Below are 55,295 nucleotides of genomic sequence, written 5' to 3'. Positions count from 1 at the left end.
AGTAACACGCTATGTGTTACTGGATTTTTTAGTTATAAATATATAAATATTTTATTCTTCCTCTTCAGTAGCTGCGGGTTCCGCCTCTTCTTCAAAATCTAATAAATCATTTTTCTGAAGTAGGTTATACCACTGAATAATTTTCTTAATATCACTAGGATAAACACGATCCTCATCATAATCAGGCAAAATTTCAAAGAAATATTCTTCTAATTTATCCTTACTCTCTTTATGACTGACAGTTGTTTCGTTACCCGATTCCTTCTCTTTAATTAATTTCAGAACCTCACGTAATGGTTTTTCTTCCGTAAGCGTGTAAATAGCAATTTCACTTAATATGCTTACATTATGATGCACACCAACAGATATTTTCTTGCCATCCAATAAAGATTCAGCAACAAAACCACCTCGTGTTTGGGCAATCATTTTATACAACCCTGGTTTTCCTGCTATTGATAATACTTTTTCTAAACTCATATTTTCATTTTAAAGTGGACAAATATCAAACGTTTACCTATGTTAAACAAATATTATCGTTTCTTTTTTTGATTTGGAAAACGCATTCTATAATCCACACTAATTTTTCCTTTGGAAATATTTGATAATCTGCTTTTTATCAAACGTTTTTTTAATGATGACAATTTATCCGTAAATAGAATTCCGTCAATATGATCGTATTCATGCTGAATAACACGGGCAATTAAACCATCGAAGGTTTTGGTATGCTTTTCGAAATTTTCATCATGAAACTCCATAATAATAGTTGGTTTTCTAAATACATCTTCGCGAACGTCCGGAATACTTAAACAGCCTTCATTAAAAGCCCATTCATCGCCTGTTTCTTCCAAAATTTTGGCATTTATAAATGTTTGCTTAAAATCTTTTAAATAGGCCTGTTCTTCTTCTGTAAGCGCTTCGTCATCAGCAAAAGGGGATGTGTCGACCAAAAACAATCTAATATCCAGACCCACTTGTGGCGCAGCAAGACCAACACCAAAGGCATTATACATGGTGTCATACATGTTATCTAATAGCTCATCCAATTTTGGGTAGTCTTTAGTTATTTCTTTTCCTACTTTTTTTAAAACAGGATCGCCATAGGCTACAACGGGTAATATCATGGATTTCGATTTCTAAAAATTCAGTGCAAAAATACAATTCTTCTTATAGATACGCATAAAAAAACTCCTTAAAAAAGGAGCTTGGTACTTTATCAATTAAAATTTACCTGTTCTTAACAGAAGACACGCCTTTCTTTTAAGACAAATAAATTGATTTTTCCATTTAATTTTAGTTGAATCTTTTCAATTAAGATATCTTTCTTTTTGGCCGAAACTTTAAAAGAATTTGTTTTTAACTCTATAAATAGTTCTGAAACTGGCTCACTATTTTCAATAACTTCTTTTTTATTTGAAGTTTCTGCTTGCATACTTGCTAAACTTAATAAGGTAAAAAATCCTACTAGTAAAAACTGCTTCATTTTTGATTTACTTTTTTTGAACAAATCAAATATACTATCGTTACCTAGCAGAAACAGAATTAATTTGTTGAAACAGAAGGTATATTCGTTTATAAGGTAAAAACCATTATTTCATCGATAAACGTATCACAGATAAACATTTAAAATTGGTGTTTCATCGATATATAATAAAATGCATCCATGTTGTTGGCATAACCCAACTCTTAAAAAAGAGCTTTATAAGATATTAAGGTGAATTTAAGACATTATTGAAAACCAATAAATTAAAATTATTGTCCACTTTTTATTTAGAATACAAATAACTTTGAAGAATTAAAGTGGCACTAATTTCATCAACCAAGGCTTTATTTTGGCGCTTTTTCTTGGACATACCGCTATCTATCATAGTTTGAAATGCCATTTTTGATGTAAAACGTTCATCCACCCGTTTTACAGGAATTTGGGGAATTGATTTTTGTAACTTTTCTAAAAACGGTAAAATAAGCACTTCACTTTCAGAAGGATCATTATTCATTTGTTTAGGTTCGCCAACAAGGAATAATTCCACCGATTCGATTTTAACATAATCGATTAAAAAGCTTATAAGCTTCTTGGTGTCTACTGTTGTTAAACCAGATGCTATTATTTGAAGTTCATCTGTAACAGCAATCCCTGTTCTAACTTTACCGAAATCTATTGCAAGTATGCGTCCCATATCTGGCAAAGTTACTACTAAAAATGAAATCTTAATCGGAAAAGCGCTTATTTAAAACGAATCAATTATCAAGAATTCAATTATAACTTTATCTTTGTGAAAAGAGCAGGAATCTAAAATTTAGGTTTTCAATTTTTAGTAAAAAATATTATGAAACAATTACAGCATATAATCGAAGATGCGTGGGAAAACCGCGAATTATTAACCGACAAAGTAACTATTGATAGCATAAGAAGTGTTATTGATTTACTTGATGATGGAACTTTACGTGTTGCTGAACCAACTTCAGACGGCTGGCAAGTAAACGAATGGGTGAAAAAGGCAGTTGTTCTTTATTTCCCAATTCAGAGAATGGAAACTTTTGAAGTCGGTATTTTTGAATATCACGATAAAATTCCATTAAAAACAGGTTATGCAGATAAAGGTATTCGAGTAGTACCACATGCTGTAGCACGTTATGGTGCTTATATTTCAAAAGGTGTAATCCTTATGCCGAGCTACGTTAATATTGGCGCTTATGTAGGCGAAGGTACTATGGTGGACACATGGGCAACCGTTGGAAGTTGTGCACAAATTGGCAAAAATGTACATCTATCAGGTGGTGTTGGTATTGGTGGTGTTTTAGAACCACTTCAAGCAGCACCAGTTATTATTGAAGATGGTGCTTTTATTGGCTCCCGTTGTATTGTTGTTGAAGGTGTACGTGTAGAAAAAGAAGCTGTTTTAGGCGCAAATGTCGTTTTAACCATGAGCACAAAAATTATAGATGTTACTGGAGACGAACCTGTAGAAACAAAAGGTGTAATTCCAGCACGTTCGGTAGTAATTCCAGGTAGTTACACCAAGAAGTTTAAAGCAGGTGAATTTCAAGTGCCATGTGCTCTAATTATTGGAAAACGTAAAGAAAGTACGGATAAAAAGACATCTTTAAATGACGCTCTACGTGAATATAATGTAGCGGTATAAATTTATTTTGCATTTCCGAAAGTTATCAGGATACGTTATCCTTTGCAATTAATAAAAACAAATAGATTTTTTGAAAATTTTAGTCATACAACAAAAAATGATTGGCGATGTGCTCACGTCTAGCATCCTGTTTGAGGCTTTGCGTGAGCGATATCCAAAAGCGCAATTGGATTATTTAATTAATTCGCATACCATGGCTGTTGTTGAAAACAATCCTTTTATTGACAACTACATACTATTAACGCCAGAAGTCGAAAAGCGCAAATCTGCCCTTTGGGATTTGGCGATAGCCGTTAGAAAGTCAAATTATGATGTGGTCATTGATGTGTATTCTAAATTATCCAGTAATCTGATCACCACCTTATCGGGTGCTAAAATTAAAATTTCTTATTATAAATCTTACACTAGCGTTTTATATACGCATAACATAAAACGACTTAAACATACAAATAAAGCTTGCGGTTTGGCTATTGTAAACAGGTTACAATTGTTAGAGCCTTTGGATATTAAAATACAAGCCGCTAAACCTAAAATTTATTTAACCTCTAAAGAATTAGAAACGAGTAAACAGTTTTTAATTTCTAAAGGCATCAGTCTAGAGAAACCACTAATTATGATTAGTGTTTTAGGAAGTGGTCCAAACAAAACATATCCATTTGAATATATGGCCAAGGTAATTGATCAGATTGTAGACAGCACCGATGGTCAGATATTGTTTAATTATATTCCGAAACAAGAAGTTGAAGCTCAAGCTATTTTCAACTTATGCCAACCTGAAACCCAGAATCATATTTATATGGATCTTTTCGGAAAGAGTATACGTGAGTTTTTAGCTTTAACGGCACATTGTCATGCGTTGATTGGTAATGAAGGTGGTGCTGTAAATATGGCAAAAGCGCTCAATATTAAAACTTTTACTATTTTTTCAACGTGGGTTGATAAAGCCACTTGGAATATTTTTGAAGAAGAAAACGTTAACGAATCCGTACATTTAAAAGATTACCAATCTAAATTATACAGCGGAAAAACTGAAAAAAAAGTAAAACCGCATGCCATGGATTTGTATCAAAAATTTACACCAGATTTATTCAAAATAAAATTAGATAATTTTCTAAAAAGCCTCTAAGTCTAATATGAAAAAATTAACAGCTATCATTTTAACCAAAGATGAAATTCATAATATTGAATCCGTAATTGCGTCAGTAAGTTTTGCTGATCAAATTATAGTGGTTGATAGTTTTAGCACGGATGGTACATTTGAAAAAGCAAAAAGCTTGAACGCAAGTGTTATTCAACGTAAATTTACTTATCATGCGGAGCAAAAAAACTGGATTATTCCACAAGCTGAATATGAATGGGTTTTAATTGTGGATGCCGATGAACGCGTGACACCTGAATTGCAAGCTGAAATAATTGATATCCTAAACACAGAACAAAAACATGCGGCATTTTGGATTGGTAGAATCAATCACTTTATGGGAAAACGCGTAAATTATAGTGGTTGGCGTAATGATAAAGTTATCCGATTATTTCAAAGAGATTTATGTTTATATGAAGACAAGCTCGTTCATGAGGAAATGATAGCGGAAGGTTCTGTTGGCTTTCTTAAAAATAAACTTTATCACAATACCTACACCACGATCGATGCATATTTTGAAAAAATGAATCGATACGCGACAAAACAAGCTGAAGAATATGATAAAAAAACAGATAACTTAACGCCTTATCATTTCGTTATTAAACCATTTTGGGGTTTTTTTAAGCATTATATTGTTCAAGGTGGCTTCAGAGATGGCGTAGTTGGTTTAACCATTGGTTTTATTCAAGGTTACGTTGTATTTATGCGCTATGTTAAACTATGGCTATTACGGAGAAACCTAAAGTAGTTAAGCCTTTTTTCTCCAAAAAAAGATCTTATTTTTAATACGTCTTTTTCTATGAAAACGCTCTTGAAAAGCCTCTGTTTCAGCCCACATCAAATCAAAAACTTGCTTATAGCTATATCCACTTAATTTGGTATATTCATCACTCATGACTTTAACCATGGATTTATGAATTGTTAAACGAGCAAAGTTTTTAATACGTGTTTCAAAATCCATTTCGCCAAATTCCATCCGATTTAAATCCACTAAATAAAATTTATAATTCCCATTATGGATCTGAATAAGCGTATTTCCAGGCGAATGATCTAAAAAATTTACACCTGCCTCATGCAATCTGAAGGTAAATTGCGTGAAAGCGCGCAGAATAGCTTCATGATTAGGCATGTTAAAATCGAATGTCAGTTCTCGATACGTTAAATCGTATGGTAAATGTTCACTAATATAATAGCTTTTTCTGAATAGCAAAAGTGTTTTCTGCTCGTAGAAAGCAATGGGTTGCGGTGTACCGATTCCTAGCGCCAATAGACGATTTCCATATTCAAAAGAACGTTGCGCTTTACTTTTTCTAAAAAAACGATAGGCAATTTGATTCACCAAATTAGGAATCTTAAAAGATTTTACATTGATAGTTAATCCGTTTAAATCGTATAATTTAAGCGAGTTCCGATCTTGATTTCCAAAGTTTTCTCCAGTCGTTTCGTAGTTTTCAATATAACTTGTAAGCTGTTGTTCATCCTTCTGAAACGCCTTATGCACTGTATAATTCATGTTACAATATTACAATATTTATTTTGTTTTAATTATGAATTAAATTAGCAGTTCAATCGCAATTTATATATTTTGCACCAAAGCTACAGCTATGCGTACAATTTGTTTAGAGTCACATAATATTGATAATTTATTCTTCGGATTTGGTCAGTTTAACTATCATTTAATAAAAGGATTTTATAATCATCAAGATATTCTGAAAGCTTTAGATGTTGAAATTACATTAATCAGCAAACATCCCGAAAAATTAGAAAAAGAATTTGGACAGACATTTTGCTATAAAAAATACAATTCTTTACAGCGAAAAAAAATCTTCAGAATTAAAAAGGCATACAATTTATGGCATTCTTTAAACCAGAACACTAAAATAGAACCTTTTAAAAACATTCCTTATTTATTAACCGTTCACGATGTGAACTTTATGGAAGAATTATCAGGAAATGATTTAAACAAACGAATAAGGCTCTTTAAAGACAAACTACAACGCAGTCATGCCATTACCTATATTTCAGAATATGCCAAAACCATGACACACACCTATTTTAAAGTACCTGACATTCCAGAGTATGTTATTTATAACGGGAGTTCTAAACCTAAAGAAATTCCAGAAAACCATATTCCAGCCTTACTTCCAAAAGGAGACTTTATCTTTACCATAGGGGAAGTTTTAGAAAAAAAGAATTTCCATACTTTGGTTGAAATGCTGGCTAATCTTCCCGAATTAAATCTTATTATTTCTGGAAAAAACACCACTGATTATGCTAAAGAAATTAAGAAAAAAGTTGATAAACTACAACTTGAAAACCGTGTGTTTTTAACGGGAAAAATCTCTGAAACAGATAAAGCTTATTATTTAAAAAATTGTTACGCCTTTTGCTTTCCTTCCTTACGGGAAGGTTTTGGTATTCCGCCAATAGAAGCTATGCAGTATGGTAAACCAGTTTTTTTATCAGATAAAAGTTCACTTCCTGAAGTTGGAGGTGAACATGCATTTTACTGGGAGCATTTTGAGCCTAAATATATGGCAGACATTCTTCAAAATGGCATGAAAATTTATAATGAAGACCAAATCGATTACAGCGAGAAATTACAGCAACATGCCAATTCGTATTCTTGGGACAACACGGCTAAACAGTATTTAAATGTTTACAGAAGTCTACTTAAATAAGTATTTAAAATATTGACCTAAATTCTTTTTAGCAATAAAGAATTTTGAAGGCATGATCCTGTCTAAATTGATGTTTGTACGAATTTTTTCTATGGTATTCCCTTCACAGAACTCCAAATGTTTCCATTTTTCTGGTTCGATATAAAAGAAATTTTCACGAATTTTATAGTTGGACTTATTAGTGGTTCGCCATTTATCCAAAAAAGCTTCTTTATCTTGAACTTCAATATTATGTCCCCAGTTATCCAATTTTAAAACTAACTCCGCTTCATCTCTAGCAATACTTTCGTGAAGTAAAATGTTTTGGGTATAAACAATACGTTTACGAGTGTTTCTAGCAACTTTATAGTTGGGGTAATTTGTTGCTATAACCCCCCGTGTTGCCTTCTTTATAAACAACACACCATTATCGGTGTATTTATATAAGTTGATTAAAAAGGCTGCAATTTGAATGTTCTTTTCTTCAGGGTTATCCAAGTAACTGTCAAAACGTCTTAAGTCTTTAACAAAATTAGCAAAATCGACAAAATACTCATCACTATCAATTTGAACCAACCAATTACCGATACCCATTTTTAAGGATAACATGTGACGTTCGCGATTATCATTTTCAATAGCGATTAAATTCGAATCATAGAAATCATCTTTATATAATTGTATTTTATTATCAATATCAAATTCTTTTAACCATTCAAAAAAAGCCGGATCTACTTCGAAGGTTTCACCAGACCAAGTTCGACTTTTATAATCTATAGCAATAAAAATAGCATCCGCTTCCTGATAAACTGGTGGAATAGATTTTTTTAATTTATCGTAATCATAAGAGAGTAAAAAACCAACATGTATCTTTTTCATGGAATATTTTTTACAAATATAGTTTAAGCCATATAAATAACTACTTTTGTTATTAAAATTGTCCAAAAATGCCTGTCTTAACTGTAATAATGCCTGTTTACAATGGCGAAAAATTTCTTAAAGAATCCATTGACAGCGTCTTAAATCAAACCTTTACAGAATTCTCCTTATTAGTATTAAATGACAATTCAACCGATTCGACTGCTGAAATTCTTAAAAATTATAAAAGGCAGGACTCCCGGATTTCCGTAATAACAAAAACTAAAAATGAAGGTCCTGCAAATTTACGAAATGAAGGTATACAAATAGCAAAAACCGACCTAATAGCTTTGTTAGACGCAGATGACATTGCGCTACCAACTCGTTTTGAAAAACAACTAAAATATTTAAACGCACATCCAGAAGTGGGCGTTTGTGGTACTTGGTTTTCCTTTTTCGGAAACAGAAAAGAAAAAGTCGTGAAACATGAAGTTTCACACGAAGCTTTACTCATACAGTTTTTGCATAGTAGTGGCATTGGAAACCCAACTGTTATGTTCAGAAAATCGGCTTTAGGCAACTTACGCTTTGAACAGCAATATGTGCCTGCAGAAGATTATGGATTATGGAGTCAGCTAATTTATAAAACGCAATTTCATAATATCCCAGAATCCTTATTAAAATACCGTTGGCATGATAATAATATAAGTCAAACTAAAGAAGCGAACCTCCGAAAGTCAGAGGTATTAATAAAAGCAAAACAAATGGAACAATTAGGCATTCCTAAAACTGATCCTAATATTTCATTTTACATCCATGCCGTTTCATTGAAGCGGAAACAATCATCTGGAGATGTAATAAAAACCATTCATGCCGCTCATGACTTACTGAAACGTAACAAACAACTAGAGGTTTATAATAAAGAGTTATTTAAAAAACATATAGACCGCAATATTAAAAGGAGCATCAGAAATGCAATAGGATATAATAAAGCATTTTATAAATTTATAAAAAATGATTCTACCTTTTTTGACACCTTAAAAATGGCCGACAAAATCATTTTATACTTCAAATGTCTATTGTGAAAATTGATATTTTAATAAGCGCTTATAATATTTAAATTTGGTTTTAAAATCGGCTTCACAAAAGTATGTTTTCATGAAGCTTAATTGGTTTTCGGTAAGCTTTTCATCTGCATTTTTTAATTTTAAAACTTCAAAAGCAGCCGCATTTCCTAAAGATTTTATTACTTTTTTAACATTACTCGTTCTAGATTTTGGAATGGCATCCGTAACTTCCTTAACATTTAAGTATGAAGAGTAATTTTTAAAAAAATCGGACTGTAATGAATACACACCATCTTCATGTACCCGATAAACAGCGGATTCAAAATCCATAAAAACACCTTTTCCTTTTTGTAGCAAAACAATATATAAGGAGTTGTCTTTGGCGTATTTAAAAGATTTTAAAAGTTCTAAATTTAAAGCTTCTCTTTTAAAAACGGCCGTTAAAGTCAAGGTGCAGTAAGGTGAAAATATATTATAATAATCAATAGTCGTGTTTTCTTCTTTTTGATCCCATTTATTAGGCAAAAAGCTACTTCCATTAAAAGTTTGATAATTAGTCCAAGAGATCACGAAATCAGCATTTAATTCTAAAAAATCAACTTGTTTTTGAAGCTTTAACGGGTCTGTCCAATAATCATCACCTTCACATAACGCAATGTATTTTCCACGGGCTTTCGGAAAAACAAAGTTTGGCCATGGTTTTATATGTTTAGAATATTGATTTTCACTTTGTAAAATAGTAACTATGCGATTGTCCTTTTCTGCGTATTCCTTTATAATTTCAGCAGTGCTATCCGTAGAAGCATCATCATGAATAATAATTTCTATTGGAAAACTTGTTTTTTGAGCTAAAAACCCATCTAAAGTCTCTTTTATATATTTTTCATGATTAAAAGTAGTGCAACAAATTGTTAATAAGGGCTCCATTTATTTAATTTGTTTTTCTAGCAGGGTTTCCAACTAGAACACAATTGTCTGGGAAAGATTTTGTTACATTCGATTTTGCGGCAATTAAACAATCGTTTCCCAAGGTTATACTTAATGGCATAATAAGTGAATTCATTCCTAACAAGGTACGTTTGCCAACGACACTATAAGATCCAACCATAGCAAAAGAAGACATGTAACAAGCATCTTTTAAAACTGAATGATGAGCCATATAACAGTTGAAATCTAAAATACAATCATTTCCTAAAACACATTTCGTACTAATCTTTGTGTTTAAATGAATTAAACAACCCTGCCCTAAAATAGCTGAATTACTAATAAATGCTTGAGGATGAATTAAATTGGGAGTTAGTGCTCCTCGGTCTCGGAGTTTGCTTGCAATATCATTTCGAATTTTATTATCACCCATCGTTACAGCAAAATTTTTGCCCGTAATATCTTGTTGCAAAAGATTTTCAGTAGTACCAATTATCTCAACACCAAAAACAGTTTCACCTACCCTATCAGAACTGTAATGATAAAGGCCTTTAACTTCATAATCACAATCTTGGGCTAATTCAATTATAACTTCGGTATAGTTTCCTACGCCTAGTAGATAAATTTCTTTTTTCAATTTAATTTAAACTTTTATGGATCAAACGACAAATCTGTAATACATCGTCTTCCTTCAAATCAAAATATAATGGCAAACATAATATTCGTTTTGAAAGGGATTCTGAAATAGGCATAGATTCACCGTTTAAGTAAGAGACCGTATTTAAAGAAGGGTAAAAATAACGTCGCGGGAAAATAGATTCGCCATTTAGTACATTTTTAACCAAATCCAAAATATCTTCAGACAGGAAAACTACGGGAAAATACGCGCAATTGTAAGCTGTGTATTCTCTAATTTTCTGAAACTGTAATTGGTCCGACACTTTTAAATTTTCTATATATACGTTATAAAGCTGGTGTCTGCGCTTCAGGATTTCATTAAAATGTGGAAAAACTGCTAATCCCATAGCAGCTTGAAGCTCACTCATTTTTGCGTTGATACCTAAACCATGGAATTCTTCCGGACCATTATGTCCAAAATTGTGTTTGTAATATAAGGTTTCAAAAAGCTCTAAGTCCTTTGTAAACATTGCGCCTCCTTCTCCTGTATGGAAGATTTTAGTTGCGTGAAAACTACAAGTACTAACATCGCCATAATTAAAAACACTCTTCCCTTTATACTCCACGCCGAAGCAATGAGCCGCATCATAAATGACTTTTATATTGTACTTTTGTGCAATTTTATCCATTGCCTCAATATCACAAGGGTTTCCAAAAACGTGTGTTGCAATAATTCCAGAAGTTTTTGCGGTAATTTGCGCTTCTATTTTTGAAGGATCTATATTAAATGTCTCCGGATCAATATCCGCAAAAACGGGTTTGCATCCTTCCCAAGCAATAACAGAAGAGGTGGCTATGTAACTAAAGGGCGTGGTAATAATCTCGCCTGTAAGGCCTAATGCTTTAATAGCTATTTGCAAAGGTAGAGTGCCATTTGTTGTTGCTATCATATATGGAATATTAAAGGTTTCTTTAATTTTAGATTCCAATTCCTTGACTAAATCACCTCTATTTGTAATCCATTGTGTATCCCAAGACCTCTTCAATAATGCATTATAATCTTCTTGCTTAGGCAAAAATGTTTTAGTAACATGTATCATGAAGTCGCTAATTGTTGGATTTGGTGCCAAATTACAAATATAATTCGTTTACAATTGGTTATCAATTATTATTTTTGCTGAATGACAGATCATATAAAAGAATCCTTAATCGTCTTAAAATCTGGAAAAACAATCCTCTACCCCACCGATACTCTTTGGGGGTTAGGTTGCGATGCCACGAACCCAAAAGCTGTATCTGAAATTTACAAACTTAAAAATCGTATAGAAACCAAAGCTCTAATCTGTTTAGTATGCAGTATAGGTATGCTTAAAACCTATATTAAAGAAATCCCAGAAGCAGCCCTCGGATTTTTAAAAACCGCGACAAAACCAACCACAATTATATATAATAACCCGCGTTTAATTGCTACCAATCTAGTAGCTCAAGATAATACACTAGCAATCCGGATTGTTGAAGAAGGTTTCGCATACGAATTAATAAAAGCCTTTAATAAACCTCTTGTTTCTACATCAGCGAATATCAGCGGTAATAGTGCTCCAAAATCATTTAAAGAAATACATGCGGACATTTTAAAAGATGTGGACTATGTTGTAAATTTGCAAGACGAAAAAACGGACGCTGAACCATCAACAATAATTAAAATATTAGAAGATGGCACGGTTAAGATTATAAGACCATAAAACTTCAAATTTTAAGTACTAATTTTCAAAATAAACTTTGGAATGTCGTGCTTAAATTTTGCCTGGCTTTAACAGACAGGGAATTTGAAACCCATGAATTACAAAAACGCATTAGATCATTCTATATTTAAAATAATTTCAAAATCTGCTCAAGAACTTCAGATTGATGCTTATGTTATTGGTGGATTTGTACGTGATTTCCTTCTAAAACGTGGCAATCCAAAAGACATAGATATTGTAGCCGTTGGCAGTGGTATTGAGTTAGCCAGACAGGTTGCTCAAAACCTACCTAATAAACCTAAAGTGCAAGTTTTTAAAACCTACGGCACCGCCATGTTGCGTTTTGAAGATATTGAGATTGAATTTGTAGGCGCTAGGAAAGAAAGTTATAACGAAAACAGTCGCAATCCCATTGTGGAAAACGGTACTCTAGAGGATGATCAAAATCGCCGCGATTTCACTATAAATGCATTAGCATTAAGTTTAAATAAGTCTAGTTATGGCGATTTACTCGATCCCTTTCAAGGAGAACTAGATTTAGAACACAAAATAATTCGTACACCACTCGACCCAGATATTACGTATAGTGACGATCCTTTACGAATGATGCGTGCCGTTCGTTTTGCCACACAACTCGGATTTACTATTGATTCTAAATCTTTGGATTCAATTTCAAAAAACAATCACAGAATAGAAATTATTACTAAAGAACGGATTGTTGTTGAGCTTCATAAAATATTGGAATCACCTAAACCATCTATCGGATTTTTACTTTTAGAACAAACAGGTTTATTAAACCAAATTCTACCAGAACTAACCGCCCTTAAAGGTATTGATGAAATTGAAGGCCAACGACACAAGGACAACTTTTATCATACGTTGGAAGTGGTGGATAACATATCTAAAAACACCGATAACGTTTGGCTTCGTTGGGCTGCTCTATTGCACGATATTGGAAAAGCACCTACAAAACGATTCCATAAAAAAATTGGTTGGACGTTTCATGCGCATGAATTTGAAGGCTCTAAAATGGTCTATCGTTTATTCAAACGTTTAAAAATGCCCTTGAATGATAAAATGAAATTTGTTCAAAAAATGGTTTTCATGAGTTCAAGACCTATTGCGCTTGCTGATGATATTGCTACGGACTCTGCAGTTAGACGTTTGGTTTTTGATGCTGGCGACAATGTTGAAGAATTAATGATTCTTTGTGAAGCCGATATTACCACCAAAAACATTAAGAAGTATAAAAAGTATCATGAGAACTTTAAAAATGTAAGAGATAAAATCGTAGAAGTTGAAGAACGCGATCAGGTTAGAAACTTTCAGCCACCTGTTTCGGGGGAAGAAATTATGGAAACATTCGGTTTAAAACCATCACGAGAGATTGGCACTATTAAAGAAAGTATCAAAGAAGCTATTCTGGAAGGTGATATTCCAAATGAATACGAAGCAGCTTTTCAACTCATGCTAGAGGAAGGCAGACGCTTGGGATTAACGAGAGTTACAACTGACAAATAAAATATTAAAACTTTATAAATCATGAAAAAAGACAACAAAAACGTCATTTATTGGCTAATTACTGGTTGCGTACTCATTTTTATCATGGTGGTTGTTGGTGGTATCACCCGACTAACGGATTCTGGATTATCCATGTCGGATTATAAACTTATTACTGGCACTATTCCTCCATTAAATGATGCCGAATGGCAAGATGCTTTTGCTTTGTATCAGCAATATCCTGAATTTCAAAAATTGCATTCACATTTTACTTTAGATGATTTTAAAAGTATTTATTTCTGGGAATGGTTTCATCGGGTAATCGGTCGTGTAATAGGATTGGTTTTTATTATTCCATTTTTATATTTTCTGTTTAAAAAACAACTCACAAAAAGAACTATCAAAAAATGTTTGGTGCTTTTAAGTTTAGGCGCTTTTCAAGGTTTCCTAGGTTGGTTTATGGTAAAAAGTGGTTTGGTAGATAACCCTAATGTGAGTCACTACCGACTTTCTGCGCATTTAACAACGGCATTCTTAACATTTTGCGCTACGCTTTGGGTAGCTTTAGATTTAATTTATCCGAATAAAAAACCGATAAACAAAAAATTCAGAAACCTCATCATTGTAAGTTATGTGGTTCTCTTGATTCAAATTATTTACGGTGGTTTTGTAGCTGGTTTAAAAGCGGGATTATTGCATAATCATTGGCCGCTTATGAATGAAGGTGAGTTTATGCACTATACCGTTTATATTTTAGATCCGTTTTATAAAAACCTAATTGAAAACCCAAGCGGTATTCAATTTATTCATAGAACTTTAGCATATTTAGTTGTAGGTTTTATATTTGTTTTATGGTTTAAAGCGCGCGAAATGACACTCACTAAACTTCAAAGAAGCGGTATTGATTCCCTATTAATTCTAGTCGGTTTTCAGTTTTTATTAGGCGTATTAACCATCATTTATGCAGTTCCCTTATGGCTAGGAGTAGCACATCAAATTGGTGCTTTTTTCTTACTTTCCGCTATGACATTTACGCTTCACCGATTTAGCAAATAATATTAAAATAACTACCTTTGCGCCATAAATAAGATTATGATATACAGATTTCGAATAATATTAGATAACGACACGGACAAGGACATTTTACGCGATTTAGAAATTCGTGAAACTGATACCTTGGAAGACCTACATAACACCATTACCCAATCCTTTGGTTTTGACGGTTTGGAAATGGCTTCTTTTTATGTGTCTGATGACGAATGGAATCAAGGTGAAGAAATTTCATTATTTGATATGAGTGAAGGGTTAAATCCTGTAAAACTCATGAGTGAAACTTCTTTAAATGAAGTAGTTGGCGACTCCAGAACCAAATTGATCTATGTATACGACTTTTTAAGCATGTGGACATTTTTAGTAGAACTTGCCGAAATTGTTGAAGAATCTGAAGGTGCAGATTATCCAAACTTGATGTTTGTTCACGGACAAGTACCTGATAATGCTCCGGAAAAAAACTTTGAAGCTGAAAATTTTGACGACTATAATGATGAGTTTGAAGATGATTTAGATATCGATGATTACGATAATTTAGATTTTGATGAAAATTGGAATTAATCTTCCTTTTCATCTTACAGACAAGTAATAAATAAATTAAAAAGCATTCCTAACCGAATGCTTTTTCTATTTTAGCCTGTAACAAACTAGAGAGTTATTCGTCATACATGTAATCAATAATCAAAACCAAGACCATTTTGGAAACCATCCTTAATATTAATAATCTTACCAAAAAATTTGGCTATCTCACAGCTGTAAATAATTTATCATTCACCATTAACAAAGGTAATGTCTACGGGATTTTAGGACCTAATGGCAGCGGAAAATCTACCACGCTAGGCATTGTTCTAAATGTGGTAAATAAAACCTCTGGCGATTTTAGCTGGTTTGGTGGCAGCACCTCAACACACGATGCGCTTAAAAAAGTAGGTGCTATTATTGAACGCCCTAACTTTTATCCGTATATGACGGCGTATCAAAACCTAAAATTGGTTTGTAAAATTAAAGGTGTTGATTATAGCAAAATTGACGAGAAATTAGAACTTGTTAAACTATTAGATAGAAGGGATAGCAAGTTTCAAACCTTTTCTTTAGGAATGAAACAGCGTTTAGCCATTGCTTCCGCATTACTAAACGATCCAGAAATTCTTATTTTAGATGAGCCCACCAACGGATTAGATCCGCAAGGTATTCATCAAATCAGAAGTTTGATACAACTCATTGCAAGTCAAGGAACCACCGTTCTATTAGCTTCTCATTTACTAGACGAAGTGGAGAAAGTGTGCTCGCACGTTGTAGTTTTAAGCAAAGGAAAAAAATTATATTCCGGTCGTGTGGACGAAATGATATCTAGTCATGGGTTTTTAGAACTGAAAGCGGAAAACACTATTAAGCTTCAACAGTTCCTAGAAACAGAAAAAGTGTTTGGTGAAATTAAAGTTGAAGGCGATTTAATCACTGCTTTTTTAGATGAACCGATGGATGCTAAAACCGTTAACAAACTACTTTTTGAAAACGGAATTATTTTAACCCATTTAGTGAAACGAAAAGAGAGTCTCGAAGAACAATTCTTGCAACTAACAGACAACAACTAACCCAACAAAATCAACTTCATGTTACGACTGGTCAATTTAGAACTACAAAAACTGCTTTTAAGCAGAACCAATATAATCCTTATATTTATATCATTTATATTACCCTTTACGGTTTTGATATTATCATCAATAAAAATTAATTTTTTCGGATTTTTCACGATGGAATTAGGTGAATTAGGTATTTTTAACTTCCCCATAATTTGGCATATTACAACCTTCTTTGCTTCCTATTTCAAGTTTTTCTTTGCAATTGTGGTTGTTAGTATGATTGGCAATGAATACAGCAATAAAACCATTAAACAGAATTTAATAGATGGTTTAAGTAAAAAGGAATTTATTTTATCCAAGTTTTACACCATTATATTTTTCTCCCTAGTTGCCACTGTTTTAATTGCGGTTGCCTCATTTTTTATCGGTTTATACTATTCTAGCTATACAGAAGCGAGTATAATCTTTAGAGAAACGGAATTTTTACTTGCTTACTTTATTAAGCTTGTTGGATTTTTTACGCTTTGCTTATTTTTCGCTATGTTATTAAAAAGATCTGCATTTGCATTAGCCTTTTTATTCGTACTATATATTGTAGAATGGTTAATATATTGGGGCGCCTATAATATACTTGGATCCTCCGAAGCTGCTTTTAAAGTTAAGGGTTTCTTACCTTTAGAATCCATGTACAATTTAATAGATCAACCATTTCAACGTCTTATGATAACTAAATTTCCAGATAAGGCTGATTTAGCTTACGATTACGCCGTTCATTGGTATGAAATTGCTATTGTTTTAGCTTGGATAGCTATACTTGTGTTTTTATCTTTAAAATTGTTAAAAAAGCGCGATCTATAATTTTCTATTGTAGATGCCATTGACGACTCTAGTTGTCTGGACAATTACAAGATAGTCCTATGTTATAAGTCATTTCACTCTAAAACGTTACTTATTTGAAAAGTTTTTTAAAATTAAAAGTTTGCTTGTTTTTTATATATTTGATCACATATAATTCAAACGCACAGGCTCCTACAGATTGTGTTGACGCCATTATCGTTTGTGGAAACTCTGAAATTAACTTAAATGTTGGTGGAGTGGGCATGCAAGAGCTTACGGGTTTAAACAACTGCGACAGCGAAGAACATAATAGTCTATGGCTAAAGGTTACGCTGGTAACTGATGGAACTTTAGGTTTTATACTTACACCTAATAGTACCGATATCAATGAAGATTACGATTTTTTCGTATTTGGCCCTAATTCGGTTTGTGGTAATTTAAGTCCTGCCATTCGCTGTTCAACAACCAATCCGCAAGCAGCAAATCAAGGAAATAATTTAACAGGAATGAGAGATACGCCATCAAATTTAACTAGCGGTGGACCTGGTCCCGTAGGTGATAGTTTTGTAGAATGGTTGACTGTTACTGCCGGAGAAACTTATTTTATTGTAATAGATAGGCCAATTGGTAACAGCTCGTTTAATTTAGAATGGATTGGAACTGCTCAATTTGCAAGTCCTCCCACAAATGAAGCTAGCAATATCCCAGGAACTAATACTCTGAATTTAGAAAACTGTGATATGATTACGCCTAAAACTGATGGTCAAACAACTTTTGATTTAAGTGTTAACACTAAACAAATTATAGGAAGTCAAATGAATGTTAGCGTAGACTACTTCATTTCTGAAAGTGATGCCAATATCAATGTCAACCCTATCACGGGATTGTTTACAAACATCATTAATCCTCAAGAAGTTTATGCTAAAATAACCAATGATAATACGGGATGTTTCGAAATAATTCCTTTTAAACTTACTGTCTCTCCTGGTCCCGACTTCAGTGTTCCTTCAGACTATAATTTATGTGATAATTTTGATGATGGTGATGCTTCTAATGGTCAAATTATTTTCGATTTAGCATCAAAAGATGAAGAAATTTTAAACGGACAGAGCGCTTCTGAATTAAATATTTCTTATCACAATTCCCAAGTAGATGCAGATACTGGCACAAATCCACATCCAGACAGCTATTACAACCAAACCCCTTTTCAAGAAGGAATTTTTGTAAGAATCGAGAATGTATTAGAAACAAGCTGTTATAGTACCACATCGTTTAATCTAATTGTTAACCTCTTACCACTAGCTTCTAATAGTAGCTTGCTTCAATGTGATGAGGATGGCAATAAGGACGGTAGAACCGCTTTTAATTTGGATGAAGCTTTCGATGCTTTATCAGTAAATTCAACAATTGCTTCAATTGAATATTATACAAACCAAAGCGATGTTGAAAATGGTTCCAATATGCTAGATGCATTAGGTTATATAAATACATCCAACCCTCAAATAGTTTTTGCCAAAATTATTGATAACACGACGCTATGTTTTAGCGTGGCAGAATTATCTTTAGAAGTCAGTACCACACAAATAAACAACTACCAAGCACCTGAAGTCTGTGAGGATATAGACGCCGAAGACGGAATTCATACTTTCGATTTAAATACGATTACAACTGCTATTCAACAGGACAATAATGTAGCCTTTCCTATAACTTATTATGATACCTATAAAGATGCATTATTGGAACAAAATCCATTAATAACACCATACGCCAACTTAACGCCTTATAATCAAGTTATATATTCTCGTGCTGAAAATAATAACGCTTGTTATGGTATTGGGGAAGTAGCTTTAACCGTTACTGCAAGACCTAAATTAGCGCCTAATGAAACAGTATTATATTGTTTAAACACATTTCCGCAGAATATCCTTTTATCTGCTGGCATTGTAAACGATTCACCTAGCAATTATACATACGTTTGGTCTTCTGGAGATACAACCAACCGTATTTCTATAAATGAAATTGGTACGTATACAGTAACGGCAACTAATAGTTCTGGTTGTACTCAAACGCGATTCATTACTGTAGAACCTTCAAATATTGCTACTATTGAAACTATTAACGTCCAAGATGGACAACAAGACAATAACACAATAATCGTTATCGCTACTGGTGAAGGCGAATATGAATTTGCCCTTTTTGATGCTGCAGGATCATTATTTGCAGATTATCAAACGAGTAATGAATTTACTAACGTTTCACCTGGAATTTACACAGCTAGCGTTCGTGATATTAAAAATAATTGTGGTTTAGTGAATTCCATGGTTTCTGTAATAGGCTTTCCAAAATTCTTTACACCAAATGGCGATGGCGCAAATGACACCTGGAATATTAAAGGAATATCAGAGCATTTTCAACCGAATTCTCGTATATTAATCTTTGATCGCTACGGTAAATTATTAAAAGAACTAAACCCTACAGGCAATGGATGGGACGGCTCGTACAATGGCCAAACCTTACCAAATGACGATTATTGGTTTTCGGTAAAGTTACAAGATGGTAGAATATTTAAAAGTCACTTTACCTTAAAACGCTAAAATTTAGAATTCTATTTTTAAACTATAACATCAATTCACTTCACCAATTATCCGTTTATACGATATTCCATTTAGTGCATACAATACTTCTTTAGGAGATTACTCCAATTGAAATATTTATATGGTTTATTAAAACACGTCTTGTTCTCAATAAATATATATTCGCGTAAAAATGGAATTGTGCTTTCTTTTTCATAAATTTAGTAGATCAGTTGTTAACCATCAGTCTTATATTCTTCCAGTATCTATTAAGAATTAAAGCGGTTATAACGATTGATTTGATGAGTAATAATGATATATTATTTTAAAAATTAGAATTACTGAGGAACACACCTTTTTGAAAGTGACAATAATATTCCTTGGCATAAAAAACCCATGAAGACCTATAAATGAAGACTATAAATTAGAACCTGAAACCTGTTTATAGAAACTTCGTTTAAACGATTTCAACTTACCCCTAAACCTGCAACTTGACACAAACCAGCGTTTCAGCGAATAACTTCGTATTTCATCTGGTTTTTATTAATAATTTTACAAAAAATTAGTCTCTTAATTTTATAATTTCAATTTTGAAGAAATGAAGTATTTATTCTTCGTCTGTTTGTTAGCAACCTTTATTAATAATGGGTTTGCACAAAATATATCTATTAACGATACATTTACGGCAAAAGAACTTATTGAAGACCGTTTAATTGAAGGCTGTGTAGAAATTTCTAATGTACAATCAATTATAAACGGAACCATTAATAACATTAATAGTTTTGGTTATTTTGACCGTGGTGACTCCTCATTCCCTTTTGCAAATGGTATTCTTTTATCTACAGGAGCGGCCGTATCTGCGGGAAATTCCATCAATACAACCCCATTAAATGACGGCGATGTGGATTGGCTCACTGATCCTGATTTAGAAACTGCTTTAGGACTTACCAATACATTAAATGCCACGTCTATCGAGTTTGATTTTAAATCCATTTCTAACCAAGTTCAGTTTAACTATATTCTAGCTTCAGAGGAGTATTTCGATAATTATCCTTGTCAATATTCCGATGGATTTGCATTCCTGATCAAAGAAGCTGGTACATCAGATCCTTATATTAATGTCGCTTTAATTCCAGGAACTATTATACCCGTTAACACGAGTACTATTCATGAGGAAATTGTAGGGTTTTGTCCTGCAGAAAACGAACAATATTTTGATGGCTACAATTTAGGTGACACCAATTTTAATGGAAGAACAATAGTTTTAACGGCATCGGCAATTATCCAGCCTAACGTAAAGTATCATATAAAATTAGTTATTGCCGATCAACGTGATGAAAACTTCGATTCCGCTGTTTTCATTGAAGGCAATAGCTTTAATTCTTCTGTAGATCTAGGTCCTGATATTACAACCTGTGCTAATAGCGTTACTTTAGACGGTAACATTCAAAATTCTTTAGCAACTTACACATGGTTAGAAAATGGCACACCACTAATTGGAGAAAACAGTTCAACCTTAATAGTAAATTCTTCAGGTATTTACACCGTTACTATCTCAATTCCTATAAACAATACTATTTGTGAAATTGAAGATACGATTTCAATTACTTTAAATTCGGAACGAGCGGTGGAGTATATTCCTGATTTTATAGTTTGTGACGACGTTAGTAATAATGGTGTTGAGACCTTCGATTTATCAATAAAAGATTCAGAGGTTTTGGCAGCCGTTCCAAGCGGGAATTACACTATTTCATATCATTATAATACCAATAATGCGCATGTCGGTAGTTTCCCTATAACCACACCCACAAAAAACACAACAAACCCGCAAATAATCCATGTACGTATTTTGGATGTTGACAATGGCTGTTTAACTTTTGGAACTTTAAACCTAATTGTAAACCCGTTACCAACTATAACCCCGCCTTCATTATTAGAAGTCTGTGACGACAGCAACGGTGATGGTTTTACGCTAATCGATTTGACCGTGAAAAACACAGAAATCACTGGCGATAATCCAAATTTCGAAACCACTTATCATTATAATCAAACCGATGCCGAAAGTGGTGAGAATGCCGTTCCCAATCCCTATTCCAATATTACACAAAACGATCTGCTTTTTGTTAGTGTTGTAGACTCAAGAACTGGCTGTCGAAACACAACAACTTTGGGTGTAAGGGTTTTAGATAGTCCGGATATTGATAGCCAAACTCATACTATTGATGCTTGTGCACAAGACGATGGTGGTTTTGAAATTTTCGACTTAACATCTATTATTGACGATGTTTTGGATGGCTTAATAAATGTTAGCACATCGTTCCATGAAACCAATGAAGATGCTCAAACAGACGCTAACCCGATTTCTAATATTACAAATTACACAAACACTGTACGAGATTTTCAAATTATCTTCATCCGTGTAGAAGACAATACAACTGGCTGTGCTTCCATTGCCAGTATTGAATTACACGCTAATTTATTGATAAATAAAAGCAATATTCGGAATTTCTCGCTTTGCGATGACGCATCTAATGATGGTATTGCCATATTTAATCTCGAAAACATTGCCAATACTATTACTAGTGGTTTAATAGCTACGACTATTACTTTTTATAAAAATGCAACCGATCAAGCTGCAGGAACCAATCCTATTGCTACATCCACTCCATATGAAGTAACCCAAACACCACAGAAGTTATTTATAACACTTAAAAACTCATATTGTAGCGTTGGTTCAGAAATTGATCTGATAATTCTTCCTGCCTTAAATTTACCAACTTTAGGTTCAGTTACCCTTTGTAGTTCAGATGACGACACTTTTACTTCCGTAGATTTATATAGTTTTAATAACTATGTGCTAACAGGAGTTCCTAGAGGGCGTATTAATTATTTTCTTTCAGAAGAAAATGCCATGAATAATACAAATCGTCTACCCAGATTTTATAATAACGTGAGCAATCCATTTGTATTATATGTTCGCGTTCAAAATGCTTCAGGCTGCTATGATGTGCAGCCATTAGAAGTTGAAGTGCTACCAGCGCCATTAAGCACAAAGCCCAGCGATGAAATTATCTGCGATGACGATCAAGATGGTTTTAGTATCATTAATTTAGAGGCTAAAGTTTCAGAAATCGTTAGTAATACGACCAACTTAAGTATTAATTTTTACAGATCCTTGACTGAAGCTGAAAACGATTACGATAGAATTACAAACACCACAGCATACAACGCCGATACGCAATCTATTTTTACTAGAATTGAACGCATATCTACAGGCTGTTTTAATATTGAAAGTTTTGAAATCATAGTTAATACTTTACCAGTCTTTACTACGATTTCTGATTTTAATAATTGCGAAACAGACGGCGATCAAATAGCTGAATTTATCTTTGAAGATAAAGATGCTGATATTATAAATGGGCAAACTGGCAAACGTGTTATATACTTTGAAAATGCGACAGATGCTTTGAACAACGCCAATAGTATTGATAAAACAAGTGTTTATGAAAACAAATCAAATCCACAGCTCATTCATGTTCGTGTAGAAAACATCAGTGACACCAGTTGTTTTGGCCTGAGTACATTTTTTATTGAAGTCGGATCGGTTCCTATATATAATGCACCAGTAAACATCTTTTTATGTGATGATGTTTCGAATGACGGCCAAGAGCTTTTCAATTTAACCGCTATCCAAACTCAAATAAGCGCTGGTAGCACGGATAACTTAACAATTACTTTTTATGAAAGTTTCCAGGATGCCGATAACGCTGAAAATCCAATCGATTTAAATTACACCAATCAAACCAATCCGCAACAAATATTTACACGTATTGAAAACGGCACCTATTGCCATGGTATTGCACAGTTTGGATTAAACGTAATCAAAGTTCCTCGTGTAAATCAAGCATCAAAAATGATTAATTGTGACACAGATGCGGATGGTTTATCCACATTTGATTTAACCGTAGCAACATTGGAAGTACTCGACATTAGAAAAGATGATATTTTAGTAACCTATCATGAAACGGTAATAGACTTGGCGGATAATATTAATAATATTCCCAATCCACAAGCTTATAATAATATTATAAATCCACAAATGGTTTATATTCGTGTAACCAATACGGTTTCGAAATGTTACGTAATGGTACCTCTAGAATTAGAAGTAAATTTACCGCCACCTTTAAACCTCATTTCTAATTTCCCTATTTGTAATACCGTAGATAACAGTTTCGATTTACAGGAAACAACTGAAGCTTTAATAGGAAATCAAGAAAATATAGAATTGACGTTTTACATATCGCAGACACAAGCTGAAACAGCTCAAAACGCATTAAACCCCAATTACAATTATAGTTCTTACAGCGATATTCTTTACGTTCGGGCAGAAAACACCCTTACTAGCTGTTTTACTATTAGCAACTTTACTTTAGTAGTTAACCCAAGCCCAATTGCTATTTCACCTCCTAATTTAGAAACTTGTGATGACGATTTTGATAGCATGTTGATTTTTGATCTTTCCGAACAAACACTAACAATTTTGGGAGGTCAAAATCCTGCTGATTTTGTAGTGTCTTATTTCGAATTAGAAATTGAAGCCCTCGAAAACGTAAATCCTATTTCTGATTTAAACTACAACGCTTTTCATGAACAAGTAATTTACGTCCGTGTGCAAAATAAAGCAACAAATTGTTTTAATACCACAAGCTTTATCATTTTTGTTTCACGAAAACCATTTGTAGAAATTTCAGATCAACCGGTATGTATAGATAATTTACCGCTTGTTGTTTCAGCAGCAACGGGTTTTGATACAGATACTTATTTATGGTCTACAAACGCTACCTCATCAGAAATTGAAATCACAGAAATAGGTTCTTATTCGATAACAGTAAAATCCCAATTTGGCTGCATCACTTCTGAAACCTTCAACGTTATCGAATCTGAATCGGCAACTATAGAATTCACGGAAACCGTAGATTTCTCAAACCCGAATAACATTACCGTTACTATTAGCGGTATTGGTGATTATGTATATATTTTGGATGATGGTGAACCGCAAACATCCAATGTATTTTATAACGTGACTATCGGGCCACATACCATTGAAGTTTATGATTTAAACGGCTGCGCATCCACAATGAAAGATATTGTTATTATTGATGCGCCATTGTTTTTTACCCCTAATAATGACGGCCAAAATGATACGTGGCATATTACAGGTGTCAATCAAATTCCAGGAACTATAGTTTATATTTTTGATCGCTATGGAAAGTTACTAAAAACATTAAATCACACATCCATTGGTTGGGACGGCACATACAATGGTGCTAATATGCCAACGGACGATTATTGGTTTGTAGCCAAAGTTAAAAAAGGTGAAATTTCTTTTGAAGTCAAACGCCACTTTACCCTAAAACGCTAATAAAATAATAAGCAAAATCGTAAACTGATATTGTAAATTAAAACAATCAATCTTCTGAAGATCAAAACAATAAAAACAACACCAGCAGTTCTAATTTAGATATTCCATTTATTTAAAATAATTAATAGGTAATGATAAAAAAAATTTACGACTAATTTTAATGGTGTTTCCACCACATACTTAATGCTAGAATAGACAATCAAAGCGCTCTACTTATATGATAGATTTTCCGTAATTTTGCAACCTGAAACGGATATTATTAAAGTCTTAATACCCTATCTAAATAATTAAGTGCGGAAAGTCTCGATACTTCGGGAACAGCAAAAACTATCAATAAGGATACATGAAATTCAAAATAAAATCCGATTTTAAACCTACTGGCGATCAACCCCAAGCTATTAAAAAACTAGTAAAAGGTATTGACACAGATGAAAAGTACCAAACACTTTTAGGTGTTACCGGGTCTGGGAAAACATTTACGGTTGCAAACGTTATTGAAGAAGTGCAAAAGCCAACTTTGGTATTAGCGCATAATAAAACATTGGCTGCTCAACTATATTCGGAATTTAAGCAGTTTTTCCCTGATAATGCTGTGGAATATTTTGTGTCTTACTATGATTATTATCAACCGGAAGCTTATATCCCTGTTTCAGGGGTTTATATTGAAAAGGATTTATCTATAAACGAGGAAATTGAAAAAATGCGATTAAGCACCACATCCTCCCTACTTTCGGGTCGGCGTGATGTTATTGTTATTGCATCCGTATCTTGTTTATACGGTATTGGAAACCCAGTGGAGTTTCAGAAAAATGTTATTTCTATTGAACGCGATGAGGTTATTTCAAGAACCAAATTATTACACCGCTTAGTACAAAGTTTATATTCCAGAACCGAAGGCGAATTTAATCACGGTAACTTCAGAATTAAAGGAGATACGGTAGATATATTTCCTAGTTATGATGATCACGCTTTTAGAATTCACTTTTTCGGTGATGAAATAGAAGATATTGAAGCGTTTAATGTTCAAACAAATGAAGTTATTGAAAAGTACGATCGACTGAATATTTATCCAGCCAATATGTTTGTAACATCACCGGATGTCTTGCAAGGCGCTATAAAAGGCATTCAAGACGATTTGGTGCTGCAATACGATTACTTTAAAGAAATAGGAAAACATTTAGAAGCCAAACGCTTAAAAGAACGTACGGAGTTTGATTTAGAAATGATTCGTGAATTGGGTTATTGTTCTGGTATTGAAAACTATTCTAGATATTTGGATGGCAGACAACCAGGCACCAGACCATTCTGTTTATTAGATTATTTTCCAGACGACTATTTAATGGTAGTTGATGAAAGTCACGTTACCATCTCCCAAGTGCATGCCATGTATGGTGGCGATTTTAGTCGCAAAGTGAATTTAGTAGATTACGGTTTCCGTTTACCAGCTGCTATGGATAACCGACCACTTAAGTTTGAAGAGTTTGAAGCGCTTCAAAACCAAGTAATCTATGTGAGTGCTACTCCAGCAGATTATGAATTGGAAAAAACGGGTGGTGTTTTTGTCGAGCAAATTATTCGTCCCACAGGTTTATTAGATCCCGTTATTGAAGTTAGACCAAGTTTAAATCAAATTGATGATTTAATTGAAGAAATTCATCTTCGTATTGAAAAAGACGAACGTATTTTAGTCACCACATTAACTAAACGTATGGCTGAAGAACTGACTAAATACTTGGAAAGAATTCAAATTCGTTGTCGTTATATCCATAGTGATGTGGACACATTAGAGCGTGTAGAAATTATGCAGGATTTACGTAAAGGCATATTTGATGTTCTAGTTGGTGTAAACTTACTCCGTGAAGGGTTAGACTTACCGGAAGTGTCGTTAGTTGCCATTTTAGATGCGGATAAAGAAGGTTTTTTACGTTCAGCGCGTTCATTAACACAAACAGTTGGACGTGCCGCCAGGAACCTTAACGGGAAAGCAATTATGTATGCTGATAGAATAACTAAAAGCATGCAAAAAACCATGGATGAAACCGAATATAGACGTGAGAAACAAATCGAGTACAATACGAAACATAATATGGTGCCAACAGCACTAAACAAAAGTTTAGATAATGCATTAACCAAAAACTCCGTAAGTACCTATAGTTATGCATTGGAAGCCGCCAAAGCTGCTGAACCTGAAAACCAGTATTTAAATAAAGGCGAATTAGAAAAGAAAATACGTGAAAATCGTAAAATGATGGAGCAAGCTGCAAAAGCTTTGGATTTCATGGAAGCGGCACAGTTCAGGGATTTGATAAAAAGTTATCAGGATAAATTAGAAAAATTAAAAGTGTAGTTAAGTAGTTAATTGTACTGCACTTTAAAAATATCAATCAATACATCGGCAGGAACAATTTTATTGGGAAACTCTTCCATTATATAAAGCACTTTATTTATAGACTCGTGACTTAAACCCATACGTAATCCATAATTATAAAGCTTTATTTCGCTTTTAAGAGTATGCTCAACATCAATATTCATCAGTAAGACTAGCCGATGAAATTGTACAATACGTTCGCTTTGAGATTTTAAATGAATATAAGTAATAGGATTTACAGTCAAATAGTCAAAATCCGCTCTACAAATACCTAATTGCTTAGCTATAGCTAAAAGAAAACTGTATTCTATTGGCTTTAAATCTTTTTCGTTATTAGCAAATGAGATCATCTCTGAAAGGAGACTTAATTTTTCAAGCTTGTTAATCATTTTAGAGGAATAGATTAATTATTAGCATTATAAAGATACACAGAAAGGCTATTTAATAATCCATGATAAATTGTAACTTGTCGAAAATTTAGATGCATTTCATCGTGTTTTTCTACATTTATTCAAAATTAACAACTCAATACAATGACTATCAATGCTTTACGGTTAATTTACGTTTCACCGATATTTTATGATTTACCGACTAGAATAAGTTCTAATTAACATTCAAAATGATACTATGACAGACAACATGACAAACAACGATATTTTTAAAAAATTACGTGTCGCATTGCAATTACGTGACGACGAAATAGTTAAAATATTAGAACTCGTAGATTTTAGAATAACAAAAAGTGAATTAGGAGCATTTTTCAGAAAAGAAGACCACCCTAATTACATGGAGTGTGGCGATCAGATACTCCGTAATTTTTTGAACGGTTTGGTTATTCATTTACGTGGACCTAAAGATGACAAGAAGCCTAAACCAGGTGTAAAATCTGCTGCAAAAGTAATTTCAAAACCAAAAGTAGATCCTGCTAAAAAACCGATTGCTAAACCTTCGGAAAGAAGAAATAAACCCAAATAGAATATTCGACTTTATAATTATCTATAAGTCGAAAGCAGTTTTCATTTTCATGCTAAAAACTAAAAAAGCTCTCAAATAAATTGAGAGCTTTTTTTATAATTAGAATATCTTAAATATAATTAAGATAATACTTCATGTACTTTATCAGCAGCTTCTTGGAATTCTGTAGCACTCATAACGGCTAATCCAGAATTATCAATCAACTCTTTTGCTATATCCGCATTGGTACCTTGAAGACGCACAATAATTGGCACATCAATATTACCCATGTTTTTATAAGCATCAATAACACCTTGAGCTACTCGGTCACAACGTACAATACCACCAAATATATTGATAAGGATTGCTTTTACGTTTGGATCTCTTAAAATTAATTCGAAAGCCATTTCAACTCGAGCTGCATCAGCTGTACCTCCAACATCTAAAAAGTTTGCTGGCTCACCACCTGCTTGCTTAATTAAATCCATTGTAGCCATTGCAAGTCCTGCACCATTAACCATACAACCAACGTTTCCGTCAAGGTCTACATAGTTAAGTCCAGCTTCTTGAGCTTCTACTTCAATAGGGTTTTCTTCACGTAAATCACGTAATGCAACATAGTCTTTATGACGGTATAATGCATTTTCATCCATTGTTACTTTTGCATCAACTGCCATGATTTTATCATCACTTGTTTTTAACACTGGGTTAATTTCAAATAATGAAGCATCAGACTTATCGTAAGCTGTATATAAAGCAGTTGCAAATTTGGTCATTTCTTTAAAAGCTGCACCAGATAAGCCTAAATTAAAAGCAATACGACGCGCTTGGAAAGGCATCATTCCTACAGAAGGATCTATTTCTTCTGTAAAAATTAAATGTGGCGTTTCTTCAGCAACGGTTTCAATATCCATTCCACCTTCCGTAGAATACATAATCATGTTACGACCTGTAGCACGATTTAAAAGAACAGACATATAATATTCTTCTGGTTCATTATCACCAGGGTAATAAACATCTTCAGCAACTAATACTTGATGAACACGCTTACCTTCAGCAGATGTTTGCGGTGTTACTAAATCCATTCCGATTATTTCACCTGCAATTCTTTCTACTTCTTCAAGGCTTTTAGCAATTTTAACACCTCCGCCTTTACCACGTCCACCAGCATGAACTTGAGCTTTAATAACATGCCAGCCAGTACCTGTATCTTCTGTAAGTTTTTTAGCAGCTGCAACAGCTTCTTGAGCATTTTGAGCAACTATACCACGTTGGATACGCACGCCAAAACTACTTAACATTTCTTTTCCTTGATATTCGTGTAAATTCATCTTATAAATTCGTTTGGAGTTTTCTCAACAGGAGAAAATAATTAAATTTTTCGTTGCACAAAAGTAATCAACCTAACGCTTTTAAACAATAATTTTTAAAAGTTGTTTGTGGAATGCCTTAAAATTTATTTTTCAAGAAGTTTCTTCGTTTAAACCCCACTTTCAGTTAGGGCATTTATAATATAAAAAATGTATTGTAATGTTGATATACCGAAAGTTTTTCAAGTCCATTGGCAAGCTAAAACAGCACGAATATTTAAATCCATGTCACAGATATACGGTATAACTTTTGAAGCATTAACTTTCAAATTCCATACAAAATCTACCGGTTTTAGTATTGCTTGAAACCTACTATAATTCTTCGGGTAGTGATGGATAAATAAGGGATTAGAAAAATAATTCATAAGTATAACATGAAACTATTTTGAATGTCTATAAAGATGGTAATGTTTTCACGCTATATTATTAAGTTAATAGCCTGTGGATGAAACAAAAAACTGTTCAGTATTTCAAAAAATATCATATTACAACCTTCAAGTCTTTTTGATAGTATTAATTTAAGATTTATGGACTTCAATGTATTTCTACGTTTTACACTTTTCTTAATTGCTCTTTTTTGATCCACATAAGCGTGAAAAACTATGCTACCAACATTAACTAGTCTCTGAATAGAGCAATTAGAACCTCATAAACTAAAAATGTAGATAAAAAAGATAGATACTTTATAAGTGTTAAAGTCAAAAATTGACTAAAAATGCTTGAATAAACCAATAACTGATTAACTTTAAGTAAAATAATAAAACAGTCTCATGAAAAAATTAATTTACCTTTTCATCGCATCATCAATACTTCTATTCAGCTGTGTTGATAAACAAGCTAACACACCAAATTCCGACAAGGCGACTGATTCTTCCTATTTCGATTATTCCAATAGCGACGATCAAAAAACAGGAGGCATTAAAATGATTCCCATTAAAACTGCCAAAGGCACATTCAACGTTTGGACAAAACGCATGGGTAATAATCCGAGAATGAAAGTGTTATTGCTTCATGGAGGTCCTGGTGGCACGCATGAGTTATTTGAAAATTTCGATGGCTATTTACCTAATGAAGAAATAGAATACATTTATTATGATCAATTAGATAGTTATTATAGCGATAAACCTAACGATTCAAGCCTTTGGACTATTGAACATTCTGTTGAACAAGTGGAACAAGTTCGAAAAGCTTTAAAACTTGACAAAGATAATTTTTATCTACTCGGACAATCTTGGGGCGGTATTTTGGCAATGGAATATGCGTTAAAATATCAAGACAATTTAAAGGGTTTAATTGTTTCCAATATGATGTCCAGTATTCCAGAATATGAAAAATATGCTGCGGAAGTTCTAGGTCCTCAACTACCAGAAAACGTCTATAAAGAAATAAAAGCAATGGAAGCAGCGGAAGATTTTGGAAACCCTCGTTATACGGAGCTCGTAACACAACATTATTACACCAAACACGTCTTAAATATGCCATTGGATGAGTGGCCTGAATTTGTTAATCGATCCTTTAAACACATCAATCCTAACATTTATATCTATATGCAAGGTTATAGTGAATTTGGGGTTACAGGAAATGCTACTTTAAAAGGTTGGGATATTTCTAACAGGTTAAATGAATTAGAAATCCCAACCTTAATGATTGGCGGCACTCACGACACCATGGATCCTAAATATATGACATGGATGAGTACCCAAGTGAAACACGGAAGAAGTTTAACTACAAATTCAGGGCATATCTCACAATATGATGATCCTGAAGCCTATTTCTCTGGATTAATACAGTTTATAAAAGACGTGGATAATGGCGCATTTTAAGAGAGTTACTTTTTTCAAAATCTTAATTAATCATCTGATTATAAATCATTAAAACAAACCAAATTAAAAAGATTTTTGATTATATTAATTCAAAAAATAATAGACTTGAACCATAGATATTAAAACTTTCTTTAGAAAGATTATGCTAGAACGTCAACTAAAAACCTGCCAGTATTGTTCCCCTTTTGGTAGCAGTTAAGGGCGGGTTTCTGTATTATGATAAAAATAATACTATACAATATAGACCTTGTTACTTATGCCAAAAAATTATGCGATAACATGACATTTGTAGAAATAGCCTTATGCTATTAAATAAAAAAAAATCGACTTCAACTTCAGCAGTCAGACATCTATTGACTATTAGGATGTAAAAGACAATCTAAATTGAATACTATCTAAAATAATAAAAACTTAAAAGCCATACCATTAATCTCTATAAGTAGGGGAATAATTGTTGACTAATGATTAAATTCAAAACTATTTTAAATGCCGTACTTATCAATTAAGTACACCAAACTCGCCATTGTGGCTGCACCTAATTCTAATTCGCGTTTATTTACATGCTCAAAAAGATCAGTGGCAGCATGATGATGATCAAAATAACGTTGAGAATCTGGACGTAATCCTGCAGAAACATTATTAGCCGTTTTTAAGGGCGCGACATCCGCTCCACTGTAACCTTTTTCAAAATGGTGAATTAAATACGGTTTGAAAAGATTTTTCCATCCTTCAATTTTTGTCATAAAAGCGTCATCACATTCAAAATCAAAACCTCGAGGCGTAAAACCACCCGAATCACTTTCTAAAGAAAATATATGATTTTCGCCTTTTTGTTTCGCAACTTCAGCGTACTTCAAGGCACCACGTAATCCGTTTTCTTCATTCATAAATAATACCACACGAATACTACGTTTTGGCTTGTAACCACTTTCCTTTAATAAGCGTAAAACATCCATTGACTGAACGACACCTGCACCATCGTCATGAGAGCCATCGCCCAAATCCCAAGAGTCTAAATGACCACCGACTATAATATATTCATTAGGAAATTCACTGCCTGTAATCTCCCCAATTACGTTATGAGATTCCACATCGTCTAATTGTCTACACGTCTGATTAAAAAAGAACTTGGTGTTTTTATCCAGCGTCAACATAGTGCTTAACTTTTCAGCATCGTTGGTGCTAATTGCTGCCGATGGAATGCGCTGAGAGATTGGTAGATTACCATACGTCATACTTCCCGTATGTGGAAAATCGTCTAAACGTAAATTCAAAGATCTAACAATAACGCCAACCGCTCCAAGTTTCCCTGCTTCCATAGCGCCTGAATAACGCTGATCTGCACAGCCACCATAAGCTTCAAAAGTTTGAATTATTTCCGGCTGCATAGCACGATTGAAAAACACAATCTTCCCAGAAACTGCTTCCTTCCCTAAGGCTTTCATCTCTTCAATACCTTGCACTTCAATTACTGCCGCTTTTAAACCACCAATTGGCGTAGCTATAGATCCACCAAGCGCACAAATATTTACCGTACTCGTACTTCCTGAAGACGATTCTAAAAAAGCGTATTCTTTGTTTCCTCTTACCCATTTTGGCACCATAACCGGTTGCAACCAAACTTTGTCCAAGCCTAAACTGTCCAACTCTTCTTTGGTGTAGGCAACTGCTCTTTCTGCGCTTAAAGAACCTGAAAGTCGACCACCAATTTGATTGGATAAATAATCCAACCACGAATAGCTTTTACCATTCGTTAATGATTGTGTGTAAATAGTTTTTAGCATTTCAGCATCTGATTGTGCAGACACATTAGCTATTATGAGAAAAATTAAAAGTGAAAGAATACGTTTCATAAATGATTACATGGGTTTAATATAGTTTTGAATTTACGGAGTTTTAAGCTTGGAAAGCTAAACAGTTTCTGAAATCACTCTGATTCTAACTGTTTTCTATAATCGTCTAAATTCATTTTAAAAGCATCATCCAATTCTGGTTCACGAATATCTTTATATTCTTTTAGTGTATCCAAAAGGATTTTAGCTACAATATAACGCGCCGTTGGTTTATCATCAGATGGGATGGCGTACCATGGTGCATGTGCTTTTGTTGTTCTAGATATGGCGTTTTGATAATATCCTTGATAACTATCCCAAAGTTTGCGTTCTTCCAAATCGCCCGGCGAAAACTTCCAGTTCTTATCCGGTTTATCTAATCGTCTTAACAAGCGATTTTTCTGCTCTTCTTTAGAAATATGTAAAAAGAATTTAAATATAATAGTACCGTTTTCGGCAATATGCTTTTCAAAATTATTGATTTGCTCAAATCGCCTATCCCAAAATGCATCATTAATATCCTCTAACGACTGTACATTCGGCAAGTTTTCTTTAAGTATATATTTGGGATGCACACGCGTTACTAAAACATTTTCATAATGCGTTCTATTAAAAACTCCAAATTTACCACGAGCAGGTAAGGCTACATAATGACGCCATAAATAATCATGTTTTAACTCTAAATCTGTTGGCGTTTTAAAACTATGTACAATGACACCTCTTGCGTTCAGTTCTTTAAAAACTTCACGGATCATACTATCTTTCCCTGCAGTATCCATGCCTTGAATACAAATTAGTACTGCATATTTTCCATGCGCATACATGGCATTTTGAATTTTGGCTAAATCCTTACAAACCTCTTGCAATTCATCTTTTACTTGACTTTTTTTAATACCTAAATCGTAAGTCGTTTCTATATTTTCTATATCAACATTTCGACTTACTCTAAAGTCTTCTGGTTTAATTGATTTCATAATAAAAGATCTTTACTTTGATTTATTTTATAAATATACATAATTACCCACGCATTTATAAGCCGATTGCATTTGGGTTTTATGCGTAAAAAAATATCAAAAAAAATGCCTGAACAGTTTCAGACATTTTAAGATTATTTAGAAGCGAACATTTTAACATCATCCTCGCTAATTTCTTTTTCACCTAAAATAATTAAGCGTTCTACCACATTTCGCAGTTCGCGAATATTACCTGTCCAATCGTATTCCTGAAGTTGCATGATTGCTTTATCAGAAAATGATTTTTTGACTGTTCCATGCTCATTTGATATTTTATCCGTAAAATATTCAATTAACAACGGAATATCTTCACGCCTTTCATTTAATGAAGGTACGTGAATAAGTATAACCGCCAATCGGTGGTATAAATCTTCACGGAAACGACCTTCAGCAATTTCAGTTTTTAAATTCTTATTCGTCGCGGCAATAACGCGTACGTCTACTTTAATATCTTTATCGTTACCAACACGTTGAATTTTATTTTCTTGAAGTGCGCGTAAAACTTTCGCTTGTGCGGATAGGCTCATATCGCCAATTTCATCTAAAAAAATCGTTCCGCCATTGGCAGCTTCAAATTTCCCGGCACGATCTTTTACAGCACTTGTAAAAGCTCCTTTTACGTGACCAAATAATTCACTTTCTATTAATTCTGAAGGTATCGCAGCACAATTCACTTCGACTAAACTACCTTTAGATCGATCGCTTTTTTGATGTAACCAATGCGCTACTAATTCTTTTCCAGTTCCATTTGGACCCGTAATAAGTACACGAGCATCGGTTTGCGCAACTTTTTCAATCATATCTTTAATATGATTAATAGCAGCACTCTCGCCAATCATTTCATAATTCTTACTAACTTTCTTTTTAAGCATTTTATTTTCAACAACCAATACTTTATTATCTAAAGCAATACGAACCGTATTTAATAAACGGTTTAAATCTGGTGGTTTAGATATATAATCGAAAGCACCCAAACGCATAGTATTTACGGCTGTATCCAAATCGCCATGACCTGAAATCATGACAATAGGAATCTCTGGTTTAATTTTTTTAGCAGCTTCCAACACTTCCACACCGTCCATTTTAGGCATTTTAATATCGCAAAAAACTAAATCGTAATCATTATCTCTAATTTTTTCAATACCCTCTAAACCATCAACAGCTTCTTCAACTTGGTAGGTATCATTTTCTTCTGAAAGAATCTTAACAAGCACACGCCTAATGGCAGCCTCATCTTCTATTACTAATATTTTTGGCATAACTAATTATTCTTGTTTTTCAATTATGTGAATATCTCTTTGTGGGAATGGTATGGTAATATTATTCTCTTTAAATAAACGATCTATTTCATAGCGAATATCACTTTTTATAAATTGCTCTCTAAAACTATCTAGAACACTAAAAATAAGTTTAAATCGTATAGCATTATATTCGAAATCTGTTATTAGGACAATCGTGCTATCTTTTTCTAAAACATCATCATGGGAGTTTGCAGCTTCCGTAAGCAAACGCTCAACTAATTTTACATCACTACTATGCGCGACACCTAATGAAATACTTTCTCTGGTTTTATTGCCATTTTGAGTCCAGTTATACAAACACTTAGTTAAGTATAAATGATTTGGTATTACTAGAACGCGGTTATCTATAGTAACGGCACGTGTGGTTCGTAATTTAATTTCTTCCACACGACCTACTTTTCCTTCTAATTCAATAACATCACCAACTTGCAAACTTTGATCCACAAGAATAAAAACACCAGAGATAATATCCTGAAACAAAGTTTGAAGTGCTAAACCAACACCAATTAATAAGGCTGCAGATGCGGCAAAAATAGCGGTTACATTAACGCCTACGGAATCGAAAACAACGAGTACGACGATTAGATAAATGAACCATCTACTAAATGAAAATACCGTATTGAACTTCGCTTTATCTTCTTTAGGCAATCGTTTAGCATAAAGCCGCTTAAGGAAATTCAAAATAATACTAGTCGCTATAAATATAACAACAACCAATAAAACGAGTCCAACTGAAACTTTAATAGTTTCCTCTCCAGATCCAAATTCAAACCCTAAATTCAGAAAATCGACAATAGTCTCCCAAACACCACTTTGCTTTACAACATCTTCAAAATTATTTTGCATATCAGAATTTAATATTTAATCCACTTTAAAATTTCCCGATAAGTTGGTTTTTTACCATACATTAAAATACCGACGCGGTAAATTTTTGCAGCAAACCAAACCGTAAACATAAAAGTACCAATTAATAGTACTAAAGATACAATTTGTTGCCAGATAGGAACACCAAAAGGAATACGCATAAGCATTACAACGGGAGAGGTAAATGGTATAAACGAGAAAATAGTGGAGATAGTTCCATGAGGATTTTCAATAACCGTAAAAAACCCAATATACACCGCCAATATAAGTGGCATTAAAATAGGCATTAAAAATTGTTGTGTGTCCGTTTCATTATCCACAGCAGCACCAATAGCTGCGTAGAGTGAACTATAAAGTAAATAACCTGCTATAAAAAAGAGTAAAAATGCAATAACTAAATTGGTAAGTGGTAAATTATAAAAAGCGCGCATAGCACTTTGAACAATATCTGGGTTTGTTGATCCATTACTGGCTTCATTCAATAACTGTCCCGAAGGTGAAGCTTGCAATAAATCCACACCAAAAATAGCAGAGATTATAGTCACCAATATACCACCCAAAATAACCCAAATAACAAATTGGGTAATTCCTGCTAATGAGGTTCCGATAATTTTTCCAAGCATTAATTGAATTGGTTTTACGGAGGATATGATGATTTCAATAATCCGACTCGTTTTCTCTTCTATCACACTTCTCATAATCATATTACCATAAATAATGATAAACATGAATAACAAATAACCGGCCGCACCACCAAAAATTAATTTAACAAGACTATCTATTTTAGACGTTTTTTTACCCAAATAGCTTTCTTGACCTATGGCGACTGTAACTTTAGAAGTTCTTATTTTTTCAATATCAACGCCTTGACTTTCTAGCTTTAAATCCGTTAGCTGTTTTTCCAATTTACTTTCTAGGTCACTGATAACGTTAATGGAGGGCGATTCTTCTGAATAGAATTTTATGTTTTTATGAGCGTCACTAATCTCTTCAAAATTACCAATATAAAGCAAACCGTAATTTTCTTGTGTTTCGGTTAGTTTCTTGGCACTTTCCAAGGACAATTGGTCTAAAATTAGATATTTAGTAGTTTCCGTATCTTCAAAAACACTTGCAATCATGCCGGATTCATCAAGAATGGCAATGGTCTTTTCTGTGTTTTTATTTAGTTGCGTTAAATAAGCAACGACAGCTATTAACGCAACCATAATTATAGGGCTCAAAATAGTCATAATTATAAATGACTTATTTTTAACTTTAGTAAGATACTCGCGTTTTATAATGAGAGGTAAATGATTCATAAATTAATTGCTCTTTACGGCTTGAATAAAAATATCGTTAGCACTTGGTATGAGTTCTACGAAATGAGAAACTTCTCCTCTACTGGTTAAAAAACTCAATAATTCGTTAGGAGATTGATGCTCTGCTAATTTTATATTGCGCTTCAATTCATTCCCTAAGGTTTTAAAACTAGTTGGCGTAACTGTAAATTTGTCCGCTAACTCTTGTTCTAATACTTTTTTATTAGTTGCACGAATACCAATTTCGAAAGTATTGGTTTTAAATTCTCTTTTTATATCATCTAATTTACCATCTAAAATTTTATTCGATTTGTGTATTAATGCTATATGATCACACAGTTCTTCAACAGATTCCATACGGTGTGTGGAAAAAATAACTGTTGCACCTTCATCTCGAAGTCTTAAAATTTCATCTTTAATTAGAATGGCATTGATTGGATCGAATCCAGAGAAAGGCTCGTCAAAAATCAATAATTTTGGCTCGTGTAAAACCGTAACTATAAACTGTACCTTTTGAGCCATTCCTTTAGAAAGCTCCTGGATTTTCTTATTCCACCAATCGCCCATTTCTAGTCTTTCAAACCAATACTTTAAGCGTTTTTTGGCTTCACTTTTACTCAACCCTTTAAGCTGTGCTAAATACAAAGCCTGCTCGCCTACCTTCATAGATTTGTACAAACCGCGTTCTTCTGGCAAGTAGCCAATATCTCTGACATGATGATTTTGTAAAGGTTCGTTATCTAAAATTACATGTCCAGAATCCGGCATGGTAATTTGATTAATAACGCGAATAAGTGTTGTTTTACCAGCACCATTTGGACCTAAAAGCCCAAAAATACTGCCTTGTGGAACTGCAATAGACACATTGTTTAATGCGGTATAATTCCCAAATTTTTTAGAAACGTTGTGCGCCTCTAATAAGTTACCCATATCTGATAGTTAATTAAGTGTGATTACCGTAAATATATTAAATGTAACCCTGTTATGCGAAATTTATAAAAAGAAAATCTACAATTGCCTTAAAAACAAAACCCATCCTAAAACTCACGCTTAAGGATGGGAAAAAATTGCTATGAAAAAGAAAAATTGTTACTATTTAACATAGTAACAAACCAAATATAGTAAAATTTCCTTAACTATAACAGTAAGAGGGGAATTAACTTTATGCCTAAAACAATAAATCCGCCTTAAAAGCGGATTTATATTACAGTATATTATGTTTTATGAAAACATATCCTTTACTTTTTCAAAAAAGGATTTATCACCTATTTCAGGTTTAGGCTCAAAATGCTCATCATCTTTCATAGATTCAAAAAACTCTTTCTGTTGTTTATTAAGTGTTTTTGGTGTCCACACATTTACATGAACTAATAAATCACCTCTTCCATATCCATTTATAGATGGAATTCCCTTACCTCGTAATCTTAAAATCTTACCTGACTGCACACCTGTTTCAATTTTAATACGCACTTTTCCAGTAACAGTATCTATTTCTTTGGATGAACCTAAAACAGCATCCGGAAGACTTACATATAAATCATAATGTAAATTATCGCCTTCACGCTGTAGTTTTGCATGTGGTTCTTCTTCAATAGCCACTAATAAATCACCAGAAACACCATTACCTGGCGCTTCGTTTCCTTTTCCAGTAACTTTTAACTGCATACCATCTACAACACCTGCTGGTATTTTAATGGAAACCGTTTCCTCCTTCACAAGCATACCTTGTGCATCAGCTTCATTCGGTTTTTTATCTATAATTTGTCCAGCACCACCACAAGATGTACACGTAGTAGCGGTTTGCATTCTACCTAATATAGTGTTAGTAACACGCATAACTTGTCCAGCTCCATTACAGGCATCACAAGTTTTATAGCTGGTTCCAGGCGCTTGAACTTTACGTCTAACTTTAACTTTTTTCTCTACACCGTTAGCAATTTCTTCGAGTGTAAGTTTTACACGAATTCGCATGTTGGTTCCTTTAATACGACGTTGACCGCCACCGCCGCCAAATCCAGAAAATCCGCCGCCGCCGCCGAAACCACCTCCGAAAATATCGCCAAACTGACTGAATATGTCATCCATATTCATATTGCCACCACTAAAACCACCATTACCATCAAAGGCTTGATGACCATACTGATCGTATCTCGCTTTTTTATCAGGGTTGCTTAAAATTTCGTAAGCTTCAGCTGCCTCTTTAAATTTGCTTTCTGCTTCACTATTATCAGGATTTTTATCAGGATGAAATTTTATTGCCTTTTTACGGTACGCCTTTTTAATTTCAGTCGCACTGGCACTTTTATCAATTTTTAATATATCGTAATAATCTTGTTTTGCCATATTTATTGTCCTATAACTACTTTTGGAAATCTTATTATCTTATCACCAAGCTTATACCCTTTTTCTATCACATCAATAATTTTACCCTTTAATGCGTCATTGGGCGCTGGTACTTGCGTAATTGCTTCATGGAGGTCTGCATTAAAATCGTCGCCAGCTTGTAAATCAATAAGTTCTAAACCTTTATTTTCAAGCGTATAATTCAACTTATTTTTAATTAGCTCCACACCTTTTAATAAATCCTTTTCATCGGTTTTAGAAATCTCATGGTATGCACGATCAAAATCATCCAAAATTGGCAATAAAGCCGACATGACGTCCTGACTTGCTGTTTTGAATAAATCAATACGTTCTTTAGCTGTACGTCTTTTATAATTTTCAAATTCTGCAAACAGGCGCAAAAATTTATCTTTTTCGTGTGCCAATGAATCTTGCAACTGTTCTTCCACAGTTCGGGTATCTTCGGTAGATTCTTCCGTAGTATCTTTTATTTGCTCGTCCAACTGCTCGTTAGCAGTAGCGTCGTTTTTATCTTTTTTGCTCATCTTGTACCTCTATTTTTAAAATACTTTTAATGGAGGGCAAAAGTGCTGCCATTATAAATAAAGTGTCAAAATGTCACAAAATAATTAAACATTATTTTGTGACATTATCACGTTTGAAATCACTATTTTTGCGCATTAACACTAAAATAAATTTATAACAATGAAAACTCGTTTTTTAACAATATTAACGCTAGCATTAGCTTTAACATTTACAAACTGTAAAGATAAAGCACAAGAAGCTGAAACTACAGAAGTAGAACAAGCAGCTGAAGTAACAGAAGTTTCAACAAAATACGTAGTTGATACAGAGGCATCAACTATTATGTGGAAAGGCTTTAAGCCAACCGGTTCTCACACAGGAACTATTAAATTAGAAAGTGGTGTATTTACTACGAATGATGAAGCAATTGAAAGTGGAAGCTTTTTAATTGATATGAAATCATTGTACGTAACAGATCTTGCAGAGGATACTGAAGATCATGGAAAATTAACTGGTCACTTAAAGAGCCCAGATTTCTTTGATGTTGAAGCTTTTCCAGCATCAGCTTTTGAAGTAACAGGCTTTAAAACTGAAAATGGAAAAACTATGCTTTCAGGGAATCTTAAAATGAAAGATGTAGAAAACAACATTTCTATTCCAGTAAATGTTAAAGAAAATAATGACTCTTTAACTATTACAAGTGAAACTTTTACTGTGGATCGTTCTAAATGGAATGTGAAGTATGGTTCAAAATCATTCTTTGACGATTTAGGTGATAAATTCATCAACGATGATATGGAGTTACAGATTACAATTACGGCTAACAAAGCATAATTAAAGTTGTAAAACTATTTAAAATCCGCTACGAAAGTTGCGGATTTTTTTATGTCAATAAATTTTGAAGTGCAGGTTTTAAATGTACATACTCGAACTGGAATCCTGCTTCTTCTATTTTTTTACTACTCACCCGTTGGCTTTCAAATAATAATATATGCATTTCCCCTAATACCAATTTCATGAAGCCTTTGGGTATATTTGGTAAAATGAGTTTTTTGTCTAGAACACATGCCACGGTTTTCGTCAGTTCAGTATTAGTAACTGGGTTTGGTGCTACGCCATTAATTACACCATCAATTTCTTGGGTTAATACGTAAACAAAAATGCCGGCCAAATCATTAATATGAATCCAGGACTGCCACTGATTGCCACTTCCAAAAGGCGCACCAGCATTAAACTTAACTGGCTTCACTATTTGAGGTAAAGCGCCCTCTTCCCCATCCAGGACTAAACCAATTCGAACCTTGGATACCAACACATCTAACTCCTTAAATGTATCTGTCATGGCTTCCCACTGCTCGACTACTTCTCCTAAAAAGCTGGTAGAAACCATTGATGTTTCTTCGTCATAATAGTTAGTTAATGAGTCTGGGTAAACACCAATAGCACTTGCAGAAATAACATGCTTAACACCATGTTTATTATTTTGAAGCGTTTCTTTAATTAACTGAAGTGTATTAAGCCTACTATTTACAATTACATTTTTATAGCTTGCTGTCCATCGGTTTGCAATAGTGGCACCTGCGAGATTAATTATAGATTCCACACCATCCAAGCAAGCCACATCAATTTTATTGGCGGTAGGGTTCCAATAAAATCCTTTGTAGTTATCTTGTTGTTCGATTTTTTCTTTGGAAGTAGTAAGATAATGAACCGTTATATTTTGTTCATGACATTTTTTAACGATAGCCTTACCTATTAAGCCCGTAGCTCCTGTAATTAATACTTTCATGCACTATTTTTATTTAAAGATACGTATTAGAGCACTGATAGCTATAGCTTTTAATGAAGCTTTAACAGATTTAACGAAAGATTAGATTTAATATAAACTATAAACAATTAATCTATTTTGAAGGCAGGCTTGCTTATAAGGTTACTCAATAATAACGCAAAGAATAGGGTAATTGCATATATAGACAAAAAAATTGAGGTAAGTAGTAACTTTTGAATTTTGGGAGTCTTGATTAATAGATTTAACGCATACAATATATTGAATATTTTTGCGCTTTTGTCTAAAGCATTTAACTCACTGTGTTACGTTGAATATTTTCGTTGCCCTCAACATTTAACTCACTGTGTTACGTTGAATATTTTCGTTGCCCTCAACATTTAACTCACTGTGTTACGTTGAATATTTTCGTTGCCCTCAACATTTCACGTTTGCCTGGAGGCCCAGGTAAGCGTTCCACAAAGAAACCAACAGCTTGCATAGCACGACGCACACTCCCTTTTGCTGAATAGGTAACCAATATACCATTTGGTTTTAAGGCTTCATACATTTTCTTAAAAATACCTTCGGTCCATAATTCCGGCTGAACACGAGCGCCAAAAGCATCAAAATAAATAAGATTAAATTGATTAACATCTGAAATTTCCTGAAACTTTTTCTCTTGCTTTGTTAATGAGAATAACGGTGTAATAACAGACTTTGCTTCCCAAGGAGTCTCGTGGATAACCTTATAATGCGCTTCCGCCAATGCTCCTAAAAGTTCGGTGTAATTTAACTGGCTAATTTCTGAAGCTAAAACAGGATAGGCTTCCACACCAACATAATCGACCTTAATTCCCTCTTTTTCCGCTTTTAATAATGTGATGATGGCATTTAAACCTGTACCAAATCCAATTTCTAGTATGGCTAAATCACTGGGATTTGAATTAGCAACAACCTTATCAAACCCTGTTTTTATAAAAACATGATTCGCCTCTTGAATAGCACCATGAATGGAATGGTATTGTTCATCCCAATCATTTATCTGAATGGTTTTAGAACCGTCCGCCGTAGTAATAATATGTCGCTTCAAAACTACTTAATTAATAATTTTCGAATACGAGGAATTGGTCCAGTACATTCGGTTTGGTGACAGGAAATACACAAATTAACCACGTTATTAAATCTGTCAGTTTCCGACAAATCTGACTCGGGATTATAAAGTTCCCTTTCGGCCTCAATAAAAAGTTTAGAAAAACTTTCAAAAGTTTGGTTTCGCTTTTTAAAATCAGACAATTCAGCCGAGTGGATTTTTAAGAAATCTAAAGGAAAGCCCTCTATGTCTTCGCCTGCAATGATAGTTTTCTTAACTCCCTCATTATAGGCATACATTTGGTTCATGAGATTAGCCATTTCTGAAGGCTCATACATATCATAAACTATTTTTCCCTTTTTTGAATTTTCAAGAATTACTTTTTCTTCAGTATTGTTACAACTGATAAATAAAAAAAGCATGCTGAAACAGCTTAAAATTCCTTTCATTATTCTTCAATTAGCAATACACCATCTGCTTCAAACGACAACGTACGTTCCGTTTCCGTAATAGCAGCAATTTCTTCTGCTGTTTTACCAGCATCTTCTGCATAATGACGTTGCTCGGCCACAGAAACTTCAGTTATATAGGCTTTACCATTAATTATAACTTCTTTATCTGCTATGTTTTTAGGCATAAAGAATCCGTAGTCTTTAAATTTCACCATGACTTCTTGGTCGTTATCTAAACCTAAACGCATCCAACAACCTTTAGACTGACATACGCTATTTACTTTCCCAATGACTTTAGTCTGTAAAGTGTCACCAGTTTTCATGTTTTGGTACTTTTCTCTAATTTCCGAAACATTCAAAGCATTTTCAGATTGAATCTCTTCACCAAAAGACGCGTAAGCTATATCGTTAGTCTCCACTCTTAAAACCTCGGTAGTTTTATCATTGTCTTTACATGAAACAGCAATAAAAACAAGGCTTAAAGCTAGAATTAAATTTTTCATTATAAGCGTTTTTTAAAAATTTGAATGTCAAATATACGGTTTTTTTAAGTAAATTTTAAGTTTTTTATACGTCTAAAATTGAGTACTTTCGCAAGAATAAAGAATATAAAAACATGATAGATCAAAAACAGTGCGAAATCGATATAGAAAAAGTGGAAAATACAAAAATTCATGATGTGGACTTTGATAAACTCGATTTTGGACGAAAGTTTACTGATCACATGTTTTATTGTGATTTTATAGATGATGAATGGCAACAACCTAAAATTGTTCCTTATCAAGCCATGACAATTGAACCTTCTGCGCGTGTTTTACATTATGGTCAAGCCGTATTTGAGGGTATGAAAGCTTATAAAGACACGGATGGAAATGCCTTTTTGTTTCGTCCTGAAGATAACCATAGACGAATTAATATTTCTGCGGCCCGTTTAGCGATTCCGGAATTCCCAAAAGATTATTTCATGAAAGGTTTAACCACCTTAATAGAAATGGATAAAGATTGGATTAAATCAGGTGATGGCAACTCCTTATACATTAGACCTTTTGTTTTTGCTATAGAACCCGCTATTTCTGCAGCTCCTGCTGAAGCGTATCGTTTTATGATTATTTGTTCGCCAGCAAAGGCGTATTACACCGATAAAGTTCGTGTTATTTTTGCTGAAGAATACAGCCGGTCTGCCAATGGCGGCGTTGGTTTTGCTAAAGCTGCTGGGAATTATGCTGCACAGTTTTACCCAACGCGTTTAGCGCAGCAAAAAGGTTACCAACAAGTTATTTGGACGGACGCGAATACGCATGAGTATTTAGAAGAAGCTGGCACAATGAACATCTTTTTCAGAATTAATGATACACTAGTTACCGCGCCTATAAGCGATCGTATCTTGGATGGTATTACTAGAAAAAGTATTATTCAGTTAGCTGAAGATAATAATATTCCGGTTGAAGTTCGTCGTGTTAAAGTAAGTGAAATCAAAGAAGCTTCAAGAAATGGCAGCTTAAAAGAGATTTTTGGCACTGGAACTGCTGCTGTTATTAGTGCTATTTCAGCATTTGAACATGGTAACGAAGTTTTTGAAATTCCAGATATGGAAAATGCTTATGCTGATTTATTAAAAAAGAAATTAGTTAATATTCAACAAAACCAGTCCGTAGATAAATATGGATGGCGTTATGAAATTAAATAAAGTTTAGAACTATTAAAAAAGCAGCCAATTGGCTGCTTTTTTTTATTTTTCGTTTAAAATAGTTTTAATATCAGGTTGAAAATAATTTGGTCCTTTTAAAACTTTACCGTCTTCACGATAAATAGGCTCGCCATCAAGTCCTAATTTACTCATATTGCTGCGTTGAATTTCATTAAACACCGCTTCAATCTTATGTTGCATACCGTGCTCAATAATTGTACCGCATAGAATATAAAGCATATCGCCCAAGGCATCTGCTACTTCTACTAAATCGTTATTGGCTGCAGCTTCTAGGTATTCTTCATTTTCCTCACGCATTAATTTATAACGTAACACGTTTTTATCAGTTCCTAAATCGGCTCTTGGTGATTCAAGATGACCAATTTTAAACGCCGTATGAAATGCTTTAACCGCTTCTATTTTATTTTTCATTTTTGTAAGTTTTTTTTAGTTTTAATTATTGTTGAATTGAACTTTTATAAACCTCAATTCAACAATTTACTATTTATCTCTTAACCCAGCTTAAAATTATTTCAACTGAACAAAAGAGACTAAAAATGAGTTTGTTTTCGTAAATTTGCAAAAATTTAATCTGATGTTTAGTACAAAACAAATAGTTTTTGGAATATTATTTGCAATCGTTTTTATTGGGGTTCTAGTTTATACCTATAGAAAAGATTTAGCACTTCATAAAGTACATTATAAAGGAACGGCTTGGGTTCTAGTCGCCTTTATTTGTTTCGTTATGTTTATCGTTTCTATTAAGTGGTTGTTTCAATAAACAATATTATTTAAGAGTTTTTCAATAAAAAGCAATACAAATAAAAAAGCCTCAACGCAATTACGTTGAGGCTTTTTCTATTCTTACCAATTCTAATTAATTAACTTCTGGCAAGAAATTATAATTAGCACTATAGTCCAACATTTGCTTCGTAAAAGACTCTGGTTGTACTACTTTAATTTTAGTTATTTCACCATTTTCATCCATTTCTGGAACCAAAACTGGATTAACAAAACCACTGTAAGGTGCTGCTTTAAATTGTTCGTTACGCTTTAAAACTTCAGCATGAACATCTTGATCAACTTTAACGCCGTAATCTTCTACTAAAGCTTGAACGGCTGCATAATCTCCTTCAGATTTAATACGTTGTGTTTCACGTAATAATTGTCCGAATAAATCGTGTAACTTATCATAATCAGTAATGTTAAAATACGTTTTCCCGTCACGTTTAATTTTTTCAATAACATTGGCTTCCTTTCCTTTTTCATAAACCCAAGCACTTACCCATTGTCTGTTTCGCATATGAGATTCTTCTACATCATCGCCTAAATTTAAACGAATTAATTGCGTCATTAAACCATTTCTAATATAACCGTCATAAGCTGCCATACCAAGAGACTTCCAATCGTCCACCAATCCTAGCTCCTGTATTTTTGAATTATATAAATAGTAAAGCCCTACTAAATCCGCACGACCTTCTTCTAAAGTAGAAGCATACGTTTTAAGTGTTTCTTTAGTTTCGCCAATACCTGGATTTAATTGTCCAGAAGCATGACCAACTACTTCGTGTAAAGCTGTATGTAATTTATCAGCTACCTGACCATACTTTTCTTCTAATTTAATTTCATCAGCATCATGTGCAAACTCTTGCAAACGACCTGTGCTTCCAGCGTTATTGTAAGCATTGATAATGTTTCCTAAAGAAACAGATTTAGATCCTACTGCCGCACGAATCCAGTTAGCATTTGGTAAGTTAACACCAATTGGTGTGCTTGGTGATGCATCTCCAGCTTCAGCAGCAACATTTACTACTTTGTAAGATACGCCAACTACATTTTTCTTTTTATGATCTTCCATTAACGGCGAATTATCTTCAAACCATTGCGCATTTTCAGATAAAACAGACATTTTTTCCGACATATCAAAATCGGTAATCTGTACAATAGTTTCAAAACTTCCTGTGTAACCTAATGGGTCATTATAAACCTCTATAAATCCGTTTATATAATCAATATTTCCCTCTGTGGCTGATGTCCAAGCTACATTATAATCATCCCAAGTTTGTAAGTCACCTGTTTTATAATATTCAATTAATAAGGCAATCGCATCACCTTGGGCTTTATTCTCAGCAACGGTTTGCGCCTTCTCTAGCCAAGGAATTATCTTATCAATTGCTTCACCATATAATCCACCAGATTTATAAACTTTTTCTACAATTTTATCACCTTCTTTAACTAATTTAGAGTTTAAGCCAAAAGATAAGGGCTTTTTAGCATCTGGCGATTTTTTACTTTTATAAAATGCTTCTACATCTGCATTGGTTACCTCTGGACCATAAAAATTAACGGCCGATAACAAAGCATTATCAGCGTCTTTAGTTTGATCAACTTTTTTAGAATCCTTATCGTTAAATATGACATCTAAAGGGTCTCCGGTCAAATCCGTCTCGGTTTCAGCTAAAATTTCAACTAAATAGTCTTTTGAAAATTCTGGCTTCATTTTAGCATTAGAATAATGATGGTGAATACCGCCGCTAAACCAAACACGCTTTAAATACGTTTCAAAAGCTTTCCAATCTGCTGAAGATTTATCTCCAGAATAGGTAGTGTAAACATTTTCTAACGCTTTTCTAATCGTTAAATTATAACGATAGTTCTGATCCCAAATAATATCTCGTCCAGCCAATCCTGCCTGTCCTAAATAATAAACTAGTTTTTGCTCTTTAAGTGTTAAGTTATCCCAACCTGGAATTTGGTAACGCAAAATTTTAATGTCTGCAAACTGCTCCACATTATGATCAAAGTCTGTTTCAACTTTGATTTCAGTTTCTACTATTTCTGCTTTGTTTTCCGATTTGTTATCATTGCATGAATAAAACAATGGAGCCATCAAGGCCATACCCATTATAAGTTTAAGTTTCATATTTTTATATGTTTAATGTTTTTTTTAGTAATTGACAAATGTAACATTAATTATTAACGCATAAAATTGTTTACCTTTGATTTATAACCAAATCAAACATGAAAACACTTAAATATATTCTATTCATTTTACTCATTATAACCATTGGTGTATCCGTATATATAGCAGTGCAACCAAACGACTTCAAGGTTACTCGAACACGAACAGTTGCTGCACCATCGCAAGTTATATACAATCATATTATCGATGTGAAAAAAATGGAATCTTGGCTCCCTTGGTTAGAGAAAGATTCGGAAACTAAACTTGATTTAGCAGATTCCACTTCTAACATTGGTGCTTTTTACACATGGAAAAGCAATAATCATTCAGGCTCTATAAAAACCCTTTCTACTGTACCTTTCCAATCTATAAATCAGGAATTGCAATTTGATAAAATTGAAACAGCCCAAGCAAATTGGGAGTTCAATCAAAATAACGCTACTGACACAGAGGTATCTTGGACGGTTTCGACTGATAAATTATCGTTTTTTGAAAAAGCTAATGCGCTTATTCACGGTGGTCACGAAAAAATGATTGGCCCTGATCTTGAACGTGGTTTAGAAAAATTAAATGGAGATGTCATAACAGCCATGGAAGTCTATTCCATTAAAGTTGATGGTATTGCACAACACGGTGGCGGCTATTATATTTATACTACAACATCTAGTAAAATTTCTGATATACAAACTACGATTAATAAAGTAATGCCAGGTGTAAAAGATTATGCTATAAAAAATAACATCAGTATGGCGGGCTCTCCATTTATTACTTATCATAAATGGGATGAAGCTAATAATGCGGTGATGTTTTCATGCTGCATTCCAACTTCTACACAAACAGTAACCACGCAAAGCGATATTTTAACTGGACAATTTGAACCTTTTAGAGCTATAAAAACAACCTTAAAAGGAAACTATTCAAATTTGCGAGAAGCAAGAGATGCTGGCTATAATTATATTAATCAATATAATATGGAAGCAACAGAAACAGGTCCTATGTTAGAAGTTTATTTAACGGATCCTAGTCAAAAACCAAATCCAGCCAATTGGATCACTGAAATTTATATTGCGATTAACTAATGCTTAAATGAGACAAGTCCTATTAGTATTTATTGGCGGTGGATTTGGAAGTGCACTACGGTTTTTGGTGGGGAAATTTTTAAATAACCCAGAAACAGGTATTCCCTACGGTACTTTTTTAGCGAATATTTTAGGCAGCCTCCTTATAGGAATCCTCTTGGGACTAGCTGCCAAAAATAATTCGTTATCTGAAAATCATATGGCCTTACTTGCAACTGGTTTTTGCGGCGGTTTTACCACCTTTTCAACGTTTGCCTATGAAAATCATTTATTTCTCAAATCAGGAGATTTTATGAGCTTCGCCATTTACACAATTGCAAGTTTTGTCCTTGGATTTCTAGCCGTTTTCCTCGGGATTTTTCTAATAAAGTAAATTAATCACTCCGTTTTCTTAAAGTCCTTCACCCCTGCTTCCACCTCTACATATAAATGATTATTGCGGGGAACAATCGGACAAGAGTACTTGGCATCGTAGGCGCAATATGGGTTATAGGCTTTGTTAAAATCTACTGTCAAGATATCGTTTTCAGGAATTCGAAGATCTAAATAACGACCACCCGCATAAGTTGTTTCGCCATTAGTATTATCCATAAATGGTAAAAACAAATAATCCTCAAAACCTTCCTGCTTCATTAAATCTTGACCTTGATACACGGCTAGCTCATAAGTTTTCCCTTTTAATTCAAATATAATATATCCAAAAATCCGCTCATTACTGACACGGTCGGTTGTGGTTTGCATTAAAAACCATTCGGATCCTGGTGTCCGCTTCAAGGTTGCATTTACAACATATGTCGAATCTACGTCAAAGAAATCTAGCGTTTTAAAACCTTTACGATCCTTCGCTTTTAAAGGCGATTTGCTCGCATCTTTAAAATCAGCATTTTGTTCCCTTTGCCAATCTGTTTCTCCTAGAATAGGCTCCTTTTTCTGGGCACAACTAACTATTGAAAAAAGCAGTAAAAAAGCAAGTAAATTTTTCATGAATAAAATTTAAATTAATTTCAAAAATACAACATATTCATATTTTGTGTAAGTTTGAATGCTAAAATTATAAAATCATGAAGATTAGAGTCTCAACATATAGGAAGCCAACAATCTCATCATTGATGAGTTGGATACCGTGTATATGACATTAATTATTATTAAACAAAATCTATACATTAAGCTCCGACCAATATGTCGGAGTTTTTTGTTTTATAAAACACTGAAATTTCTAAATGAAAAGACTCTACAACAGTTATATTAATTCTTTTCGCGGATTATCACCCGAAATTTGGTGGCTAGCCTTGATTACATTAATCAATCGCGCAGGTACAATGGTAATCCCATTTCTATCCTTGTATCTAACAACGGATTTAAACTTGACTCTGGGTCAAGTGGGCTGGGTCATGTCTGCTTTTGGTTTAGGTTCCGTATGTGGTTCTTGGCTAGGCGGCAAACTAACCGACAAAATTGGTTATTATAAAGTCATGGTTCGTAGTTTACTTTTAACAGGAATACTATTTATTGGACTGCAGTTTTTACACACATTTTCTAGTATATGTTTAGGCATATTTTTTGTCATGTTAGTGGCAGATATGTTCCGGCCAGCCATGTTTGTGGCGTTAAGCGCTTACAGCAAAACTGAAAATAAAACCCGTTCTATTACGCTAATTCGTTTAGCCATAAATTTGGGGTTTTCGGCAGGCCCAGCCATTGGCGGAATTATTATTACGACCATGAGTTACGCAGGTTTGTTTTGGATTGATGGAATTTCGTGTATTCTAGCAACACTATTAATGATTAACGTTTTACATCCTAAAAAGGCAAAAACCCAAGACAACATTATTAATGATAACCCTGAATCTGCTTATAAAGACAAAGCTTTTTTAATTTTTCTTGCTGCTATGACCATGTTTGGGATTATTTTCTTACAATACTTTTCTACGATGCCGCTTTATTATAAGGATATTCATAATTTAACAGAGCTGGAAATAGGTATGTTGTTAGGGCTTAATGGCGCCTTTATTTTTATTTTTGAAATGCCACTCATAAAATGGTTGGAAAATTCGGGCTTCAGTCAAACTACTTTAATGATTTTTGGCGCCATAGTTATAGGTATTAGTTTCGTTGTTTTGAATTTAACGCCTTGGATTGGCATTTTATTAATCGGTATGCTTTTTATGACGATTGGTGAAATGATTACCTTTCCATTTTCCAATGCGTTTGCTATGGAACGCGCTAAACGAGGAAATCAAGGCGAATATATGGCGCTTTATAGCATAGCATTCTCCATTGCTCATATCTTTGGTCATAATGCTGGCATGCACATGGCTGATTCATTAGGTTTTGAAAATACCTGGTATTTTATGACGCTTTTAGCCATTGTTTGTATTGGTCTACTCTGGATTTTAATGCGCTATTTAAATAAAAATAAAGCCGTTAAAATTTTATGAAATTTTCAATTACTCAATTTATAAAACGTATGTAATATTAAAACGATTAATTTTATGGATCAAGAATGGGAAAAATTACCGCTTTTTGTGAAAACCATGAAAATCCAGAATCTGGTTAAACATCTTAGAAGGGCGGTTTAAAAAAAGAATTTCAACATGAATTTAAAGCGGAAATGATACCGAGTAATTTGGATTATTTTCGGAAAACGCATTGAAAACTCCTGCTAAAATTGCACGCACGTCTGGAGAATCGATGTTTTACGATATTAAAATGGATGACCAGGACCCAAACGACGACAAACCATTTAATGCTAATGATTTGCAATTCTACTTTAAAGGTTTTACCGGGTTATGTTTTATAACATGCGATAATACAATCTGCGTTTTTGTTTCTCCATAAACAATTAACTGATCTATAAATGTCTCCAAATGCTTCTGGTTTTTTAAAACAACCTCCATTACAATATTTTCATTCCCCGTAATTCTATAACAATTAATAACCTCATCATAGGTTTTCACTTTTTCTAGGAATGGTTTTAGCATTCCCATAAAAGCGCGAATGGTAATTAAAGCTTTTAATTGGTAACCTGCTTCAAAAGGAGAAACAGTAGTATGGTAATGTTGAATAATTCCACAATCTTCCATTTTTTTTATTCGCTCGGAAACTGCTGGTGAACTAACACCAACTTGTCGACCAATTTCAGCGTTTGACATGCGTGCATTCTGTTGCAAACACTCCAATATTTTCCAGTTTAGGTTATCTATACTCATTTTAAGGTAAAATTACGATAATAAGTCGATTGTTAAATCAAATATACGTTTTTACTTTAATATCAAAAGAGGATTGTGTGAACTTGTCACTAATTTTGATAAAATTGCTATTGTATTATGATCACCCATATCTCATCAAGCTTATTCCATTCACCTCTATATCAAAAGGCTATGGATATTCTTATGCTTACACGAAGCATTTCAGCCTATCTTCATCAGGATTTATCTAACTTGAAATCAGATAATTCAGAGAATGATTTTATTTACTTTTCGGGAGATATTGTTCAGCAATCCGTGTCACTAGCTCCGGAAATTGCAAAAGCAGAAGAAGCGCGTTATTCGGAAAAAAAACACAAACACATTGCTTCTGTAAAGCGTCTAACTTATTTACTAAATAAAAATATTAAGCGTTTAGAAAAGTGCAGTAGTAATGGCAAAGATTACTTACCATTATTACGTTCTGAATTAAAGAAATTTAAACAATTACAACGCACTTGGCACTTGACACTGTAAGATTTTATACTTTAACAATATGTGCATTGCTCATCATGTTTTCTTGAAGACTTTTTAATTTAGGTGACATTTTTTCAGTTAGAATTACATATTGGCATTTCTTTAAACTATCTACAACACGCAGCACATCATTCTGATAATTGTTACGCATTAAGAATTCGGCATCCTCCATAGCGAATATTTGTAATTGCCCTAAATGAATACCATTTAAAAAATACAATTTATTCAAACGCTTTGGCGTCGCAATAACGATATCCACACCCACATAAATTTCATTCTTTTGTTTTTCTAAATCATATTCATCATATGCGCAATAAACACGCAAATCAGTTTCATTAGTAAACATCTCAAACTGATCTTTTAAATGCAATGCAGCCTCTTTATCCTTAACCATAATAAGAGCACGGGGAGAATCTTCAAAAGCTTCTGCTTTCAACTTATGAACGATTGCCAATATAAGTGCCGTTGTTTTCCCAGAGCCTTCTGGAGCAACACCGTACACATCCATCCCACCTTTTAATTTCGGTAAAATTTCTTTTTGAAAAGGTAATGGCGCCTCCATATTTTGATCTTGTAAAGCTTCTTTTAGTAATGGATGGAATTTTTTAAAGGACATAGAAGTATTTGGCTTTTTATACGATATTTAATGCCACAAACTTACGACTAAAATATGAATTGAGATTTTGGAGGATTTTTAATTTAAAAAAAAATAGCTTTCAAGATCGTATTCTTTAGTGACAAACTTTACAATCCTTTTTATCCTTAATTTCACCCACTAAATAACCAGAATCATTTAAGGTTAAATCGCAACAATCCATAAAACCTTGTGTAATTAATTTTCTGGCACGTTGTATTTGCGATTTTACAGTAGGAAGCGGTAAGTTTAGTTTCACGGCTATATCTGACTGTTTCAATCCTTGTATATCAGCTAAAAACAAAGGGTCTCTGTACTTTTGGGGTAAACTCTTTATAATAACACGCAAACAATCATACTCGGTATGCTCGTGTTTAATATTATCTTCTATGACATCGGTTTCAGGAAGCTGATTTATAATATTTTGCTCTCGGAAATAATCCATAACCGTATACCGCGCAACAGTAAATAACCAAGGTTTTAGCTTGTCATCATTTTTAAGTGTATCCTTTTTAGTGTGCACTTTTATAAATGTTTCCTGAAGCAAATCATCCGCAACGGCCGGTTCTTTAACCTTACTTAAAATAAAATGTTTAATAGCTTCCGCGTAGATGTTCCAAATTTCTTGTGTCGTCATCTTCTATTTATAAAAGCAGAACTGCTTTAGCATAAAAATACTAAATCGGTTCTGCTTAAATACTATTTTAATATAACTTAACAGTTGCAATTACTACAAGTACAATTTTCGCAAGTACATCCTGCGCAATTACCACTTTTACAACTTGAGCAGTTACAAGTACATTCTTTATTTTTCATAATATATGGGTTTTAAGTTCATATAATAGACGGAAGAGATTGTAAAAAGATGCAAAATGTTGTGTTTATTTTTAAACTGCATATTTCACATAGAACTTTCACGAAACCTTATCGTTAATTCTGGCCTACTAAAGTAAACTCCTTAATTATTAAATTTATCAACTCACCCAGCAATTACCCCTTTAAAGAGAGAGAGAGAGAGAGAGAGAGAGAGAGAGAGAGAGAGAGAGAGAGAGAGAGAGAGAGAGAGAGAGAGAGAGAGTAGAGTACGTAGTAGTAGTA

52 protein-coding genes are annotated in these 55,295 nt (G+C 33.6%); 23 read left to right on the top strand and 29 right to left on the bottom strand.

All coding sequences use genetic code 11. From position 1 onward, the window contains the following. Positions 1-51: 51 nt before the first annotated feature. The 4 genes from BZARG_RS10655 to ruvX form a co-directional block, all read right to left on the bottom strand. Positions 52-477, bottom strand: a complete 426-nt coding sequence (locus tag BZARG_RS10655) for a DUF5606 family protein (protein WP_008638147.1) — start codon at positions 475-477, stop codon at positions 52-54. Positions 478-530: 53 nt separating this feature from the next. Continuing rightward, positions 531-1,121, bottom strand: coding sequence for a peptide deformylase (gene def, locus BZARG_RS10650; protein WP_008638209.1), 591 nt, complete (start codon positions 1,119-1,121; stop codon positions 531-533). A 113-nt stretch (positions 1,122-1,234) separates the two neighbouring features. Next, a complete protein-coding gene (locus BZARG_RS10645; protein WP_008638168.1) occupies positions 1,235-1,480 on the bottom strand; it encodes a hypothetical protein in 246 nt (81 codons plus the stop codon). Positions 1,481-1,763: 283 nt separating this feature from the next. Continuing rightward, on the bottom strand, positions 1,764-2,174 hold the full coding sequence (gene ruvX, locus BZARG_RS10640; RefSeq protein ID WP_008638188.1) for a Holliday junction resolvase RuvX: 411 nt from the start codon (positions 2,172-2,174) through the stop codon (positions 1,764-1,766). A gap of 150 nt (positions 2,175-2,324) precedes the next feature. Between ruvX and BZARG_RS10635 the strand changes: the two genes are divergently transcribed. The 3 genes from BZARG_RS10635 to BZARG_RS10625 all read left to right on the top strand — a co-directional run bounded on the left by BZARG_RS10635 (position 2,325) and on the right by BZARG_RS10625 (position 5,026). Then, the gene (locus BZARG_RS10635; RefSeq protein ID WP_008638159.1) at positions 2,325-3,140 is read left to right on the top strand and encodes a 2,3,4,5-tetrahydropyridine-2,6-dicarboxylate N-succinyltransferase; all 816 of its coding nucleotides are present in this window, start codon (positions 2,325-2,327) and stop codon (positions 3,138-3,140) included. 70 nt (positions 3,141-3,210) lie between these two features. Further along, on the top strand, positions 3,211-4,266 hold the full coding sequence (locus BZARG_RS10630; RefSeq protein ID WP_008638144.1) for a glycosyltransferase family 9 protein: 1,056 nt from the start codon (positions 3,211-3,213) through the stop codon (positions 4,264-4,266). 7 nt (positions 4,267-4,273) lie between these two features. Continuing rightward, positions 4,274-5,026, top strand: a complete 753-nt coding sequence (locus tag BZARG_RS10625; RefSeq protein WP_008638201.1) for a glycosyltransferase family 2 protein — start codon at positions 4,274-4,276, stop codon at positions 5,024-5,026. On the opposite strand, the gene BZARG_RS10620 is transcribed toward BZARG_RS10625, so the two are convergent. Continuing rightward, positions 5,027-5,791, bottom strand: a complete 765-nt coding sequence (locus tag BZARG_RS10620) for a lipopolysaccharide kinase InaA family protein (RefSeq protein WP_008638204.1) — start codon at positions 5,789-5,791, stop codon at positions 5,027-5,029. It lies immediately after the preceding gene. Between the two features lie 91 nt (positions 5,792-5,882). On the opposite strand from BZARG_RS10620, the gene BZARG_RS10615 reads away from it, so the two are divergent. Further along, entirely contained in the window at positions 5,883-6,959 is a 1,077-nt protein-coding gene (locus BZARG_RS10615) for a glycosyltransferase family 4 protein (protein WP_008638171.1), read from the top strand. Here BZARG_RS10615 and BZARG_RS10610 read toward each other — a convergent pair. Beyond that, a complete protein-coding gene (locus tag BZARG_RS10610) occupies positions 6,948-7,814 on the bottom strand; it encodes a hypothetical protein (RefSeq protein ID WP_008638158.1) in 867 nt (288 codons plus the stop codon). The two genes, BZARG_RS10615 and BZARG_RS10610, sit on opposite strands and share 12 nt — an antisense overlap. Positions 7,815-7,882: 68 nt before the next feature. Between BZARG_RS10610 and BZARG_RS15310 the strand changes: the two genes are divergently transcribed. Beyond that, the gene (locus BZARG_RS15310; protein WP_050807304.1) at positions 7,883-8,878 is read left to right on the top strand and encodes a glycosyltransferase family 2 protein; all 996 of its coding nucleotides are present in this window, start codon (positions 7,883-7,885) and stop codon (positions 8,876-8,878) included. Here BZARG_RS15310 and BZARG_RS10600 read toward each other — a convergent pair. The 3 genes from BZARG_RS10600 to BZARG_RS10590 are packed head-to-tail and all read right to left on the bottom strand — an operon-like array spanning position 8,870 to position 11,502. Next, on the bottom strand, positions 8,870-9,787 hold the full coding sequence (locus BZARG_RS10600) for a glycosyltransferase family 2 protein (protein WP_008638154.1): 918 nt from the start codon (positions 9,785-9,787) through the stop codon (positions 8,870-8,872). The genes BZARG_RS15310 and BZARG_RS10600 overlap by 9 nt on opposite strands. Positions 9,788-9,791: 4 nt before the next feature. Further along, a complete protein-coding gene (locus BZARG_RS10595) occupies positions 9,792-10,421 on the bottom strand; it encodes a PglD-related sugar-binding protein (protein ID WP_008638211.1) in 630 nt (209 codons plus the stop codon). Position 10,422: 1 nt separating this feature from the next. Next, positions 10,423-11,502, bottom strand: a complete 1,080-nt coding sequence (locus tag BZARG_RS10590) for a DegT/DnrJ/EryC1/StrS family aminotransferase (RefSeq protein ID WP_008638150.1) — start codon at positions 11,500-11,502, stop codon at positions 10,423-10,425. Between the two features lie 81 nt (positions 11,503-11,583). On the opposite strand from BZARG_RS10590, the gene BZARG_RS10585 reads away from it, so the two are divergent. From BZARG_RS10585 to uvrB, 9 genes are all read left to right on the top strand, one after another. Then, a complete protein-coding gene (locus BZARG_RS10585) occupies positions 11,584-12,144 on the top strand; it encodes an L-threonylcarbamoyladenylate synthase (RefSeq protein ID WP_008638197.1) in 561 nt (186 codons plus the stop codon). 93 nt (positions 12,145-12,237) lie between these two features. Continuing rightward, on the top strand, positions 12,238-13,665 hold the full coding sequence (locus BZARG_RS10580; protein ID WP_008638206.1) for a CCA tRNA nucleotidyltransferase: 1,428 nt from the start codon (positions 12,238-12,240) through the stop codon (positions 13,663-13,665). Between the two features lie 21 nt (positions 13,666-13,686). Then, complete coding sequence (locus BZARG_RS10575) at positions 13,687-14,700, top strand: COX15/CtaA family protein (protein WP_008638148.1); 1,014 nt, start codon at positions 13,687-13,689, stop codon at positions 14,698-14,700. A 36-nt stretch (positions 14,701-14,736) separates the two neighbouring features. Then, the gene (locus BZARG_RS10570; RefSeq protein WP_008638182.1) at positions 14,737-15,255 is read left to right on the top strand and encodes an IS1096 element passenger TnpR family protein; all 519 of its coding nucleotides are present in this window, start codon (positions 14,737-14,739) and stop codon (positions 15,253-15,255) included. A 137-nt stretch (positions 15,256-15,392) separates the two neighbouring features. Beyond that, positions 15,393-16,289, top strand: a complete 897-nt coding sequence (locus tag BZARG_RS10565) for an ABC transporter ATP-binding protein (protein WP_008638191.1) — start codon at positions 15,393-15,395, stop codon at positions 16,287-16,289. 18 nt (positions 16,290-16,307) lie between these two features. Then, on the top strand, positions 16,308-17,135 hold the full coding sequence (locus tag BZARG_RS10560; RefSeq protein ID WP_008638174.1) for an ABC transporter permease subunit: 828 nt from the start codon (positions 16,308-16,310) through the stop codon (positions 17,133-17,135). Positions 17,136-17,230: 95 nt separating this feature from the next. Then, a complete protein-coding gene (locus tag BZARG_RS10555) occupies positions 17,231-19,708 on the top strand; it encodes a T9SS type B sorting domain-containing protein (protein ID WP_008638217.1) in 2,478 nt (825 codons plus the stop codon). Between the two features lie 577 nt (positions 19,709-20,285). After that, positions 20,286-25,109 (top strand): T9SS type B sorting domain-containing protein, encoded by a 4,824-nt coding sequence (locus BZARG_RS10550; protein WP_050807303.1) that lies wholly within the window; start codon positions 20,286-20,288, stop codon positions 25,107-25,109. 343 nt (positions 25,110-25,452) lie between these two features. Further along, positions 25,453-27,456, top strand: a complete 2,004-nt coding sequence (gene uvrB, locus BZARG_RS10545) for an excinuclease ABC subunit UvrB (protein WP_008638177.1) — start codon at positions 25,453-25,455, stop codon at positions 27,454-27,456. Positions 27,457-27,464: 8 nt separating this feature from the next. On the opposite strand, the gene BZARG_RS10540 is transcribed toward uvrB, so the two are convergent. Next, entirely contained in the window at positions 27,465-27,866 is a 402-nt protein-coding gene (locus BZARG_RS10540) for a hypothetical protein (protein WP_008638146.1), read from the bottom strand. Positions 27,867-28,116: 250 nt separating this feature from the next. Here BZARG_RS10540 and BZARG_RS10535 point away from each other — a divergent pair, with 250 nt between their 5' ends. Further along, the gene (locus tag BZARG_RS10535) at positions 28,117-28,452 is read left to right on the top strand and encodes a DUF1456 family protein (RefSeq protein ID WP_040288513.1); all 336 of its coding nucleotides are present in this window, start codon (positions 28,117-28,119) and stop codon (positions 28,450-28,452) included. Between the two features lie 119 nt (positions 28,453-28,571). On the opposite strand, the gene sucC is transcribed toward BZARG_RS10535, so the two are convergent. After that, positions 28,572-29,762 carry an ADP-forming succinate--CoA ligase subunit beta gene (gene sucC / locus BZARG_RS10530; protein ID WP_008638184.1) on the bottom strand — a complete coding sequence of 397 codons (1,191 nt, stop codon included), beginning with the start codon at positions 29,760-29,762 and terminating at the stop codon, positions 28,572-28,574. A gap of 809 nt (positions 29,763-30,571) precedes the next feature. Between sucC and BZARG_RS10525 the strand changes: the two genes are divergently transcribed. Next, positions 30,572-31,624, top strand: coding sequence for a proline iminopeptidase-family hydrolase (locus BZARG_RS10525; protein ID WP_008638175.1), 1,053 nt, complete (start codon positions 30,572-30,574; stop codon positions 31,622-31,624). 482 nt (positions 31,625-32,106) lie between these two features. Here BZARG_RS10525 and BZARG_RS10520 read toward each other — a convergent pair whose 3' ends face one another. The 8 genes from BZARG_RS10520 to BZARG_RS10485 form a co-directional block, all read right to left on the bottom strand. Continuing rightward, positions 32,107-33,477: a M20/M25/M40 family metallo-hydrolase gene (locus BZARG_RS10520; RefSeq protein ID WP_040288510.1), complete on the bottom strand. Its 1,371-nt coding sequence runs from the start codon at positions 33,475-33,477 to the stop codon at positions 32,107-32,109. A 74-nt stretch (positions 33,478-33,551) separates the two neighbouring features. Continuing rightward, a complete protein-coding gene (locus BZARG_RS10515; RefSeq protein WP_008638141.1) occupies positions 33,552-34,430 on the bottom strand; it encodes a PPK2 family polyphosphate kinase in 879 nt (292 codons plus the stop codon). A gap of 134 nt (positions 34,431-34,564) precedes the next feature. Continuing rightward, complete coding sequence (locus BZARG_RS10510; protein WP_008638170.1) at positions 34,565-35,728, bottom strand: sigma-54-dependent transcriptional regulator; 1,164 nt, start codon at positions 35,726-35,728, stop codon at positions 34,565-34,567. 6 nt (positions 35,729-35,734) lie between these two features. Beyond that, on the bottom strand, positions 35,735-36,616 hold the full coding sequence (locus BZARG_RS10505) for a mechanosensitive ion channel family protein (RefSeq protein WP_008638220.1): 882 nt from the start codon (positions 36,614-36,616) through the stop codon (positions 35,735-35,737). Between the two features lie 8 nt (positions 36,617-36,624). Then, the gene (locus BZARG_RS10500; RefSeq protein WP_040288509.1) at positions 36,625-37,935 is read right to left on the bottom strand and encodes an ABC transporter permease; all 1,311 of its coding nucleotides are present in this window, start codon (positions 37,933-37,935) and stop codon (positions 36,625-36,627) included. 3 nt (positions 37,936-37,938) lie between these two features. Then, entirely contained in the window at positions 37,939-38,865 is a 927-nt protein-coding gene (locus tag BZARG_RS10495; RefSeq protein ID WP_008638149.1) for an ABC transporter ATP-binding protein, read from the bottom strand. A 291-nt stretch (positions 38,866-39,156) separates the two neighbouring features. Beyond that, positions 39,157-40,278 (bottom strand): molecular chaperone DnaJ, encoded by a 1,122-nt coding sequence (gene dnaJ, locus BZARG_RS10490; protein WP_008638193.1) that lies wholly within the window; start codon positions 40,276-40,278, stop codon positions 39,157-39,159. A gap of 2 nt (positions 40,279-40,280) precedes the next feature. Further along, complete coding sequence (locus BZARG_RS10485; RefSeq protein WP_008638198.1) at positions 40,281-40,823, bottom strand: nucleotide exchange factor GrpE; 543 nt, start codon at positions 40,821-40,823, stop codon at positions 40,281-40,283. A 160-nt stretch (positions 40,824-40,983) separates the two neighbouring features. On the opposite strand from BZARG_RS10485, the gene BZARG_RS10480 reads away from it, so the two are divergent. Then, positions 40,984-41,637 carry a YceI family protein gene (locus BZARG_RS10480; protein WP_008638218.1) on the top strand — a complete coding sequence of 218 codons (654 nt, stop codon included), beginning with the start codon at positions 40,984-40,986 and terminating at the stop codon, positions 41,635-41,637. A 49-nt stretch (positions 41,638-41,686) separates the two neighbouring features. On the opposite strand, the gene BZARG_RS10475 is transcribed toward BZARG_RS10480, so the two are convergent. The 4 genes from BZARG_RS10475 to BZARG_RS10460 form a co-directional block, all read right to left on the bottom strand. Then, the gene (locus tag BZARG_RS10475) at positions 41,687-42,592 is read right to left on the bottom strand and encodes a TIGR01777 family oxidoreductase (RefSeq protein ID WP_008638216.1); all 906 of its coding nucleotides are present in this window, start codon (positions 42,590-42,592) and stop codon (positions 41,687-41,689) included. 382 nt (positions 42,593-42,974) lie between these two features. Beyond that, entirely contained in the window at positions 42,975-43,661 is a 687-nt protein-coding gene (mnmD, locus tag BZARG_RS10470) for a tRNA (5-methylaminomethyl-2-thiouridine)(34)-methyltransferase MnmD (RefSeq protein WP_008638143.1), read from the bottom strand. 2 nt (positions 43,662-43,663) lie between these two features. After that, the gene (locus tag BZARG_RS10465) at positions 43,664-44,110 is read right to left on the bottom strand and encodes a hypothetical protein (protein ID WP_008638190.1); all 447 of its coding nucleotides are present in this window, start codon (positions 44,108-44,110) and stop codon (positions 43,664-43,666) included. Beyond that, entirely contained in the window at positions 44,110-44,616 is a 507-nt protein-coding gene (locus tag BZARG_RS10460; RefSeq protein WP_008638132.1) for a DUF4920 domain-containing protein, read from the bottom strand. The genes BZARG_RS10465 and BZARG_RS10460 overlap by 1 nt, the downstream gene beginning before the upstream one ends. Before the next feature lie 113 nt (positions 44,617-44,729). On the opposite strand from BZARG_RS10460, the gene BZARG_RS10455 reads away from it, so the two are divergent. Then, positions 44,730-45,800: a branched-chain amino acid aminotransferase gene (locus tag BZARG_RS10455; RefSeq protein WP_008638212.1), complete on the top strand. Its 1,071-nt coding sequence runs from the start codon at positions 44,730-44,732 to the stop codon at positions 45,798-45,800. Positions 45,801-45,842: 42 nt separating this feature from the next. Here the strand turns inward: BZARG_RS10455 and BZARG_RS10450 are convergent, their stop codons facing one another. Then, positions 45,843-46,232: a pyrophosphohydrolase domain-containing protein gene (locus BZARG_RS10450; RefSeq protein WP_008638219.1), complete on the bottom strand. Its 390-nt coding sequence runs from the start codon at positions 46,230-46,232 to the stop codon at positions 45,843-45,845. 163 nt (positions 46,233-46,395) lie between these two features. Between BZARG_RS10450 and BZARG_RS10445 the strand changes: the two genes are divergently transcribed. Further along, complete coding sequence (locus BZARG_RS10445; RefSeq protein WP_008638160.1) at positions 46,396-46,581, top strand: hypothetical protein; 186 nt, start codon at positions 46,396-46,398, stop codon at positions 46,579-46,581. Between the two features lie 96 nt (positions 46,582-46,677). Here the strand turns inward: BZARG_RS10445 and BZARG_RS10440 are convergent, their stop codons facing one another. After that, on the bottom strand, positions 46,678-48,723 hold the full coding sequence (locus tag BZARG_RS10440; RefSeq protein ID WP_040288504.1) for a dipeptidyl-peptidase 3 family protein: 2,046 nt from the start codon (positions 48,721-48,723) through the stop codon (positions 46,678-46,680). A 98-nt stretch (positions 48,724-48,821) separates the two neighbouring features. On the opposite strand from BZARG_RS10440, the gene BZARG_RS10435 reads away from it, so the two are divergent. Together BZARG_RS10435 and crcB are read left to right on the top strand one after the other, a co-directional pair. Next, positions 48,822-49,841 (top strand): SRPBCC family protein, encoded by a 1,020-nt coding sequence (locus BZARG_RS10435; protein ID WP_008638195.1) that lies wholly within the window; start codon positions 48,822-48,824, stop codon positions 49,839-49,841. 7 nt (positions 49,842-49,848) lie between these two features. Beyond that, entirely contained in the window at positions 49,849-50,214 is a 366-nt protein-coding gene (crcB, locus tag BZARG_RS10430) for a fluoride efflux transporter CrcB (protein ID WP_008638200.1), read from the top strand. Positions 50,215-50,219: 5 nt separating this feature from the next. Here crcB and BZARG_RS10425 read toward each other — a convergent pair whose 3' ends face one another. Further along, positions 50,220-50,825: a DUF1684 domain-containing protein gene (locus tag BZARG_RS10425; RefSeq protein WP_008638142.1), complete on the bottom strand. Its 606-nt coding sequence runs from the start codon at positions 50,823-50,825 to the stop codon at positions 50,220-50,222. A 236-nt stretch (positions 50,826-51,061) separates the two neighbouring features. On the opposite strand from BZARG_RS10425, the gene BZARG_RS10420 reads away from it, so the two are divergent. Continuing rightward, entirely contained in the window at positions 51,062-52,279 is a 1,218-nt protein-coding gene (locus BZARG_RS10420) for an MDR family MFS transporter (RefSeq protein WP_008638151.1), read from the top strand. A gap of 327 nt (positions 52,280-52,606) precedes the next feature. On the opposite strand, the gene BZARG_RS10415 is transcribed toward BZARG_RS10420, so the two are convergent. After that, positions 52,607-53,050: an Lrp/AsnC family transcriptional regulator gene (locus tag BZARG_RS10415; protein ID WP_008638203.1), complete on the bottom strand. Its 444-nt coding sequence runs from the start codon at positions 53,048-53,050 to the stop codon at positions 52,607-52,609. 117 nt (positions 53,051-53,167) lie between these two features. On the opposite strand from BZARG_RS10415, the gene BZARG_RS10410 reads away from it, so the two are divergent. Beyond that, entirely contained in the window at positions 53,168-53,563 is a 396-nt protein-coding gene (locus tag BZARG_RS10410) for a hypothetical protein (protein WP_040288503.1), read from the top strand. A 4-nt stretch (positions 53,564-53,567) separates the two neighbouring features. On the opposite strand, the gene BZARG_RS10405 is transcribed toward BZARG_RS10410, so the two are convergent. Together BZARG_RS10405 and BZARG_RS10400 are read right to left on the bottom strand one after the other, a co-directional pair. Further along, positions 53,568-54,179: a DEAD/DEAH box helicase gene (locus BZARG_RS10405; protein ID WP_008638180.1), complete on the bottom strand. Its 612-nt coding sequence runs from the start codon at positions 54,177-54,179 to the stop codon at positions 53,568-53,570. A gap of 115 nt (positions 54,180-54,294) precedes the next feature. Beyond that, entirely contained in the window at positions 54,295-54,834 is a 540-nt protein-coding gene (locus BZARG_RS10400) for a sigma-70 family RNA polymerase sigma factor (RefSeq protein ID WP_008638207.1), read from the bottom strand. Positions 54,835-55,295 lie beyond the last annotated feature (461 nt).

It is taken from the genome of Bizionia argentinensis JUB59, assembly GCF_000224335.1.
Classification (GTDB): domain Bacteria; phylum Bacteroidota; class Bacteroidia; order Flavobacteriales; family Flavobacteriaceae; genus Algorimicrobium; species Algorimicrobium argentinense.
Note: the sequence above shows the minus strand (reverse complement) of the source record. Positions and strands in the feature narration are given on the sequence as shown.

Excerpts from the sequence above, each read along its gene's own strand:
- sucC (WP_008638184.1), bottom strand. The coding sequence starts at position 29,762 with ATGAATTTACACGAATATCAAGGAAAAGAAATGTTAAGTAGTTTTGGC.
- BZARG_RS10570 (WP_008638182.1), top strand. The coding sequence starts at position 14,737 with ATGATATACAGATTTCGAATAATATTAGATAACGACACGGACAAGGAC.
- BZARG_RS10505 (WP_008638220.1), bottom strand. The coding sequence starts at position 36,616 with ATGCAAAATAATTTTGAAGATGTTGTAAAGCAAAGTGGTGTTTGGGAG.
- BZARG_RS10420 (WP_008638151.1), top strand. The coding sequence starts at position 51,062 with ATGAAAAGACTCTACAACAGTTATATTAATTCTTTTCGCGGATTATCA.
- BZARG_RS15310 (WP_050807304.1), top strand. The coding sequence starts at position 7,883 with ATGCCTGTCTTAACTGTAATAATGCCTGTTTACAATGGCGAAAAATTT.
- BZARG_RS10405 (WP_008638180.1), bottom strand. The coding sequence starts at position 54,179 with ATGTCCTTTAAAAAATTCCATCCATTACTAAAAGAAGCTTTACAAGAT.
- BZARG_RS10540 (WP_008638146.1), bottom strand. The coding sequence starts at position 27,866 with ATGATTAACAAGCTTGAAAAATTAAGTCTCCTTTCAGAGATGATCTCA.
- BZARG_RS10475 (WP_008638216.1), bottom strand. The coding sequence starts at position 42,592 with ATGAAAGTATTAATTACAGGAGCTACGGGCTTAATAGGTAAGGCTATC.
- BZARG_RS10425 (WP_008638142.1), bottom strand. The coding sequence starts at position 50,825 with ATGAAAAATTTACTTGCTTTTTTACTGCTTTTTTCAATAGTTAGTTGT.
- BZARG_RS10625 (WP_008638201.1), top strand. The coding sequence starts at position 4,274 with ATGAAAAAATTAACAGCTATCATTTTAACCAAAGATGAAATTCATAAT.
- ruvX (WP_008638188.1), bottom strand. The coding sequence starts at position 2,174 with ATGGGACGCATACTTGCAATAGATTTCGGTAAAGTTAGAACAGGGATT.
- BZARG_RS10510 (WP_008638170.1), bottom strand. The coding sequence starts at position 35,728 with ATGCCAAAAATATTAGTAATAGAAGATGAGGCTGCCATTAGGCGTGTG.
- BZARG_RS10575 (WP_008638148.1), top strand. The coding sequence starts at position 13,687 with ATGAAAAAAGACAACAAAAACGTCATTTATTGGCTAATTACTGGTTGC.
- BZARG_RS10635 (WP_008638159.1), top strand. The coding sequence starts at position 2,325 with ATGAAACAATTACAGCATATAATCGAAGATGCGTGGGAAAACCGCGAA.
- BZARG_RS10580 (WP_008638206.1), top strand. The coding sequence starts at position 12,238 with ATGAATTACAAAAACGCATTAGATCATTCTATATTTAAAATAATTTCA.
- BZARG_RS10460 (WP_008638132.1), bottom strand. The coding sequence starts at position 44,616 with ATGAAAAATTTAATTCTAGCTTTAAGCCTTGTTTTTATTGCTGTTTCA.
- BZARG_RS10485 (WP_008638198.1), bottom strand. The coding sequence starts at position 40,823 with ATGAGCAAAAAAGATAAAAACGACGCTACTGCTAACGAGCAGTTGGAC.
- BZARG_RS10450 (WP_008638219.1), bottom strand. The coding sequence starts at position 46,232 with ATGAAAAATAAAATAGAAGCGGTTAAAGCATTTCATACGGCGTTTAAA.
- BZARG_RS10520 (WP_040288510.1), bottom strand. The coding sequence starts at position 33,477 with ATGAAACGTATTCTTTCACTTTTAATTTTTCTCATAATAGCTAATGTG.
- BZARG_RS10410 (WP_040288503.1), top strand. The coding sequence starts at position 53,168 with ATGATCACCCATATCTCATCAAGCTTATTCCATTCACCTCTATATCAA.
- BZARG_RS10550 (WP_050807303.1), top strand. The coding sequence starts at position 20,286 with ATGAAGTATTTATTCTTCGTCTGTTTGTTAGCAACCTTTATTAATAAT.
- crcB (WP_008638200.1), top strand. The coding sequence starts at position 49,849 with ATGAGACAAGTCCTATTAGTATTTATTGGCGGTGGATTTGGAAGTGCA.
- BZARG_RS10415 (WP_008638203.1), bottom strand. The coding sequence starts at position 53,050 with ATGAGTATAGATAACCTAAACTGGAAAATATTGGAGTGTTTGCAACAG.
- BZARG_RS10620 (WP_008638204.1), bottom strand. The coding sequence starts at position 5,791 with ATGAATTATACAGTGCATAAGGCGTTTCAGAAGGATGAACAACAGCTT.
- BZARG_RS10560 (WP_008638174.1), top strand. The coding sequence starts at position 16,308 with ATGTTACGACTGGTCAATTTAGAACTACAAAAACTGCTTTTAAGCAGA.
- BZARG_RS10585 (WP_008638197.1), top strand. The coding sequence starts at position 11,584 with ATGACAGATCATATAAAAGAATCCTTAATCGTCTTAAAATCTGGAAAA.
- BZARG_RS10465 (WP_008638190.1), bottom strand. The coding sequence starts at position 44,110 with ATGAAAGGAATTTTAAGCTGTTTCAGCATGCTTTTTTTATTTATCAGT.
- BZARG_RS10495 (WP_008638149.1), bottom strand. The coding sequence starts at position 38,865 with ATGGGTAACTTATTAGAGGCGCACAACGTTTCTAAAAAATTTGGGAAT.
- dnaJ (WP_008638193.1), bottom strand. The coding sequence starts at position 40,278 with ATGGCAAAACAAGATTATTACGATATATTAAAAATTGATAAAAGTGCC.
- BZARG_RS10645 (WP_008638168.1), bottom strand. The coding sequence starts at position 1,480 with ATGAAGCAGTTTTTACTAGTAGGATTTTTTACCTTATTAAGTTTAGCA.
- BZARG_RS10435 (WP_008638195.1), top strand. The coding sequence starts at position 48,822 with ATGAAAACACTTAAATATATTCTATTCATTTTACTCATTATAACCATT.
- uvrB (WP_008638177.1), top strand. The coding sequence starts at position 25,453 with ATGAAATTCAAAATAAAATCCGATTTTAAACCTACTGGCGATCAACCC.
- BZARG_RS10400 (WP_008638207.1), bottom strand. The coding sequence starts at position 54,834 with ATGACGACACAAGAAATTTGGAACATCTACGCGGAAGCTATTAAACAT.
- BZARG_RS10590 (WP_008638150.1), bottom strand. The coding sequence starts at position 11,502 with ATGATACATGTTACTAAAACATTTTTGCCTAAGCAAGAAGATTATAAT.
- BZARG_RS10600 (WP_008638154.1), bottom strand. The coding sequence starts at position 9,787 with ATGGAGCCCTTATTAACAATTTGTTGCACTACTTTTAATCATGAAAAA.
- BZARG_RS10455 (WP_008638212.1), top strand. The coding sequence starts at position 44,730 with ATGATAGATCAAAAACAGTGCGAAATCGATATAGAAAAAGTGGAAAAT.
- BZARG_RS10440 (WP_040288504.1), bottom strand. The coding sequence starts at position 48,723 with ATGAAACTTAAACTTATAATGGGTATGGCCTTGATGGCTCCATTGTTT.
- BZARG_RS10445 (WP_008638160.1), top strand. The coding sequence starts at position 46,396 with ATGTTTAGTACAAAACAAATAGTTTTTGGAATATTATTTGCAATCGTT.
- BZARG_RS10610 (WP_008638158.1), bottom strand. The coding sequence starts at position 7,814 with ATGAAAAAGATACATGTTGGTTTTTTACTCTCTTATGATTACGATAAA.
- BZARG_RS10500 (WP_040288509.1), bottom strand. The coding sequence starts at position 37,935 with ATGAATCATTTACCTCTCATTATAAAACGCGAGTATCTTACTAAAGTT.
- def (WP_008638209.1), bottom strand. The coding sequence starts at position 1,121 with ATGATATTACCCGTTGTAGCCTATGGCGATCCTGTTTTAAAAAAAGTA.
- BZARG_RS10525 (WP_008638175.1), top strand. The coding sequence starts at position 30,572 with ATGAAAAAATTAATTTACCTTTTCATCGCATCATCAATACTTCTATTC.
- BZARG_RS10615 (WP_008638171.1), top strand. The coding sequence starts at position 5,883 with ATGCGTACAATTTGTTTAGAGTCACATAATATTGATAATTTATTCTTC.
- BZARG_RS10655 (WP_008638147.1), bottom strand. The coding sequence starts at position 477 with ATGAGTTTAGAAAAAGTATTATCAATAGCAGGAAAACCAGGGTTGTAT.
- BZARG_RS10535 (WP_040288513.1), top strand. The coding sequence starts at position 28,117 with ATGACAAACAACGATATTTTTAAAAAATTACGTGTCGCATTGCAATTA.
- BZARG_RS10480 (WP_008638218.1), top strand. The coding sequence starts at position 40,984 with ATGAAAACTCGTTTTTTAACAATATTAACGCTAGCATTAGCTTTAACA.
- BZARG_RS10515 (WP_008638141.1), bottom strand. The coding sequence starts at position 34,430 with ATGAAATCAATTAAACCAGAAGACTTTAGAGTAAGTCGAAATGTTGAT.